At 59.6% G+C, this 57,671-nt stretch carries 51 protein-coding genes and 5 pseudogenes (1 of these 56 running past the window's edge); 36 read left to right on the forward strand and 20 right to left on the reverse strand.

The features are described from left to right. The 5 genes and pseudogenes from NKI29_RS28795 to NKI29_RS28815 all read right to left on the reverse strand — a co-directional run. Window positions 1-322, reverse strand: a 322-nt coding sequence (locus tag NKI29_RS28795; protein ID WP_352798046.1) for a porin, incomplete at its 3' end; no start/stop codon positions are given. A gap of 315 nt (window positions 323-637) precedes the next feature. Beyond that, the gene (locus NKI29_RS28800) at window positions 638-1,294 is read right to left on the reverse strand and encodes an antitoxin Xre/MbcA/ParS-like domain-containing protein (RefSeq protein ID WP_352596149.1); all 657 of its coding nucleotides are present in this window, start codon (window positions 1,292-1,294) and stop codon (window positions 638-640) included. Between the two features lie 1,485 nt (window positions 1,295-2,779). After that, window positions 2,780-3,420 (reverse strand): annotated as a pseudogene (locus tag NKI29_RS28805) (nuclear transport factor 2 family protein). A 222-nt stretch (window positions 3,421-3,642) separates the two neighbouring features. Beyond that, a complete protein-coding gene (locus tag NKI29_RS28810; protein ID WP_352798048.1) occupies window positions 3,643-3,834 on the reverse strand; it encodes a ferredoxin in 192 nt (63 codons plus the stop codon). 40 nt (window positions 3,835-3,874) lie between these two features. Next, complete coding sequence (locus tag NKI29_RS28815; RefSeq protein ID WP_352798050.1) at window positions 3,875-5,092, reverse strand: cytochrome P450; 1,218 nt, start codon at window positions 5,090-5,092, stop codon at window positions 3,875-3,877. Window positions 5,093-5,612: 520 nt separating this feature from the next. On the opposite strand from NKI29_RS28815, the gene NKI29_RS28820 reads away from it, so the two are divergent. Further along, a complete protein-coding gene (locus tag NKI29_RS28820; RefSeq protein WP_352798051.1) occupies window positions 5,613-5,825 on the forward strand; it encodes a hypothetical protein in 213 nt (70 codons plus the stop codon). A gap of 127 nt (window positions 5,826-5,952) precedes the next feature. On the opposite strand, the gene NKI29_RS28825 is transcribed toward NKI29_RS28820, so the two are convergent. Further along, window positions 5,953-7,020 (reverse strand): hemin-degrading factor, encoded by a 1,068-nt coding sequence (locus NKI29_RS28825; protein WP_352798053.1) that lies wholly within the window; start codon window positions 7,018-7,020, stop codon window positions 5,953-5,955. A 722-nt stretch (window positions 7,021-7,742) separates the two neighbouring features. Between NKI29_RS28825 and NKI29_RS28830 the strand changes: the two genes are divergently transcribed. Continuing rightward, on the forward strand, window positions 7,743-8,063 hold the full coding sequence (locus NKI29_RS28830; RefSeq protein WP_023678237.1) for a HesB/IscA family protein: 321 nt from the start codon (window positions 7,743-7,745) through the stop codon (window positions 8,061-8,063). 69 nt (window positions 8,064-8,132) lie between these two features. Here the strand turns inward: NKI29_RS28830 and NKI29_RS28835 are convergent, their stop codons facing one another. After that, a complete protein-coding gene (locus tag NKI29_RS28835; RefSeq protein WP_352798055.1) occupies window positions 8,133-8,381 on the reverse strand; it encodes a hypothetical protein in 249 nt (82 codons plus the stop codon). Between NKI29_RS28835 and NKI29_RS28840 the strand changes: the two genes are divergently transcribed. From NKI29_RS28840 to NKI29_RS28915, 16 genes are all read left to right on the forward strand, one after another. Beyond that, entirely contained in the window at window positions 8,382-8,573 is a 192-nt protein-coding gene (locus NKI29_RS28840; protein ID WP_352798056.1) for a hypothetical protein, read from the forward strand. It abuts the gene before it with no gap. Then, on the forward strand, window positions 8,524-9,741 hold the full coding sequence (nifS, locus tag NKI29_RS28845) for a cysteine desulfurase NifS (RefSeq protein ID WP_352798058.1): 1,218 nt from the start codon (window positions 8,524-8,526) through the stop codon (window positions 9,739-9,741). The genes NKI29_RS28840 and nifS overlap by 50 nt, the downstream gene beginning before the upstream one ends. After that, complete coding sequence (gene nifV, locus NKI29_RS28850) at window positions 9,738-10,946, forward strand: homocitrate synthase (RefSeq protein ID WP_352798060.1); 1,209 nt, start codon at window positions 9,738-9,740, stop codon at window positions 10,944-10,946. The genes nifS and nifV overlap by 4 nt, the downstream gene beginning before the upstream one ends. Continuing rightward, window positions 10,943-11,323, forward strand: coding sequence for a nitrogenase stabilizing/protective protein NifW (nifW, locus tag NKI29_RS28855; protein ID WP_352491471.1), 381 nt, complete (start codon window positions 10,943-10,945; stop codon window positions 11,321-11,323). Before nifV ends, nifW begins: the two co-directional genes overlap by 4 nt. A 188-nt stretch (window positions 11,324-11,511) precedes the next feature. Next, on the forward strand, window positions 11,512-12,363 hold the full coding sequence (locus NKI29_RS28860) for an electron transfer flavoprotein subunit beta/FixA family protein (protein ID WP_352466656.1): 852 nt from the start codon (window positions 11,512-11,514) through the stop codon (window positions 12,361-12,363). Between the two features lie 18 nt (window positions 12,364-12,381). Beyond that, window positions 12,382-13,491: an electron transfer flavoprotein subunit alpha/FixB family protein gene (locus NKI29_RS28865; protein ID WP_352798062.1), complete on the forward strand. Its 1,110-nt coding sequence runs from the start codon at window positions 12,382-12,384 to the stop codon at window positions 13,489-13,491. Between the two features lie 9 nt (window positions 13,492-13,500). Continuing rightward, window positions 13,501-14,808 (forward strand): FAD-binding protein, encoded by a 1,308-nt coding sequence (locus tag NKI29_RS28870; protein ID WP_352798131.1) that lies wholly within the window; start codon window positions 13,501-13,503, stop codon window positions 14,806-14,808. A gap of 11 nt (window positions 14,809-14,819) precedes the next feature. Next, complete coding sequence (locus NKI29_RS28875) at window positions 14,820-15,119, forward strand: ferredoxin family protein (RefSeq protein WP_352480510.1); 300 nt, start codon at window positions 14,820-14,822, stop codon at window positions 15,117-15,119. 204 nt (window positions 15,120-15,323) lie between these two features. Beyond that, complete coding sequence (gene nifA / locus NKI29_RS28880) at window positions 15,324-17,087, forward strand: nif-specific transcriptional activator NifA (RefSeq protein ID WP_352798064.1); 1,764 nt, start codon at window positions 15,324-15,326, stop codon at window positions 17,085-17,087. 236 nt (window positions 17,088-17,323) lie between these two features. Then, a complete protein-coding gene (gene nifB, locus NKI29_RS28885; RefSeq protein WP_352798066.1) occupies window positions 17,324-18,802 on the forward strand; it encodes a nitrogenase cofactor biosynthesis protein NifB in 1,479 nt (492 codons plus the stop codon). A 31-nt stretch (window positions 18,803-18,833) separates the two neighbouring features. Then, window positions 18,834-19,028: a 4Fe-4S dicluster domain-containing protein gene (locus tag NKI29_RS28890; protein ID WP_352457023.1), complete on the forward strand. Its 195-nt coding sequence runs from the start codon at window positions 18,834-18,836 to the stop codon at window positions 19,026-19,028. Between the two features lie 99 nt (window positions 19,029-19,127). Next, window positions 19,128-19,448, forward strand: a complete 321-nt coding sequence (locus NKI29_RS28895) for a nitrogen fixation protein NifZ (RefSeq protein WP_031256099.1) — start codon at window positions 19,128-19,130, stop codon at window positions 19,446-19,448. Further along, window positions 19,445-19,657, forward strand: a complete 213-nt coding sequence (gene nifT / locus NKI29_RS28900; protein WP_352798068.1) for a putative nitrogen fixation protein NifT — start codon at window positions 19,445-19,447, stop codon at window positions 19,655-19,657. Before NKI29_RS28895 ends, nifT begins: the two co-directional genes overlap by 4 nt. A gap of 36 nt (window positions 19,658-19,693) precedes the next feature. Continuing rightward, window positions 19,694-20,599, forward strand: coding sequence for an SIR2 family NAD-dependent protein deacylase (locus tag NKI29_RS28905; RefSeq protein ID WP_352798070.1), 906 nt, complete (start codon window positions 19,694-19,696; stop codon window positions 20,597-20,599). Window positions 20,600-20,672: 73 nt separating this feature from the next. Next, a complete protein-coding gene (locus NKI29_RS28910; protein ID WP_352798073.1) occupies window positions 20,673-22,541 on the forward strand; it encodes an ABC transporter ATP-binding protein in 1,869 nt (622 codons plus the stop codon). Beyond that, window positions 22,541-24,436 carry an ABC transporter ATP-binding protein gene (locus NKI29_RS28915; protein WP_352798076.1) on the forward strand — a complete coding sequence of 632 codons (1,896 nt, stop codon included), beginning with the start codon at window positions 22,541-22,543 and terminating at the stop codon, window positions 24,434-24,436. Before NKI29_RS28910 ends, NKI29_RS28915 begins: the two co-directional genes overlap by 1 nt. Before the next feature lie 607 nt (window positions 24,437-25,043). On the opposite strand, the gene NKI29_RS28920 is transcribed toward NKI29_RS28915, so the two are convergent. The 3 genes from NKI29_RS28920 to nifA (NKI29_RS28930) form a co-directional block, all read right to left on the reverse strand. Beyond that, entirely contained in the window at window positions 25,044-26,084 is a 1,041-nt protein-coding gene (locus NKI29_RS28920) for an LLM class flavin-dependent oxidoreductase (protein WP_352798079.1), read from the reverse strand. Between the two features lie 91 nt (window positions 26,085-26,175). Then, a complete protein-coding gene (gene hisC, locus NKI29_RS28925) occupies window positions 26,176-27,315 on the reverse strand; it encodes a histidinol-phosphate transaminase (protein WP_352798081.1) in 1,140 nt (379 codons plus the stop codon). Between the two features lie 235 nt (window positions 27,316-27,550). Further along, window positions 27,551-29,323, reverse strand: a complete 1,773-nt coding sequence (gene nifA, locus NKI29_RS28930; RefSeq protein ID WP_502896733.1) for a nif-specific transcriptional activator NifA — start codon at window positions 29,321-29,323, stop codon at window positions 27,551-27,553. Window positions 29,324-30,058: 735 nt separating this feature from the next. Here nifA (NKI29_RS28930) and NKI29_RS28935 point away from each other — a divergent pair. The 4 genes and pseudogenes from NKI29_RS28935 to NKI29_RS33560 all read left to right on the forward strand — a co-directional run. Continuing rightward, window positions 30,059-30,268, forward strand: a complete 210-nt coding sequence (locus NKI29_RS28935) for a hypothetical protein (RefSeq protein ID WP_156937379.1) — start codon at window positions 30,059-30,061, stop codon at window positions 30,266-30,268. A 54-nt stretch (window positions 30,269-30,322) separates the two neighbouring features. Continuing rightward, entirely contained in the window at window positions 30,323-31,651 is a 1,329-nt protein-coding gene (locus NKI29_RS28940) for a dicarboxylate/amino acid:cation symporter (RefSeq protein WP_023678259.1), read from the forward strand. Between the two features lie 302 nt (window positions 31,652-31,953). Continuing rightward, window positions 31,954-32,985: a LacI family DNA-binding transcriptional regulator gene (locus tag NKI29_RS28945; RefSeq protein ID WP_023678260.1), complete on the forward strand. Its 1,032-nt coding sequence runs from the start codon at window positions 31,954-31,956 to the stop codon at window positions 32,983-32,985. A gap of 414 nt (window positions 32,986-33,399) precedes the next feature. Further along, window positions 33,400-33,644: pseudogene (locus tag NKI29_RS33560) on the forward strand (IS1634 family transposase); the annotation flags it as partial. Between the two features lie 93 nt (window positions 33,645-33,737). Here the strand turns inward: NKI29_RS33560 and NKI29_RS28950 are convergent. Further along, window positions 33,738-34,760, reverse strand: a complete 1,023-nt coding sequence (locus NKI29_RS28950; protein WP_352623584.1) for a LysR family transcriptional regulator — start codon at window positions 34,758-34,760, stop codon at window positions 33,738-33,740. Window positions 34,761-35,030: 270 nt separating this feature from the next. Here NKI29_RS28950 and NKI29_RS28955 point away from each other — a divergent pair, with 270 nt between their 5' ends. The 9 genes and pseudogenes from NKI29_RS28955 to NKI29_RS28995 all read left to right on the forward strand — a co-directional run. Continuing rightward, window positions 35,031-35,624: a NodA family N-acyltransferase gene (locus NKI29_RS28955; RefSeq protein ID WP_023678262.1), complete on the forward strand. Its 594-nt coding sequence runs from the start codon at window positions 35,031-35,033 to the stop codon at window positions 35,622-35,624. After that, entirely contained in the window at window positions 35,621-36,280 is a 660-nt protein-coding gene (gene nodB, locus NKI29_RS28960; protein WP_352457035.1) for a chitooligosaccharide deacetylase NodB, read from the forward strand. Before NKI29_RS28955 ends, nodB begins: the two co-directional genes overlap by 4 nt. A 14-nt stretch (window positions 36,281-36,294) precedes the next feature. Next, window positions 36,295-37,620, forward strand: a complete 1,326-nt coding sequence (nodC, locus tag NKI29_RS28965) for a chitooligosaccharide synthase NodC (protein WP_352798084.1) — start codon at window positions 36,295-36,297, stop codon at window positions 37,618-37,620. A gap of 79 nt (window positions 37,621-37,699) precedes the next feature. Beyond that, entirely contained in the window at window positions 37,700-38,296 is a 597-nt protein-coding gene (gene nodS, locus NKI29_RS28970; RefSeq protein WP_502896734.1) for a nodulation methyltransferase NodS, read from the forward strand. A 35-nt stretch (window positions 38,297-38,331) separates the two neighbouring features. After that, a pseudogene (locus tag NKI29_RS28975) lies at window positions 38,332-38,577 on the forward strand (carbamoyltransferase N-terminal domain-containing protein); the annotation flags it as partial. 43 nt (window positions 38,578-38,620) lie between these two features. Beyond that, window positions 38,621-39,532: a nodulation factor ABC transporter ATP-binding protein NodI gene (gene nodI / locus NKI29_RS28980; RefSeq protein WP_023719311.1), complete on the forward strand. Its 912-nt coding sequence runs from the start codon at window positions 38,621-38,623 to the stop codon at window positions 39,530-39,532. A 3-nt stretch (window positions 39,533-39,535) separates the two neighbouring features. Further along, window positions 39,536-40,324, forward strand: coding sequence for an ABC transporter permease (locus NKI29_RS28985; protein WP_352450738.1), 789 nt, complete (start codon window positions 39,536-39,538; stop codon window positions 40,322-40,324). A gap of 67 nt (window positions 40,325-40,391) precedes the next feature. Continuing rightward, the gene (locus tag NKI29_RS28990; protein ID WP_352523367.1) at window positions 40,392-41,342 is read left to right on the forward strand and encodes a LysR family transcriptional regulator; all 951 of its coding nucleotides are present in this window, start codon (window positions 40,392-40,394) and stop codon (window positions 41,340-41,342) included. Between the two features lie 31 nt (window positions 41,343-41,373). Beyond that, window positions 41,374-41,640 (forward strand): annotated as a pseudogene (locus NKI29_RS28995) (hypothetical protein); the annotation flags it as partial. Between the two features lie 77 nt (window positions 41,641-41,717). On the opposite strand, the pseudogene NKI29_RS29000 reads toward NKI29_RS28995, so the two are convergent. Continuing rightward, a pseudogene (locus NKI29_RS29000) lies at window positions 41,718-42,098 on the reverse strand (transposase domain-containing protein); the annotation flags it as partial. Between the two features lie 437 nt (window positions 42,099-42,535). On the opposite strand from NKI29_RS29000, the gene NKI29_RS29005 reads away from it, so the two are divergent. The 4 genes from NKI29_RS29005 (at window position 42,536) to NKI29_RS29020 (ending at window position 48,672) form a co-directional block, all read left to right on the forward strand. Then, a complete protein-coding gene (locus NKI29_RS29005; protein ID WP_352798088.1) occupies window positions 42,536-43,327 on the forward strand; it encodes a calcium-binding protein in 792 nt (263 codons plus the stop codon). Window positions 43,328-43,722: 395 nt separating this feature from the next. Continuing rightward, a complete protein-coding gene (locus NKI29_RS29010) occupies window positions 43,723-45,495 on the forward strand; it encodes a type I secretion system permease/ATPase (RefSeq protein WP_352798133.1) in 1,773 nt (590 codons plus the stop codon). Continuing rightward, on the forward strand, window positions 45,473-46,786 hold the full coding sequence (locus NKI29_RS29015) for an HlyD family type I secretion periplasmic adaptor subunit (protein ID WP_023678274.1): 1,314 nt from the start codon (window positions 45,473-45,475) through the stop codon (window positions 46,784-46,786). Before NKI29_RS29010 ends, NKI29_RS29015 begins: the two co-directional genes overlap by 23 nt. 671 nt (window positions 46,787-47,457) lie before the next feature. Next, a complete protein-coding gene (locus tag NKI29_RS29020) occupies window positions 47,458-48,672 on the forward strand; it encodes a tyrosine-type recombinase/integrase (protein WP_352798090.1) in 1,215 nt (404 codons plus the stop codon). Between the two features lie 807 nt (window positions 48,673-49,479). Here the strand turns inward: NKI29_RS29020 and NKI29_RS29025 are convergent. The 8 genes from NKI29_RS29025 to NKI29_RS29060 all read right to left on the reverse strand — a co-directional run bounded on the left by NKI29_RS29025 (window position 49,480) and on the right by NKI29_RS29060 (window position 56,716). Further along, on the reverse strand, window positions 49,480-49,983 hold the full coding sequence (locus NKI29_RS29025) for a hypothetical protein (RefSeq protein WP_352798093.1): 504 nt from the start codon (window positions 49,981-49,983) through the stop codon (window positions 49,480-49,482). Window positions 49,984-50,666: 683 nt separating this feature from the next. Then, the gene (locus tag NKI29_RS29030; protein WP_352798096.1) at window positions 50,667-51,746 is read right to left on the reverse strand and encodes an HPP family protein; all 1,080 of its coding nucleotides are present in this window, start codon (window positions 51,744-51,746) and stop codon (window positions 50,667-50,669) included. Window positions 51,747-52,248: 502 nt separating this feature from the next. After that, on the reverse strand, window positions 52,249-52,521 hold the full coding sequence (locus tag NKI29_RS29035; protein WP_352798098.1) for a DUF982 domain-containing protein: 273 nt from the start codon (window positions 52,519-52,521) through the stop codon (window positions 52,249-52,251). Between the two features lie 138 nt (window positions 52,522-52,659). After that, window positions 52,660-53,214: a 3'-5' exonuclease gene (locus NKI29_RS29040; RefSeq protein ID WP_352798101.1), complete on the reverse strand. Its 555-nt coding sequence runs from the start codon at window positions 53,212-53,214 to the stop codon at window positions 52,660-52,662. Next, entirely contained in the window at window positions 53,211-54,380 is a 1,170-nt protein-coding gene (locus tag NKI29_RS29045) for a hypothetical protein (protein WP_352798103.1), read from the reverse strand. Before NKI29_RS29045 ends, NKI29_RS29040 begins: the two co-directional genes overlap by 4 nt. Then, entirely contained in the window at window positions 54,377-55,201 is an 825-nt protein-coding gene (locus NKI29_RS29050; RefSeq protein ID WP_352798106.1) for an ATP-binding protein, read from the reverse strand. Before NKI29_RS29050 ends, NKI29_RS29045 begins: the two co-directional genes overlap by 4 nt. Before the next feature lie 68 nt (window positions 55,202-55,269). Then, window positions 55,270-55,770, reverse strand: a complete 501-nt coding sequence (locus NKI29_RS29055; RefSeq protein WP_352798109.1) for an HORMA-1 domain-containing protein — start codon at window positions 55,768-55,770, stop codon at window positions 55,270-55,272. A gap of 1 nt (window position 55,771) precedes the next feature. After that, window positions 55,772-56,716, reverse strand: coding sequence for a CBASS oligonucleotide cyclase (locus NKI29_RS29060; RefSeq protein WP_352798111.1), 945 nt, complete (start codon window positions 56,714-56,716; stop codon window positions 55,772-55,774). 206 nt (window positions 56,717-56,922) lie between these two features. Here NKI29_RS29060 and NKI29_RS29065 point away from each other — a divergent pair, with 206 nt between their 5' ends. Then, on the forward strand, window positions 56,923-57,671 hold the 5' portion of the coding sequence (locus NKI29_RS29065; RefSeq protein ID WP_352798113.1) for a helix-turn-helix domain-containing protein. It continues 316 nt past the right edge of the window; only the first 749 of its 1,065 coding nucleotides appear in the window; the start codon lies at window positions 56,923-56,925; the stop codon falls past the right edge of the window.

Below are 57,671 nucleotides of genomic sequence, written 5' to 3' on the forward strand. Positions count from 1 at the left end.
TTTCCTGGCCGGTCCAAGTCCTTAGGTCAAAGCGGGCGTTCTTGCGCCAGGTGCCCTGGTCGCTGCCGTCTTGGACGTCGTGGGTCCGCGCCCCGTCGTAGGATCCAACGTCGCCGACGCCGATGTCGTAGCGGACATAGCCGCCGATGCGCAGGCAGGTCTCGGTGCCGGGGATGTAGAAGTAGCCCGAGCCGTACACGTCGCAGATCTTGACGTATTCAGCCGGTTCCGGCTCGGCGACGGTCACCGCGTCGGCGGCGCGGGCGCCGGAAACTGCGATCAGAGCCGCAGCTGAGCCGAGAAGAAGGCTCTTGATGTTCATAATTGATCTCCATTCAATGATTTGAAAAGGGCGAGGACGTCGATGGACGAACCGCTCCCTGTCCCCACGATCGAAAAAGATGCGCATCGCGATGCATCCTTCCCGGCTCGAACGCTATTCGCTGGGCGAATTAGTGCAAGTTCAAATTCCCTCTGCTATCCATATATAGAAGTATCCGTTGCATTATTGCCACTAAATCTATTGTATTACTTGCACAAATTGAACAACTATACATTTGCACAAATCGCACAATTGGTACATCTGCTTGTGCGCACTTACATAATGCGCGGACAGCCATCGGCATCCGGCCAATTGTCAGATAGATTCAATCAGAGAAACAGCCTGGGCGGCGGATGTAACAACTTCTGTGTTCATACCTTCTCTGAGCAATTCGATAGGGACGCGACCCTTGAGAAGAGGCGAGGGGCTGATCAGCCACAGCCAAGCCAGTCTGGGATCGGAGATCGAGGAAAGGACCTGCCTGATTCCGGGCATAGGCCTGCCGTCGATGAACTGAGCTAGGGGAAATACATGCTTACGGGAGCCTCTCCGAAAGGCAACCACATCATTGTGTTGCTGCCACCAATACAAAGTGGACCGCGGTATTCCAAAACGTCTCTCGAGATGCGTCGACCCCGCAACTGGACCGGCCCATTCTGCAATGCGCGCGCCTTCTCTCGGGCAATCTTTCAGAACCGGATGCCCGAGCGGATGATCGGCTGCCCGTGGTCGCGAAGCGATCTCACCCGCCTGGGCGTTTAGCCGTCGCGCTGCTTCGGCCTCGAGCCTACCAAGAAATTCGGCGGCCACGACGGTCAATTCGTTGGAAGGAGAACCAGAAGGCGCAACAGCAGCCTTGTCACCCTGCTTCGCCTCATCGCATTGGGCAAGAATGCGCTGCACCTCCCTCATGACAAAGCTTGAAAGCTCGGTCTGGCGCTTTTCATCCCCAAGATCACTCGACGCGGACATATCTGGCTTTCCCAATAGCATTCCCTCAGCAAGCCTCCGAAAGAGCGTTGAAGACATGAAGTTGGGGGGACGGCGATGTGTTGCGTTTTCGTATGCGCGCAACCTAGCAGCCGTCTTGCGGCTTCAACTTTTGCCTCTCAATAGAAAAGGGAAGAACATCAATTGACGACCGTCTTGCCCCCACGATCGAAACAGACGCACATCGCAGTGCACGCGGGACGCTATCCGCGATGCTCATTTGTGCAAGTTTAAAGTTTAGCTTGCCAGCTTTATATAATTAGACGTTTCTTTTATGCAACACTTTTCCATTGTTACTTGCACAAATCGAACGTATCGCACATTTCGACGAACTGTACATTCGACAGCGACTTGGATGCTCGAATTTACTGGCGACATACATGCTTCACCGTTGCCGCATCGCATTGGCCAGGTGCACGGCACCTCCTTCATGACAAAGCTTGAAAGCCCGTCCTCGGGACGTTCATTTGCAAGATCACTCGAACCACTCATACGGGCTTCCCGGCAGGCAGAGCAGCTTTTATCCGGTGCCTCAGCGGACTATCTGCAGCCGAAGGACCACGCGCCGCGTCCTCTTCACCACCGACGTGCAGCCCCCCCTGATCACGCCAGTGGTATCGAGATCGAAGGAAGGTGTGGTATTTCGCTCATTGTAGGCACTCGAAGATATCTCCACAGGCCGCATGGGCGTTTGTCCTGCTAGCTGCAAGTATGCGCGACGTGGTGTTCAGTTCGCCAATATAATATTTTGGACGATACCATCGCGTTTGCAGATGGCCTTGTCCAATGGGGAACTGCGGCTGCTTCGACGCTCGCAAGGACGTCCGGAATGAAGCACTCCGCCGCGTCGCGAGTACGACGGACCCGATCGTCTCGCTTTTAAGTGGTGGGACTTGATCTGCTTGATCAGATCTGGTGCGCCTCTTCTGGAACGGCCGCGGCCAGGATATCCTCGGTCCCCGACGACATATGCGCCCGCTTCTGGATAGCGCGTACCCCTTCGCTGAAGTCGCAGAATAGTCTAGCTGCGAGGTACCGAGGATCCAGTTGACCGCTGGAGCAGACCAGGAGACTGATCTTCTTGGAAGGCAAACCGCATCGGCGCCTTTACGCAATTGCTATCCTGGCGGCACTGGGCGACGCCTGCACTCCGGTGAGGTCTGTATAGACGTATCAGCAAAGACGAGCACCTGATGCCCCGAGCCGACCCAGTGCGTTGTTCTAGTAACGGCCAGTTGCAGGCCCATATGGGCGTTCGTGGGTTCCGGCAGCGGTCCAACTCTCGATTTGACAGCCGGAGCTGGTGAGGGATCCCCCGAGGACAGGCGCTTGCCCCGATGAGCGGCTCTGCGGAGGTCCCGCAAATCGTGCACACCAGCGTCGTCGGCGGGCTCGGGGCGACAGAGAAGAACGCTGTCACCGTGACGCCGTCGCGGGGAGAAAAGGGCACTCCTATCGGCCGCATCCTCACCGGGCAGGCTTTCGCCGGGATCGCTGTGGCATTGCAAAATTGTTATACTCTGTTGGCCCCACTGCCGATGCGGCCTCCCACTCGAAACCTCTGAAGGCATCAGGGCGAGAAGGAATGCGACGCTTCTTAAGCGTGTAAACCGGATCGTGCGGATGCGGTGCTCCAATAGGCTGTCGCGGGCCGAACCGTTCTGCTTCAATGACCGCTGGTGGGATCTGCTCCTCGAGCCAATCGTAGACCACTGTCCGTTCGGCAATCCGCCACTCCCCCTCCCTCTTGTGAAACAGATCGCAGTATCGGCCGCAGAGGAGCGCCTGGCGTACTTCTCCGTCGTTGTCCGGTCCGCGTTGCAGCGCGGTGAAATAGCTCTCGACCGCGGCCTCTGCCCGCCGATGAATTCGATCAGGACGTTTGTGATCTTATGGATGTTGCGGGGTCCGCTCTTGAAGACGCCGAGCGCAAACCGGATGAAGCCCTCTGCCGAGCCGCAATTTGCCCGGTGATTGTCATGCGCATCGGGCCAATACGCGCTGCGGAGCGCCGCTTCATCCGCGCGGTCTATTCCGCGGCAGTACCGATAGAGGCAGTCGCGGATCGCCTCGCGGTCGAGTAGTTCGGTAATTTTCGTCTGGTCCATCGGCTCTGTCGCAAATTCTGTGATTGGAAGAGGTGTGTCGCGAACCCCCGCCCTGCCGTTTGCGCCTCATGGGGAACACCTCGGCGCCGGGAATGCCCCCGCGGAGTTGGACGTGGACCGTGCTGGGACAGAGGTCGCGTGCCGTCCTTTCCAGTGCGGCCACATGGTCGACCCCATTCAAGCCCGCCAGACTCTTGGTTGAATGACGTCTGATTCAAAGCGTCAGCGGGTGAGTTCCAGCGCACGTTCAGGACAGGATCGCGCGCCTCGCGATGCACGCAGTTCCTCCCCTTCCGCAACTTCAACGTCACCAGGCAGGATGTAACCCTCGTCATCAAGCTTGAAGATGTCCGGCGCTTGCGCCGCGCATCGCGCGTGACCCTGGCATTTGGCCTTTTGGACGATGATGCGCATGGCGCTGCCTCCATTGTCTGTGCCCCGGCTCGGGGCGGGCCTAGGACCAGTCCAGGATCAAATTTTCGATCCCGAACACATGGCCGCCAGAGGTTATCGGTGCCGTACCCTGCTTGATCCTGAAAGCCGGGATGCGCGCCAGCCACTCCTCCAGGCCAATGACAATCTCCCGCCGGGCAAGGTGTGAGCCAAGGCAACGGTGGGGACCATAGCCAAACGCTGCGTGGCGGTTGTCCTCCCGCTCCAAATCGATCGTGTTGGGGCATTCGAATTCCGCCGGGTCACGATTGGCAATCATCGTGGCGCAGGAAACATAGTCCCCCTTCCGGATCGGCGCGCCTTCGAAGTCGATATCTTTCGTAGCCACGCGGATCAACTGAATGGGCGGATAGGCCCGCAGCAATTCTTCGGTTGCGAGCGGGATGCGGTCCGGTTCGCTCCGCAGCAATTGCTGATCTTTGAGGTTGCGCGCGAGGTACGCCAAGTCAAAGCCTATAGCTGCTGCGACCGTGTCGAGCCCAGCGACGAAGACAAGCACGCCGATGCCGCGGACTTGGGTGTCCGTCAGCCGGCGGCCCTCGACCTGTGCCTGCACGATAAAGGTCATGAAATCGTCAACCGCCTCCTGGCGGCGCATGGCTGCAAGTTCGTCGATGAATGCCACGATCGCCCGGGCAGCCACAGGTCGTTCCTTATCGTCGCCGTGGAGCAGATCTTTCCCCCAGCCGACGAATGTATCGAGTCGGTCATCGGGCAACCCCAGAAAGCGAAGAAAGGTGCTCACCGCGAAAGGAAAGGCAAAATCCTTCATCGCGTCGCAGCTTGTGCCCGATGCGACAATTCTATCGATCAGCATGATCGCTTGCTCGCGGACAGCCGGCTCCAACACCCTCACCCGCTTTGGCGAAAGCAGCGGACTGAGCAGTGAGCGAAAGACGCCATGGGCCGGTGGATCGAGCTCAAGGGGGATCGTCGGCCAGTTTTCACCCAGTATGGAGGAGAAGATGCTGCGATGGCTGGAAAAAGTCTCTGCGTCCTGCAGCACCTTCCGCTGGTCCGCGGCACGGGTGATGACCCAGGTACCCCGGCCATCTTGCGTGTTGTAGCGGGAGTAAAAGATCGGAGGCCCGTCATGTACGCAAGCGACAGCTGCGTGTGGATCCCCGTTGGGTGTTGGTGGCATCCCTGGCGATGTAAACAGGCTGAAGTCCCTCACCATTTCGGGCGGGACATGATCTGGAACGGGGTTGGTCGCCATTTTGTTTTCTCTACATTGGCGTTCATGGCTCGATTGAGATTGCACCGCTGTTCATAAAGTCGATTTCCAGCATCGGCACGTCTCTTGTCGGGCGCCTTCTAGATTCTGTCGCCTGATACAGCCCACCTGCACCAGCGCGGATGAGATCGGTTGCGAAGTCGATCAGAAGGGGCATCTCCGCCGCGCTGCGGTCATGAAGCAAAGCCGCCGCTTATCCCCGTTAGGGTTGAGAGGCTGGTTAATCACCTCTGAGCACCGTGACGCACTGCTGATGCCCTGCTGATCAAATTGTCGAAGCAAGTCGCGTGCCGGATAGGCGTACCCATGGCGCTGCACCAATCAATGCCAGCCTGCACTGGGCCCGCCGCTGATGATCACCTGTCCATAATTCTTAGGACAACGTCCGACAACCGACATCCGTGGTCGGTTTTGTCGTGTCCGCGACATCGGGCTGTTCGGCTTGGCTGCTGCTGCACAGCCTTCCGGTCGACGAGCGAGGAGATCGCTCGCACGGCCCGGATTGAGCAACGACGCGATCCAGCGCAAGGATCGGGTGCGGTCCGACAAGACCCGTCGGCGCTTGCGCGCGATGATCGGAAATATCAACAAGGTCGAGCCGCGCTTCGGTTCGGCCCTGATGGCGTATGCGTTTTATCGCTCGCAGGCGCTGCAAGGATTTTCGGTCAGACGGCGATGCACTCGTGCGCAGCAGTCCGGCCGGCGACGAGCTTGACTGTATCGATGCGGTCAATTCCGGCGTGCACACCTAACCGTCCGTATGCGCTACGACTCGCAGCCGCTGTCGCAACGTGGTGCCGAGTCCTATGGCGGCCGGTTCAATCCGAGGGCCTGTCGGCACTCTACACCTCCCTGTAGGTCGGACCGGGAACACGTGGCAGACTCTCGGCCAGAAACCGCCAGTCGCTGCGCTCGCGTTCTCCTTCCTTGCGCGCGCCGAAGAACTGGATGATCATCTTGCCGTCGGCGCCATAGGCTTCAATGGACGTGACGTGACCGTCCCTCGTCGGCTTGCGCACGGCCCAGACCTCGCGGATGTGATGGGTCCTAAGATGCAGATGGAAGGTCTCGTCGAGCACATTGATCCGCGGCCCTATCTGCTTGACCGACTTGATCGGGCCGGAATGGATCTGGATGCAACCACGATTGCCGACAAAGCACATGATCGGCATCTCGTCTTCGGCCGCCTGTTGGAACAGGGCGCCAACGGCATCATTGTCGAGCTGCCAGGCGTAATCCTCGCCGGCCATACGCATCGCCTGGCAGCGGCTGAGCTTCAGTGTCTTCAACATATCGTAGAACTGATGCACGTCGCTCAGGCGGCTCCAGTGCTCGCGTAGGTCGTCGACCGTGGCGGCTTGGTCCGGACTCACTGCGTTATCGCCCGCCCCGCTCGCCTTGAACGATATGATCGGCTGCTGGTCGGAGGATGCGAGCTTTGCCGCCAGATTCTGATAGGCGTGCAGGTTCGAGGCGGGCCTGAGATGTACTTTGTGCATCGCCTCGCCGGTGGCATCAAAGAATTGCAGGCTGCGGCGGATCTCGGCTCCCTCGCGCTTCTCGACGGCGAAGCCATACGCCCACGCTTTCGGGAAGATGCGCAGGTCGATCTCGTCGCCGAGCACCATGGCATGCGGGTTGCCGGTGACCACTTTGTCGTAGACGCCGATCTTTTGGTGCACGGCACTTTGGTTGCGGGTGACCGCCATCACCTCGCCGACCGCTTCGAGGCCGGTCAGCAGATCATCGACGCGCGGCTCGATGCGCACCGCGCCGTGACCACAATGCGCCGCGACCAATTCGGCTTCCGAAATGCCCAATCGAGCGGCGAGATCATGCTCCCGGATTTTCGGATTGTCTTCGCACGCCCGCCGGATTTCGTCCGGCGACGGTTTCTCGCGCTGGTCCATGTCTTACCCCTGCTTCCACCTACGTGTGAGGATCAGCTGCCCTGCCGGTGAATCTTCAGCCGATCGGGCGCGCCGTAATGCTCGACCCTGATCTGCTGCTGGCCCGTGAACAAAGTGTCGCTGGACAGCGTGCGCACGTCGTCGCACCCGCGCGAAAACCGGGGGTGCTATCGGAGCGGCGAGACCCGAGTGACACGAGCAGGCACATGCCGATGGAATCTCATCGAGCCGGTCGGTGGCCACCGGGCGGTGGTGAGCGATTGTGGGTGTTGTCGCAATCGGCCAATCGGTCATTCGGATGCCACGGGCGGCGCTGCTTCGCCAAACAAAGCGTGTCTGACTCAGTCCTGACATGTTGCTCCCTTGCTTCGCCCCATCGATCGCGAGGGCACCCACGACACGATTGTGGATCGGCAGTCTCTTGCCGCCTCGCCAGAGCTTCAAAAACCGTGCCAATTGCGCCGAAGCAAGCTCAGAAGAAGTCTTCTGTAATGGTCATTGGTTTAATGTGAGTTCAGCCAACAACTCAGGCCCAACATCCCGCGTGGCGGACCCGACAAACCCGACAGTACGTGTCGGTTGGCCGACACCTTCGCAGCAATGGACTCACAAGAACCACCTGAGTGTCAGAGATCCCGCGCTGTGTTGAAACATTTTTTCGCTTTGGCACGGTGCATGCAACGTGATGCGCAAGCAGGTCCCGGACTGAGGAGAATGGAGCCATGATTACGCTCACCGACAACGCTGTTGCCGCCATCAAGACTGCTCTTTCCCGCGCCAGCGAGCCGGCGGAAGGCTTTCGCATCATGGTCCAGGCCGGCGGCTGCGCCGGCTTCAAATACTTAATGGGCCTGGAGAGCGTGTCGCGCGAGGGCGACGCGATCACCGAGACAGATGGGATCAAGCTGTTCGTGGACGCGGGCTCCCAACCGCATGTCGCCGGCATGACCGTCGACTTCCTCACCGGGCTCGAATCTTCCGGCTTTGTCTTCGATAACCCCAACGCGCGCGAGAAGTGCGGCTGCGGCAAGTCCTTCAGTTGATCGCCCGAAGCGCCTGTGCGGGTCCATGAAGCGATTGCCGCCGACGGACTCATTTGCGGCAGAGGAGGCTTATATGGCCGGCACAACAGATGTCCCTGTCCTCAAGAACAAGGCAAGGTCGAAGCCGATCTTGGGACCGGCAATCGCTTCAGGTAGGATGCAAAGAACGTCGCCTCCCGAAACAGTTCGGTTCCTGGTGGCACCCAAGCTGCTGGCGGCCAAATCGCGCCGCTGCGCCAAATTCGGCTTATCGATAACGTTGTCGTGTTCGGGCGTCCTTACCTGCGGGCTGACGGCGGCGACTGCGGACTTGTCCATGTGGACGCCGATCCGGTCTACGTCAAACTCTCGGGCGTCTGCGCCGGCTGCCAGTTCGGGCCCATCATCATCAACGGCATACGCCAGAGGCTCAATGAGGCGGTCGCGCGCTCGCGTCATTCCGGTCAACTGAGGATCGCACATGAAACCTGTCTACCTCGACAACAACGCAACCACACGGGTCGATCCTGAGGTCGTGCAAGCGATGTTGCCGTTCTTTAGGGATCAATTCGGCAACCCTTCGTCGGCGCACGCTCTTGGCGCCTCAGTCAGTGCGGCGGTGAGAAAGGCGCGGAGGCAGTTGCAAGCTCTGATCGGCGCGGAGTTCGACGATGAGATCACCTTCACCTCGGGTGGGACAGAAAGCGACAATGCAGCGCTTCTTTCGGCGCTCGAGGCGACGCCCAACCGAACCGAGATCGTGACGTCCGCGGTCGAGCATCCCGCCGTGCTGACGCTCTGCGCGCATCTTGAGAAGACCCGCCGCGTCAAGGTGCACAGGATCCCGGTGGATTGCCGTGGCCGGCTCGACCTCGACGCCTATATGGCCGCCCTCACCCCACAGGTGGCAATCGTCTCGATAATGTGGGCGAACAATGAGACTGGTGTGATCTTCCCCGTGGCCAGGCTTGCCGAGTTGGCCAAGGAAGTGGGCGCCCTTTTCCATACCGATGCTGTGCAGGCGGTCGGCAAGCTTCCGATGGACCTGAAGTCGACCGCAATCGACATGCTGTCGCTCTCCGGCCACAAGCTGCACGGGCCGAAAGGGATCGGCGCGCTTTTCGTAAAACGTGGCGTCAATTTCCACTCGCTGATCAAGGGGGGCCACCAAGAACACAACCGGCGTGCTGGCACCGAGAATACGCCCGGCATAGTCGGGCTCGGCATGGCTGCCGAACTCGCCTTGAAATTCATGGACGACGAGACCACACGGGTAAAGTCGCTCCGCGACCGTTTAGAGGACGGGATTCTCCAGCGCATCCCAAGCACCTGTGTCACTGGTGATCCCCTGGAACGGTTGCCCAACACCGCAAACATCTCCTTCGAACATGTCGAAAGTGATGGAATTCCACTTCTCCTCAGCCGCGTGGGCATCGCGTGTTCCTCCGGCTCCGCCTGCACCTCCGGCTCGCTGGAACCGAGCCATGTCCTGAGCGCGATGAAAACGCCACACGCGGCAGTCCGCTTCTCCTTGGCGCGGGACAACGGCGAAGCGGACGTCGACCGGGTGCTCGAGGTCATGCCGGCAATCGTGGAGAAGCTGCGTGGCTTTCCCAGTCCTGGGCCCGGTAGGCGAGGCGCCGAAGACGTTCAATCCGGTCTATGCCTGAGCGGCAGCAGAACAGGCTGCCGTTCATGACCCGTCATGTCTTTCTCAACGATACGACCTTGCGCGATGGCGAGCAGGCACCCGGCGTCGCCTTTACGACGACGGAAAAGCTGGAGATCGCCGAGTCTCTTGCGGCGGCCGGCGTCACAGAGATCGAGATCGGCGCGCCGGTCATGGGCGCCGACGAGATCGAAACAATTCGCGCCGTGGTCGCGCGGCGTCTCCCGGTTCGGCTCATGGCCTGGTGCCGGATGACGTCGCTGGATCTCGATGCAGCGATCGAGAGCGGCGTCCACGCCGTGAATCTATCGCTGCCTGCGTCGGACATCCAACTTGCCGCCAAGCTCGGCCTCGATAAGGCGGGAGCGCTCCAGGTCATCGAGCATATGGTGAGGCGCGCAGCCGCCGCCGGCTTCTTCGTCGCGGTGGGCTGCGAGGATGCCTCGCGGGCCAATCGAGATCATCTCGCCCGCGTCATCGAGACGGCTGCACGCGCCGGCGCAAGCCGCGTCAGGCTAGCCGACACAGTCGGCGTTCTCGACCCGTTTTCGACCTTCGAACTTGTCGCCCAGCTCGTGGCGCAGTCTCCAATCGACCTTGAATTTCATGCGCACAACGATCTCGGACTTGCTGCCGCCAACACGCTGGCCGCGATCCGCGCAGGCGCGCGCCATGCCTCCGTCACCGTCCTGGGGCTCGGCGAGCGTGCGGGCAATGCCGCGCTGGAAGAGGTGGCCGCCGCGATGGCGGTCTTCGACGGCGCGGATACCGGCATCGAGCTGACCGCATTGCCCGACCTCGCCGCCCAGGTGGCTTGGGCCGCCCGCCGGCAGACCGCGGCCATTAAGCCGGTCGTCGGCGCCGATGTTTTCACCCACGAATCCGGCATTCACGTGGCAGGGCTGCTGAAGGACTCGCGTACTTATCAGGGGCTCGATCCGGCTCTCGTGGGCCGCTGCCGGCGTATCGTCATCGGCAAGCATTCCGGCGCCACTGCGATTGCCCATGTGCTGAGCGAAAGCGGCCGCGATCTCGACCCGGATCTGGCAGCCGCGATGGTGGCCCGCGTCCGGCGCGAGGCGGCCGAGACCAAATCGACCGTCACTGCAACTCAACTGGTCGAGCTCTACGATGGAATGTGCAGCGAGGCATCCCTCGCGGAGCTGTGCGGGTCCAGGTCAGCCGTGCGCGAGCGCACCGACACCACAGTTTTCCGACCAGGGAGAATGCAATGAATTGTTCCGCTGACAGCCGCCCCATCGATGTCACCGACATCCTCGCACGACTGAAGCGCCTGTCGGCTGCGGAGGAGTTCTTCGCAGTCCTTGGCGTCTCCTATGATCCGAAGGTGCTGAATGTCTCGCGGCTCCATATCATGAAGCGCGTGGGCCAATACCTTGCCGAAGAAGATTTCTCCGGTCTGCCCGACCAGGTGATTGCCGCGCGGGTGCGCGCGACGCTCGAACGCGCTTACGAAGACTTCGCGATTTCCTCGCCGCTCACGCATCGGGTCTTCAAGGTGCTCAAAGACCACGATCCGAACAAACCTGCCACGCCGGGCCGCACCTTTGTCCCGTTCGACTCCGTACTGAAGCGGTTCGGACAGGAATGACCGCGACACGGGTTGCGACGCGACAATGTCGAGAAGCCGACAAATCCGGTCATCACCACGGCGCCCTCAGAAGCAACCAAGCGAAGTTCTAGCAATAGGGGGCAGCGCAAAACAGTTGGCACGAATGATGCGCACCAAAGAGATAACCGCCAAGCCCGCATCCGGACAGGAGCCTAGAGAAACCGCCAATGCACATCGTAATCTGCATCAAGCAGGTGCCGGACTCGGCACAGATAAGGGTCCATCCGGTGACGAACACGATCATGCGCCAGGGTGTTCCGACTATCATCAACCCTTACGACCTGTTCGCCCTCGAAGAAGCCCTCAGACTGCGCGACGCCTATGGTGGCGAAGTCACCGTGCTCACTATGGGTCCGCCCATGGCAGAGGACGCGCTGCGCAAGGCGCTCGGTTACGGCGCCGACCGAGCGGTGCTCTTGACCGACCGCTATTTTGCCGGCTCCGACACGCTGGCTACCTCGTTCGCCCTTTCCCAGGCAATCGCGAAGGTTGGCGAGACGTTCGGCACGCCAGACCTCGTCTTCACCGGCAAGCAGACGATCGATGGCGACACCGCCCAGGTCGGGCCCGGCATCGCCAAGCGCCTCGGACTCCTGCAACTGACCTATGTCGCGAAGATCGCCTCTATTGACCTTGCTGCACGCGAGATCAAGGTCGAGCGCCGCTCCGAAGGCGGCACACAGATGCTGAAGAGCAGGCTCCCTTGCCTGATCACCATGCTGGAAGGCACAAACGAGATCCGCCGGGGCTCGATCCAGGACGCCCTGTGCGCCGCGCGCAGCCAGGTCTTGAAATGGAGTGCGGCCGATGCCGGCATTGAGGATCTCACCAAATGCGGCCTGCGCGGTTCACCGACGGTGGTCAAGCGCGTTTTCGCGCCTCCTGCGCGGGCCGAAAAGGCGGCAAAAATCGACACCGCCGAGATGGCCTTGCGCGATGTCGCTGACGAACTCATCACGGCAATTTTCACCCGCCAGCCGGCATTGGAACATGAGCTCGCCTTCAACGGCGGCGCGTGAGAGGGCAAGGAGCAGACGATGTCGACCGCGAACCGAGAAACCCCTCGCCCTGCCGCCGGCCGTGCCGGCATAAAGAAGGAGCTGCCCGCGCATTTCAAGGACTACCGGCACGTTTGGGTTTTCATCGAGCTCGAACGCGGCCAGGTCCATCCCGTATCATTCGAACTGCTCGGCGAAGGCCGCAAGTTAGCAGACAAGCTTCAGGTCCAGCTTGCGGGCGTCGCGCTTGGAGCGCCGGGAGAGGCCATCGGGAACGCCGTTGCCGAAGCGTTCGCTTATGGCGCCGACCTTGTCTACATCGTCGAGGAGCCGCTGCTCGCCGACTATAGGAACGAGCCTTTCACCAAGGCGATGACGGATCTGGTCGATACCCACAAACCCGAGATCCTTCTTCTCGGTGCCACCACACTCGGCAGGGATCTTGCCGGCTCCGTGGCGACGACCTTGCAGACAGGGCTCACGGCCGACTGCACCGAACTTGATGTGGATACCGACGGTTCGCTCGCCGCCACCCGTCCGACTTTCGGCGGTTCCTTGTTGTGCACGATCTATACGCTCAATTTCCGGCCGCAGATGGCGACAGTGCGACCGAGGGTCATGCCCATGCCGCAGCGGGCGGATAATCCGGTCGGGCGTGTCATCCGGCACAAGCTGTCGGTAGCCGAGGACGAGATCGTTACCAAAGTGCTGGGCTTCCTGCCGGATAGTCAGTCGGCAAAGGCAAATCTTGCCTATGCCGACGTCGTGGTTGCGGGAGGCCTCGGTCTAGGCGCGGCGGAGAACCTGCAGCTTGTGAAGAATCTCGCGCGAGCAATCGGCGCCGAGCACGGCTGTTCGCGCCCGTTGGTCCAGAAGAGCTGGATGCCAGCTGATCGGCAGATCGGCCAAACTGGCAAGACCATCCGGCCGAAGCTTTACATAGCGGCCGGGATTTCCGGCGCCATCCAGCACCGGGTTGGCGTCGAGGGGGCGGATCTCATCGTGGCCATCAACACCGACCCGAACGCGCCGATTTTCGATTTCGCTCACCTCGGGATCGTCACCGACGCGATCCGCTTCCTGCCCGCACTGACGGAAGCCTTCACCCGGCGGCTGTCGCCCCACAGTCGCGATAAGCTTGCGAGCTAAGGGATGGACATGATTGAGGAACAATTCGACGCCATTGTTATTGGGGCTGGCATGTCCGGAAACGCAGCTGCTTACACCATGGCCAGCCACGGCCTGAGGGTGCTGCAGTTGGAGCGGGGTGAATATCCGGGCTCCAAGAATGTCCAGGGTGCCATCATGTACGCGAACATGCTGGAGAAGATCATCCCGGATTTCCGGGACGATGCGCCTCTCGAGCGGCATTTGGTTGAACAGCGGCTTTGGGTGATGGACGACACATCCCATACCGGGATTCACTATCGGTCGGACGACTTCAATGAGGCGAAGCCCAACCGCTACACGATCATTCGTGCCCAGTTCGATAAATGGTTTTCGCGTAAGGTGCGCGAGGCCGGCGCGACGGTTCTGTGCGAGACGACCGTGACGGAACTCATCCGTGACGCCAAGGACAGGGTGATCGGCGTCCGCACAGACCGGGCCGGCGGAGCCATCTACGCGGACGTGGTCGTCCTCGCAGAAGGTGTTTCCGGGCTGCTTGGCACGCGGGCCGGCCTGCGCGAGATGCCGAAGCCGCAAACCGTGGCGCTCGCGGTCAAGGAAATGCATTTCCTGCCCGAAGAGGTCATTGAGGAGCGGTTCGGCCTCAAGGGCGATGAAGGCTGCGTGATCGAGGCGGTGGGCACGACCTCCCGCAGCATGGCCGGGCTCGGCTTCCTCTACACCAACAAGGAGTCGATCTCACTGGGCATTGGCTGCCTCGTCTCCGATTTCGCCGCGATGGTCGAGAGCCCTTACGTCCTCCTCGACGCCTTAAAAAAACATCCTTCGATCCGGCCGCTGATCGCCGGCTCGGAAGTGAAAGAATATTCCGCGCATCTCATTCCCGAAGGCGGCTACAAGGCTATTCCGCAGCTCTTTGGCGACGGTTGGGTCGTGGTCGGCGATGCCGCGCAATTGAACAACGCCATTCACCGCGAGGGTTCGAACCTCGCCATGACCTCTGGCCGCATCGCGGCTGAGGCAATCGTCGAGGTCAAGAGCCGCAACGGTCCTATGACCAAACGGAATCTCGCCCTTTACAAAGCCATGCTGGACAAGTCCTTCGTGGTCAAGGACCTAAGGAAATACAAAGACATGCCGGCCTTGCTCCACACCAATTCCTGCAATTACTTCACGACTTATCCGCGGTTGATGTCGCAAGCCGCGCAGAACTTCATGCGTGTCGACGGCACGCCCAAGATCGAGAAGGAAAAGGCGACCACGGCGGCCTTCATCAAGGCGCGCTCGCGCTGGGGGCTGGTCAGCGACGCGGTCCGCCTTGCATTGGCGTGGCGCTGAGGGGAGACGAAATGACGATCGCAGTGACGAAGTCACGTGTCGAGGACAAGCTTTACCAGAACCGCTACTTGGTGGATTCCGGCCGTCCGCATATCAAAGTGCTACCGCACGAGAGGCCAAGCGCGAACTTGCTTGCGCTGACCCACGTCTGCCCGGCGAAATGTTATGAGTTGAACGACAAAGGTCAAGTGGAGATCACCGCCGACGGCTGCATGGAGTGCGGCACCTGCCGGATTTTGTGCGAGACCAGTGGCGAGATCGAGTGGAACTATCCACGCGGCGGCTTCGGAGTGCTCTTCAAATTCGGATGACCGACGCACGCACCGTATCAACAGGGTCAATCTTGGTACACCTGAGGAACAGGGTCAATCTTGGTACACCTGAGGTCGGGACCAAGGCCAAGTCTATCTTTGCTAGAATGGCCTCGCAACGAAGAGAAGCTCGTGAATACTGTGCTTTCAGAATTGAGATACAAAAGGAGGAGCACTCTGGACGACAACCCCTGAGGTGTTTCCATGGCTCACGTACCGCAAGATCGGGTCGACGAGGTAGCACCTCGGGATACCCGCCCTGAACCGCCCATCAAAAGCATGCCCCAAGCAGATATCGCGCTCAGGGGACTCTACGAGATATCGAAGGTGCTGACCGCCCCCAGCGAGCTGGAGATTACGCTCGCCAATGTCGTGAACATCCTGCCTTCGTTTCTGCAGATGCGTCACGGAGCAATCGTCGTCCTGGACGCTGAAGGAGAGCCGGAGATTGCCGCAACTGCCGGCAATACCCACGCACCTCAATCAGGCACTCGCCGCGTCATACCACAGGCCGTAACAGATCAAATCGTCGCTACGGGGACGCCGCTCTTCATCCCGGACGTCCGCAAGTCCCAACTATTTCAGGCTGACCTTCAAACGTCTTCGAGCAGCGGCACCATCCCAATTGCCTTTATCGGTATCCCGCTAAAGGCTGATCATAAGATCCTTGGGACATTGTCGATCGACCGCGCCGGAGACGGCGCCACCGACTTTCGCGACGACGAGGACACATACTTCCTGACGATGGTCGCCAACCTTGTCGGCCGGACCATCCGTCTCCATCGCATCCTGAGTACAGATCGTCAGCGGTCTGTCCATGAGCAATGGAGACCGGAGAAATCGCCCAACGAGGGTAGGACCTACGACCCTGCCCGGCATGCGGATGTCAAAATCGACGGGATCATCGGGGAAAGCCCCGCACTCAAGCAGGTGCTCGAAACCGTCTCGGTCGTAGCAGGGACCAATTCCACCGTGCTACTGCGGGGTGAAAGCGGCACCGGCAAGGAATTCTTTGCGCAAGCCATCCATAAGCTCTCACGTCGGAGGAAGAAGTCTTTCGTCAAATTGAACTGCGCCGCACTGTCTGAAAGCGTTCTGGAGTCAGAACTGTTTGGGCATGAAAAGGGCGCTTTCACGGGTGCTATCTCCCAGCGCGCCGGTCGTTTTGAATTGGCAAATGAGGGAACGCTGCTACTTGATGAAATCGGCGAGATTTCGCCGGCCTTTCAAGCCAAGCTGTTGCGTGTCTTGCAGGAAGGCGAGTTGGAGCGAGTCGGCGGCACCAAAACGCTACAGGTCGACGTGCGCCTCATATGCGCCACCAACAAGGACCTCGAGACGGCCGTCATAAAAGGGGAGTTCAGGGCCGACCTTTATTACCGCATCAATGTGGGGCCAATTATCCTGCCTCCGCTCAGAGAGCGACCCGGCGATATTCCACGCCTTGCGAACGCGTTCCTCAACCGATTCAACAAGGAGAACGATCGCGCACTTGCCTTCGCGCCGTCGGCGCTTGACCTGATCTCGCAATGCTACTTCCCTGGTAACGTCCGCGAGCTGGAGAACTGCGTCCAAAGGACGGCCACACTTGCGCGTTCAAGGACGATCACGCCATCCGATTTCGCCTGTAAGAAGAGCCAGTGCCTTTCCTGGCTCCTCTGGAAGCGAGCCGACCGCTCGAATGGCGGCAATGCCATCGACGATCTCGCACGGTTCAACGAAGTGCCGGTCGGATTGCGGCTGCCGGCCAGTCGCATCGGTGCCTCCGCAGGCAAGGTATCTCCCCTTGCGGCGGGCGATCCGAACGATCCCGCTTGTCCCCCGCGTCTGACGGAACGCGACCGGCTGATCGACGCGATGGACAAGGCCGGTTGGGTTCAGGCCAGGGCGGCTCGTATCCTCGGCCTCACGCCGCGGCAAATCGGCTACGCGCTGCGCCGGCATGGTATCGAGGTGAAGAAATTCTAGACGTTGTGATGACGTCAAACGTAAGCCCGGAGTAGTCTCCCTCACACTCTGCGCGCCCAAGGCTGGTAGCCTTCGCGACCCGATTTGCTTGTCCACTGTCGGAAGCCCGACAAAGGTGTGTCGGAGCAATCCACGGAATCCGACACGAAAGCCAATTCGTGAACCAAAACCGCTCTTTGAGCTGGCATAGCTCTTGCGGTTTGAACTGCGACTTCACCCAGCAACGGAGCCGTTCGATGTCCGCACCGGCAATTTCGCTTGAGAGCCTCAGCACGACATTCGATGACCAGTTGCTTGCCACCGTGAAAGCCGGTGGCTGCGCGACTTCGTCCTGCGGCTCGTCGATAAAGCCGGACGACACGGATCCGGCTGTCTGGGACAAGATCAAGGATCACCCCTGCTTTTCAGAAGAGGCGCATCACTATTTCGCGCGCATGCACGTCGCGGTCGCGCCCGGCTGCAATATCCAGTGCAACTACTGCAATCGCAAATATGACTGCGCCAACGAAAGCCGGCCTGGGGTGGTCTCCGAAAAGCTGACGCCCGACCAGGCGCTACGCAAGGTGGTCGCGGTCGCCAACGAGGTGCCGCAGCTTTCCGTGCTCGGCATCGCCGGACCGGGCGATGCCTGTTACGACTGGAAGAAGACGAAGGCAACGTTCGAACGAGTCGCCAGGGAAATCCCAGACATCAAGTTTTGCATCTCCACGAATGGGCTCGCGCTGCCGGACCATGTCGAGGAGCTTGCCGACATGAATGTCGATCACGTGACGATCACCATCAACATGGTCGACCCTGAGGTCGGTGCAAAGATCTATCCTTGGATCTTTTACGACCATCGCCGCTACGTCGGCATCGAAGCCGCCCGGATCCTGCACGAGCGGCAGATGTTGGGCCTGGAGATGCTGACCGCGCGCGGCATCCTCACCAAAATCAATTCGGTGATGATCCCCGGCGTGAACGATGAGCATCTGATCGAGGTGAATAGATGGGTCAAGGAGCGAGGCGCGTTCCTGCACAACCTCATGCCGCTGATTTCGGACCCGGCGCACGGCACGCACTACGGACTGAGCGGGCAACGCGGCCCAAACGCAATGGAGATGAAGGCTCTTCAGGATCGTGTCGAAGGCGGCGCCCAGTTGATGCGCCACTGCCGGCAGTGCCGGGCAGATGCCGTCGGCCTGCTCGGTGAGGATCGTGGCCAGGAATTCACACTCGACCGGATTCCCGGCGAGGTCACCTACGATGCCAGCAATCGCAAGGCCTATCGGGAGCTGGTCGCGGAGGAGCGCCGTGATCACGTGGCGGCTAGGAGAGAAGCGATCGGATTGGTCAAGGCAGCGAGCCCCGGCAAGTCCCTTCTCTTCGCGGTGGCGACCAAGGGCGGCGGCCGCGTCAATGAACATTTCGGCCATGCGAAGGAATTCCAGGTTTATCAAGCCTCGCCGAGAGGGATCAGTTTTGTCGGGCATCGGAAGGTGGAGCAGTATTGCCTCGGCGGCTGGGGCGGAGAAGCCGCCCTCGATGGCGTCATCGCAGCGCTTGAAGGCATAGATATCGTGCTGTGTGCCAAGATCGGAAATTGCCCGCAGGATCAGCTTGCGGACGCTGGAATCCGAGCCACCGACGCTTATGCCCATGACTATATCGAGACCGCAATCAGCTCGATTTACGCCGCCACGTGTGGGACCCCCGCACTCGCGGCGACGGCCTGAGTTGTCTCATCCATTCGGACCAGGAGTTAAAATGGCTTTCAAGATCATCGCATCCCAATGCACCCAATGCGGCGCCTGCGAATTCGAATGTCCCTCCGGCGCGATCAAGTTCAAAGGCGAGAGCTACGTGATCGAGCCGCACAAGTGCACCGAGTGCGAGGGGGTCTTCGATGCGCAGCAATGTGCCTCGGTATGCCCGGTGCCGAAGACCTGCGTTCCTGCGTGACGGACATTGGGCTGCCGACATGGTCGGGGATGCCTTCGCAGGACGCCTGGAACGCCTTTGTTCACGATCTGCAGCCTCAAGAGAAATCAGGGAACGGACATGTCGCTCGGACGCGAAGAGGAGGTCGAAATCCGCAGGCCTCCACGATTCATGCCGGGAGAGCGGGTACGTGCCACTCGCCACATAAAAAATGACGGCACCTATCCTGGCAGGGAGATCGGCGAAAATCTCGTGCGGAAGGGCGACGAGGGATATGTGCGCGACATTGGCACCTTTCTCCAGCAGTTCTTCATCTATGCGGTCGAATGGATCGACCGTGGCACCGTCGTCGGCATGCGAGCGCGTGAACTGATGAGCCTCGACAAAGCCGAGGCGCCCTGCAGTGCTGAAAGCAATACCAATGAAGGGACGGCCAGATGAAAGTCATGATCCGCAGGACCGATGCTGGCTTGTCGGCGTATGTCCCGAAGAAGGACCTCGAAGAGCCGATCATCAAGCTCGAGAAGGAAGAGTTGTGGGGCGGAACTGTGACGCTCAGGAACGGGTGGCGGCTCCTCCTACCCGATCTTCCACGGGATACGCGTCTGCCGATCACCGTCGAGGCAAAGAAGGTTTCCGAACAGGACTGATGCTGCCCCTTGATAGGTGCGTCGCGAGGAACGAGCATGAACACGATCCTGACATCGGGCCACCTCGTCATCGTACGGGACAGTTTTGCCGAAAAGCTGCTTGACCTGGCGAAGGAAGCGCTCGCCGCCGATCAGGTGATCCCCTATCTCGGTCCGGGTCTTCTTGGGTTCAACTGTGCGGAACCGCCTGTGCCGCATACGCCGGAGGTCGTTGCCGCGGCACTCAATGCACGGGCGCCAGCCCCTTCCAGGATCCGCACCAATATGTGGTCGGTTGCGCAGTTCATCGAACAGCGCCGGCATCGCCGGACGCTTCAAGCTTGGATGACCGACATATTCGCAGCGCCGGTGGCGCCCACCCTCCTCCACGCCTGGCTCGCAAGGCTGCCGCTCTCCCTCATCGTCGACAGCTGGTACGACGGCGCGATGCGCACGGCTCTCGTAGAGACCGGCCGAACGGACGTCGTTGAGATACAAGGCGTCACGCGGGCGAACGAAATCGGTAACATTTGGACGAAAACCTACGATTTGTCCGGGAGGGAACTCGACCCCCGATCGGGGGCAAAGACGGTTCTCTATACACCTCACGGGAGTATTAGGCCGGCGCAAAACTTTCTCGTCGCAGATTCCGACTATGTCGAAGTCCTGACCGAAATCGATATCCAGACACCGATCCCAGACGTGGTGAAGGAACGGCGCATCACCCGTGGATTTTTCTTCGTTGGCTGCCGCTTCAACGATCAGATGCTGCGCACCTACGCCAGGCAGATGATGAAGCGCTCCCGAGGTCCACATTCCGCGGTAATGGACGCGGAAACGCTGACCAGAAACGAAGCGCGTTTCCTTGCGGCAAGCGGAATCACGGTGATCGACATGCCAGTAAGTGAAGCCGCGGCTCGGCTTATAGGAACGCGCCCTGCTGCAGGTGGTGGACAGGATTAACAATGGCGGGCCCCTTTGATGATTGGTCCTTCGGCTTGCCTCGAAGGCGCAAAATGCAGTCGGGAATACACCCGTGAGCAGTGATGCTATCGGCAGCGCAACGAATGCTCTGAATTCGTTGACCCATGTGGAAGCGGCGCGCTGGGGCCGGGATTTGAGTACGCTGTTGCGCATCACGCGTATGAATTTGCGGCATCCCTGGCAGGTCGCCTTCGCTATGGGCTCGACGATCATGGCGGCAATCCTCCAGTTGCTCATTCCCCAGCTGCTCGGCCGGGCTGTCGACCAGACCCAGACAGCCATCGGGGGCGGTGTCGCGGGGACCGCGGCAGGACAAGCGCTCTGGATCCCGGCTCTCCTGCTGCTCGCCGTCAGCGCGCTACGCGGCCTTTTCACGATGGCGCAGAACTATTTTGCCGAGGCCGTCGGGCATCATGTCGCGTACGAACTGCGGCTCGCCTACTACGACAAAATCCAGCGTCTCAGCTTTTCCTTTCACGACCGGGTCCATTCAGGCGATCTGATCACCATCGGAATGCTCGATCTCCAAGGCGTGCGGATGTATTTTTCCACCGCGCTCGTTCGCGTGGTCCTGCTCACCATGCTGATCGGGATCGGCGCCTACATGATGATCTCGACCGATCCCATGCTCGGCCTGGTCGCGCTGAGCTTCGTGCCTTTTGTCGCCTGGCGCTCATCGGCCACACAGCTTAGGCTGCGCGCCACCTGGCTCGACCTGCATGAGCGGCTTTCGGTACTAAGCCGCGTGATGGAGGAAAATCTCGCAGGCATCCGCGTGGTCCGCGCTTTTGCGGCTCAAGCCTACGAGATGCTGAAGTTCGACGGCGCTTCCAAGAACGCGCTCGACCTCGCCAACGACCGCGTTGACATCTACGTGCCCAGCACGTCGGCGATGACCTTGTCCTTCTTTTTCGCAATGGGATTGGTGCTCTGGATCGGTGGCAGCAAGCTCGTCGCTGGCGAGATCAGCGTCGGAACGGTGGCGACCTTCCTGACCTTCATGACAATCCTGCAAATGCCAGTCCGCCAGATCGGCCTCATGGTCAATGCTTTTGCCCGCGCTTCTAGCTGCGGTTCGCGGCTTTTCGGTCTCCTCGACCAGGAGATCACAATCAGGGATGCTCTCGAGGCCAGACCGCTCGAGATAAGCGACGGCACTCTGCGCTTCCACAATGTCTCGTTTGCGTACCCCAGCGCCGAAAACCGCGCCATTTTGAAGAACCTCAGCTTTGAGGCCCGTAGAGGCGAGACGATCGCGATCGTCGGTCCGCCGGGTTCGGGCAAATCGACGATGGCTCATCTGGTCCCCCGCTTTTACGACGTGACCGGTGGCGCCATCACGCTGGACGGCCAGGACATACGCAATGTCACCCTTGCGACGCTTCGCAAGGCGGTCGCCGTCGTACAGCAGGATGCATTCCTATTCACCACTACGATCGAGAACAACATCGCTTATGGCGATCCCTGGGCGAAGAGACAGCGAATCGAACGCGCTGGCGAATTCGCCCAGCTCCACAACTACATCCTCGGGCTCCCAGCAGGCTACGAGACGGTCGTGGGCGAACGCGGCGTCTCTCTCTCTGGCGGCCAGCGCCAGCGTCTCACGATTGCTCGCACCATGATGCTGCGCCCCTCCGTCGTCGTTTTCGACGACTCAACGGCCGCGATCGATGCCGGCACCGAGCAGCGCATCCGCGCGGCGATGCGGCGCTTCGCCAAGGATCGGGTGACGATCATCATCGCGCACCGGCTGAGTGCGCTTGTGCATGCCGATCAGATCCTTTTTGTCGATAACGGCGAAATCGTAGAACGCGGCACGCATCAAGAGCTTTTGGCGAAGCGGGGACGCTACAGGGCCCTTTACGATCTCCAGACGCGCCCGGGTGATGACAATATGACCCAGTATGGGGGCGCCCGCTGATGGCGCAGGGCCGCGCCGGCGAAGTCGAAGCCGAACGTGGCGACGGCAGACGCCCTCCGCGCGCGGTTGTCGGCTCGCACCGCATCGAGGAGGAGATGTTCGGCCGGGCTTTCGACAAGAGCATCCTCCGGCGCATCTGGGCTTTCGTCCGTCCCTATCGGGCCAGGGTAGTCATCACGATTGCAGCAATGCTGATCTTCACCGGGACGCAGCTTCTCATCCCGTTGATCATCCGCTACGCGCTCGACCAGGGCATGAACCCGGCAAGGACCGATCGCTCAGCCCAGCTCGCGGCCGTCGGCGCGTTCGTTTTGGCGATTTTGGTCAATTTCGCTGCCGGCTACATGCAGGAAACCGTGGTTGGGAAAGTGGCCGAAACTGTCCTGTTCGACATCCGCCGCGCCATGTTTGGCCATCTGCAGAAGGTTTCGCTCTCCTTCATGGACAAGACCGAGGTCGGACGCCTCATGTCGCGCCTGCAAGGCGACGTCAACTCCATACAGGAATTCCTCGAAACCTCGGTATATTCCGTAGGCGATGTTGCGCTTCTCTTCGGCATCGTTTTCGTAATGCTGTGGCTCGACTTCCGCCTCGGCCTCCTGACGCTCTCGGTTCTGCCGGTCCTGGTGATCGTCCGCATTGTCTGGCTGCCGCGTGCCCGCGCCGCCTTCATGGCTGCACACGAGACTAATTCCGTCGTCAACGGCGCGCTGGCCGAAGCCATTCACGGCGTGCGCACCGTCCAGTCCATGGACCGCCAGCAGGTGAATTTCATTCTTTTTGACGACAAGGCCCATGCCAACCTCAGGACCCACCTGATCGCTGCCAAATATGCACTGGTCATGGTGCCTATCGTCGATGCCCTCACCGGCCTCGCCATGGCCGCCGTTATTGTGGTCGGCGGCTCGATGGTCATGAATGGCCGCATAGATGTGGGCGTATTGGTTGCCTACCTATTCTACATCCAGCGCTTCTTTGACCCGATCCGCTCACTCACCCTGCAATATTCGATCATGCAGCGCGCCATGGCCTCAGGCAAGCGCCTGACCGATGTGCTCGACGTCAAGATCGATGTTCAGGACAAACCCAATGCCGAGGTGCTTTCGCCCGAAATGGACGGCTCGGTCGAGTTCAGGGACGTCACCTTCGGCTACAATCCGAACCGTTCGGTGCTGAAAAATGTCTCCTTCCGGGTCAATCCCGGCGAGACGGTCGCACTGGTCGGGCCGAGCGGTTCTGGCAAATCGAGCGCGATGGCCCTGGTCCACCGCTTCTATGATGTTCAGCAGGGCCAAGTGCTGGTCGGCGGACATGATGTGCGCGATCTCACCCAGGAATCGCTCGGCCGCGAGGTCGCCATGGTGCTGCAGGAGCCGTTCCTGTTCACCGGGACGGTCTTCGAGAACATTCGATACCACAAGACGGAAGCCACGCGCGACAAGGTGATCGAGGCCGCCAAGGCGGTCGGCGCCCACGACTTCATAATGAGCCTCGCCGACGGGTATGAGACCCAACTTGGCGAACGCGGCGACAACTTATCTCTCGGCCAGCGCCAGCTTATCAGTTTCGCCCGCGCCCTCGTCGCCGACGCCAAGATCCTCGTGCTCGACGAAGCTACCGCCAACATCGACAGCTACACGGAAATGCAGATTCAGAAGGCTCTGATAAAGCTGCTTGAAGGCCGCACTGGCCTCGTCATCGCCCACCGTCTTGCCACGATCCGGGGTGCCGACCGCATCATCGTGCTTCAGAATGGCCAAGTTGTTGCGACTGGCAACCACGATCAGCTAATAGCCATGGGGGGCCTGTATTCCAAACTCTACAATCTCAACTACGCCTCCTTCGACGATATTCCCGAACACGATACGACCGTACAAGCCGGCTACCAGACCTGACGTCTTGGCGGCCTTGTGGTACTGGCATTGACTTCGGGCGTGCCGGCGGACACTCAGGCCGCCGCAGTCGAGGAAGCAGGTAGCATTCATGAAAAGCACTCGCGCAGATCGTGAAGACCGGCTGCGAACGATTTCCTCCAGCGTCGTTATCCGACCGCGGTGCACGCCGCGACATCGGGCGAACTCGCTCCAGGTGGTGTCGCTCGGCGTAGCAAAGCCGCTCGCGAGCGCGCCCTCAACAGCGCCGTAGCGAGTGACGGCTTTGCTACCGCCGAGCCGCTGATGAAGCTGGATCTGAGCGCCGCACCGGCGCCGCCCCGGGCGAGAAGAACCTCTGCGGCGGGCTATGGGCAACGAGTAGCGCGAGCGCGACGAGCAGACGCGTGCCGGCATCGTGACGCGCTCGGCCATCATCTCCTTAGGATCGCGCAGGTTCACACGATGGCCCAGACGCCAGCCAACGCACAAACCTGGTAATCTGTGCCGCCGGCTCGTCGTCAGTTTGGCCTCCCTCCCGATTGCCCGTCCCCACCACGTGCACGCTCGAGCAATGTGAGGGAGCGCTGTTACAACGATTTACCTTCGGATCAGACCGCGAATTTCATGGTTAGCCAAGTCGAGCCATGATTTCGGATTGAATGGTCGTCGCAGTGTACAGGGAAGCATCTAGCGGCAGATTTCCAAATGCCAGTTGACAAAGCAGGTAGTTGGCACCTGCCTCTTCCAACTGACCGAACAGAGCTTTTCGCACAGATTCTGCTGATCCTACCACGCACAATTCACGCTCTACTGCCTCATTGAAGGTCAGCGGCAGGTTTGGTGGAGTCGGGATGGCATTAAGGTCGTAAAGGAATTGGAAGCTCTTGAGCCATCGTTCGTAAGCAGGTGCCGCGATCGAATACGCGTCTGTTTCAGAACGCCCAATCACCACCATTCGGAGCAATCCAATAAATAGCGCTCGATCGCCCGTGTCAGTGTTGTCCTCTCGATAGGCGCGGAAGGCATCTGTAGTTTTGCGAACAGAAGAGGAAGGCCCTACACACGCGATGTTTGCTCCATTCGCAGCGGCCCAGGCTGCGGACTCGGGTCGATTGGCGGCGACCCATGTCGGCGGATGTGGACGCTGATGAGGTCTTAGCGTCAAAGGAACGTCATTGAGCTCAAAATGGCGGCCTTGATAGCACAGCGTGCCAACCTTCATGGCATTAACAAGTATTTCAACAAGAATTTCGCTGGCTTCCGCATAGCGGCCCGGCACCGCGTCCGCACCAATCCCGAAGTAACCCAATTCGATCGGGAGAGCACCGCGCCCTATGCCCAGTTCGAGCCTGCCACCGCTCAACTGGTCCAGCATACAGATCTCTTCGAACGCACGCAGCGGATGATAAAGCGCAAGCAGCATCACCAAGGGTCCGAGACGCAGGCGCCGGGTGCGCTGGGCGACGCTCGATAAGAACAGATTCGGCGATGGACCTCTCCCATGGGGGGTACAGTGGTGCTCTGCGAGATGATAGGCATAGAACCCTAGCTGATCGCACGCCTCTGCTAATATCAGGCGATCTTCGTACTGCCGGGCGATATCGCGGCCGTCCTCGTCCAGATGATCGAAGATGCCGAAGGCTAGGTTTGAAGGAAAGACGTTTGTCACTCGATATTGTCCCCGATTTTAAAGCAGGCTGTTCTCTTGCTGGGATGACCAAGCAAGCCGAAAGATAGCAGTGTGTGATCTCGGATTAGCGTCAGCGTACCGAACAAGCAGAGCCTGACGCTCCCCTGCCCGTGGTGCTTGGTATGTTTAAGCTTCCAACTATATCGCGAGCGGCAGCAAGAAATGCATCCAATTGCTCCTTTGTGCCGATGCTGACGCGGATGCAATGTTCCAAACCATTATCCGGAAAGTAGGCAACGAGTATCTTTTGCCTTTCCAAGGCTGCTTGCCACCATGAGCCGTCCTGTCCCGCTGGCACACGGGCTAGCAAGAAATTTGCGTGGGAGGGCGTTACGGAAAATCCAAGTTGCGACAGTGCGGCTGTCACTCGCTGTCGTTCATGTCTGATGTGCTTGTGGTTCTCTGCGTAGGCGCCGCGATGCGCAAGCACGCTGATACCAACCGCATGCCCGATCACGTTCATGTTGAAGACGTTCTGGATGTTGCGCAGCCTGCCAATAATCTCAGGGTGACCGAAACCGAAACCGACGCGAATGCCGGCGGCGGCATAGCTCTTCGAAAATGTTCTCAAGATCAGAAGGTTCGAATAACGGTTGATGAGGCGCAGCCCGTGATCGGGTGCAAAGTCGACGTAGGCCTCATCAAGGACGACCAGGCGATCCGATTGTGCCACGAGGCGTTCGATATTGCTTATCGAGAGGAATGTTCCGGTCGGATTGTTTGGATTGGCCACCAGAATGAACTTGGCGTCTTTTGCCGGACCGGAAAGCAATTGCTCCATTGGCAGCGAATGAGTTTGACATCCGATCTCGAGAAACTCAGCACCATGCAACATGGCAAGTTTGCGGTTGAACGAAAACCCTGGCGATATCATCGCCACCTTGTCGCCAGGGGCGAGGAAAGCTCTGTAGATGAGTCCGAGCAGTTCAGACGACCCGTTGCCTGCGATGACCTGATCCGTGGATACCCCATAGGTATTGGACGCTGCTTCCCTCAAGCTGATGTTATCGTCGTCCGGATACAGATACTGGCGATTGAGGGCCGCCACTGCACTTTGCATTATGATTGGCGGCAACGGAAACGGGTTCTCATTCGTATTCAGCTTGACAAAACTTTTGTCCGGCGCTGGTCCGTTGGACGGCAGAGCATCTAACTGTCGCGTCCCTTGCGGAAGAGACGAAAGCACAGCTTGCAGTTTTGCATCGGACATATTTTATCTCCGTTTCAGTCGCACAGGGGCATCCGTATGAGCTCGCAACGAGAGCAACATGGCGGACGGATTGACGATGGCAGCGTCGCCTTTCACAAGATGGTCGCAACGCCGGCTGCCACGGGAATTCGGCCAGGCTGTCCTCGGTCGGATCGACTTGACGCGGACGCGGATCTGCATCCCTGCGCGGGCCAAGCCGCTAAGCGGTCTTAGCTAATCCGCCTGAGTCATGCTTTCACAGACGCTTGACCTCGATGCCGTATTTCCTCAGCACGTAGCCAATCTGGCGCGGGGTCAGTCCAAGCAGGCGCGCCGCCTTTGCCTGCACCCAGCCACATCTTTCCATGGCAGCAATGACGCGCTCGGCGTCGGTGGTCCTCGCGCCCAATGAGTGGGTTGCTCCGGCAGGCGGGACTGTGGTGGCGGCCGAACGAGCGGCCGCATCCGGCGGCGTGGCCGAATTCACTGCCTCTGGCACGATTGGCGCTGGTTGCAGCGCGGCCTTGCCCGATCTGCTCTTCCGCAGCGCCTCGGCAAAGCATTGGTCGTGGGAGCACGCAAAGTCGTTTCTCCCGATTGATAGTCCCTCCGCCAGGATCGCTGTCCGGTGCACGCAATTTTCAAGCTCGCGAATGTTGCCGGGAAATTCACATTTCATCAGTACTTCAATCGCACGCGGATCGAAGGTCAGCGTACGGCCGTTCTCATCGTTGAAATTCTTGAGAAACTCAGCTGCCAGGAGCGGAATATCGCTGCGCCTTTGGCGTAATGCCGGCACCAGCAAGGGAACCACGTTGATGCGATAATATAGGTCGGCGCGGAACTCATTCCTTGCAACCGCCTCTTCAAGGTTCCTGTTCGTGGCGGCAATCACGCGAACGTCGACCTTGATGGTCTGGTTGCTGCCGACGCGCTCAAACTCCTGCTCCTGCAGCACGCGCAGTAGCTTTGCCTGGAAGGAGGCCGAGATCTCGCCGATCTCATCCAGAAACAACGTCCCCTTGTCGGCGAGCTCAAAGCGACCCTTGCGGGAATTGAACGCGCTTGTGAAGGCACCCTTCTCATGACCGAACAATTCGGATTCCAGGACTGTCTCTGGCAGCGCTGCACAATTGAGTTTGATGAAGGGCCGCTTGGCGCGCGGCGACAACTCGTGAATTGCCTTGGCGACCAGCTCCTTCCCGGTACCGGATTCGCCTCGCAACAGAACCGTGGTCTTTGCCTTAGCTACCACTGCGATCTTCTCGAGCAGCGCGCTTAGCGCCGGACTATCGCCAATCATTCCCTTGACGTGAACCTTCTTGCGCTGCGGTGCAGGGTGCTTGACATCAGAGAATTGCGTTTGCAGCCGATCTTCCACCTCCGTCGGTCGTTCGCGGTCGCCCGCGGAGAAGCGGTGCAACTTGACTGTCTGTCCCACCATGTTGGCTATCATGGTGAGCAGCCGGACATCATAATCGAGCCGATACGTTGACCTGCTGTCCAAGGCGCGGTCGATAGTCAGCGTGCCTACGGCGTTCCCATCAACACGAATGGGAACGCCGATGAAGGACACGGTGTCGGAGGCCCCAAGCACCTCTATGTCAGCGGCAGTGAAGGCCGAATGCACCGCTATGTTCTCGGCGACGAGCGGCGTGTCCGTCGTCACAATCAGATCGATTGCCTTGCGCGGCAGGCGCATGCGGGAGCGCTCATCGCTGTTCTCGTCGCAGCCGGTGACTACGGTGATGTCCAGTACGCCCTCAGCGTCGAAGAGAGCGATGATGCCGTGCCGCATCTGCACAAACGAGGGCAGGAGATCGACGACCTTGGCCAACGTGACTTCGAGCCGGGCGGGGTCGGTGAGTACTTTCGATATTTCGAAGATGCCGGTAAGCGCGTGCTCGTGCGATGGCACAAAAGGGACCGCGGTGTTCATCTCGGACTTTGGGTAAGCCCTTTTCGCATCCGGAAGCGAAATGCGGCACTCGCTGGCATTTTGTTCTGATTTGGGAATGTTGTGGTGCATATGATCCTCGATCTCGCGCCATGAAATGCATGCCGGCGGCATGTGCGCCCGCGACGTCGCGGGCAAGCGCGAAAATGCTCTGACGTGAACTCGTGCCACCGCCGTGTGGTCGAGTGCAAAGCGGGTCGACCCCTGACGCATCGCTTGGCTCTCCCTCCACGAAGCTTGGCCACGTTCTCGGCTTGCACGGGGGCAACCACACGTTGATTTTCAAAAGACTGGAGCGAGGCGGGATAGTCAATCGAGCTTTCTTTCATTCGTGAAAGGAAACCTCGCGGCCTATGATAGAATTCATCAGTTCTAATTTTTGTCGGCGATGTTGAACGACAGAAATACGGCGCCGGCGATGCGGTGCCCGAGCGGCTGACCGCGCCGAGTTGCCGGGCCGTGCCAGTCACCAGCGCCTGCGAACCAGGGGCGGGAGCGATAATCACTGCCGACGACACTGGTCGGTCGCGGCAACCGCCATTTCCTCGATATTGATGACGCAGATAAGGCGGCGGCGTCGCGTGTGAAGGCGCGAAGGTGGCGGTCGAGCGCGGCTTTCTCGGCGGTGCTCGGAACTTCTGAACCGCATCGTCGCGGTCAGCACCAGCGGCGTCAATCCCTACGTCTCGACGTCGCTTTCAAGCTGTCGCTGCAGCGGGAGCGCGGCAAAGAACACGGCAATTCTGCGCCCTGGTGCCAGCGATGCGGCCCTTCCCAAAGTCGGCAAACCGAGGAGCCCGCCACGATGTGCAGCAAAACCGCAAGCCAGAGAGATCGACCGGCAATCTGCCGGAGAACATCAAGCGCGTGCTGGACGGCGGCCTTGTCATTCCCGTCTTGTGCCACCGCATTCATCCCATCATTGGCGAGCCCAACGTCAGTTCAGGTCATGCGGATCCATTTGGCATGGGTATTGCGGCGGCGTTGGTGCAGCGTTCGACCGGAGCGCCGCGATAGGGAGAAGCCCGGGAGAAGTCACGCCACCTCGATCCGGTCAGGGAGAGAGAAACAGTGTCAGCTGCACAAGTCCGCGGCGCGAGTCCCGCGCCCCGCAAACCCTTCTATGCCAAGCTTTACGCGCAGGTGCTTGCCGCCATCGCCCTCGGCGTCGCAATTGGCTATTTCTATCCAGGGACCGGCGAGAGCCTGAAGCCGCTGGGCGATGCCTTCATCAAGCTGGTCAAGATGATCATCGCGCCTGTCATCTTCCTGACAATTGCGACCGGCATTGCCGGCATGAACGATCTTCACAAGGTCGGCCGGGTCGCCGGCAAGGCAATGGTCTATTTCCTCACCTTCTCGACGCTGGCGCTGATCGTCGGCCTCATCGTCGCCAATGTCGTCCAGCCTGGCGCCGGCCTCAACATCGATCCGGCCTCGCTCGATGTCCAGGCCGTGAATACCTATGCCGCAAAGGCCCACGAGCAGTCGGTCACCGGCTTCCTGATGAACATCATCCCGCCAACGATTGTCGGTGCCTTCGCGGAAGGCGACATCCTGCAGGTGCTGTTCTTCTCGGTTCTGTTCGGCATGGCGCTCGCGATGGCCGGAGAGACGGGCAAGCCTGTCGTTTCCTTCCTTCAGGCGCTCATCGCGCCTGTCTTCAAGCTCGTCGGCATTCTGATGAAAGCCGCGCCGATCGGCGCTTTCGGCGCAATGGCCTTCACCATCGGTAGATATGGCATCGGTTCGGTCGTCAACCTCGCGATGCTGGTCGCGACGTTTTATTTCACCGCCTTCCTCTTCGTGTTCGGGGTTCTCGGCGCGGTCTGCCGCTACAACGGCTTTTCGATCTGTTCTCTCATTCGCTACATCAAGGAAGAGCTGCTGCTTGTCCTCGCAACGTCCTCCTCGGAGGCCGCGCTTCCCTCGCTCATGCAGAAGATGGAGAAGGCGGGCGCCAGGCGTTCGGTTGTGGGTCTCGTCATCCCGGCCGGATATTCGTTCAATCTGGACGGCACGAATATCTACATGACCCTGGCGGCCCTCTTCATCGCGCAGGCGACGAACACGGATCTGTCAATCGGCGATCAGGTGCTGCTGCTGCTCGTTGCGATGCTTTCCTCCAAGGGCGCTGCAGGTGTGACAGGTGCGGGCTTCATCACCCTGGCTGCTACGCTCGCCGTAGTTCCGAGTGTTCCCGTTGCTGGGATGGCACTGATACTCGGCATCGACCGCTTCATGTCCGAATGCCGGGCGCTGACGAATTGCGTCGGCAACGCAGTGGCATCCCTCGTCGTTGCCCGCTGGGAAGGAGAATTGGACCGAGCGCAGATGAAAGCCGCCTTCTGCGGTCATCAGCTTGCCGAGGCATCAAACCGGCTATCCTCCGCCGAGTAAGGTCGACGCACCGCGACCGGTTTCGCCAAGCTGGTCACATGACCTGAACGATCGACTCGCAGGCTCTAAACGGCGCCTCACGGACCATGTATCAGAAGCGCAATATGTGTGAGTGCAAATCATCGCCGCCCTAAGCGAATGAACCTTCCGTTATACCCGGCCGGTCTACATCTGGAGTAGTCCAATACGCTGTCGATCATTCAGTATGCGGGCGTCTCCACTTTGCCCACCCGAAACCATTGTCGAATCGCGCTAGGTGACAGAGAGCCAGCCTGCGTCAAAAACCAATCAGAATAGGATCCATGACCAAGCGCCCCACAATTGCCGATCTCGCCCGCGAAGCCCGAGTCAGCGTAGCAACGGTCGATCGGGTTCTGAACGCCCGCCATCCGGTGCGCGAGGAGACCGCGCGGCGGGTCCACGACGCCGCCCACGCGATCGGCTATCATGCTGCCGGGCTCATCAAGCAGCGCTTGCGGCGAGACCTACCGTGCTACCGTCTGGGCTTCATCTTGAGAAAACCGGCCCAGCATTTCTACCAAGACTTTGCGCGCGAGGTCGAAGCGTCGGTCAATTTGGCCCAGTCCTTCCACGGCATTCCGCTCATCCAATTCGCCCCGTCACATATGCCGAGCGACCTAATCGCACCGCTCAAGGATTTGGGTGCACGCTGCCATGCGATCGCGATGGTGGCACCGGACCACCCGAAAATTACAGCAGCGGTTGAGGACCTCAAGGCCAAAGGCATTCCGGTTTTCTCGCTGCTTTCCGACTTCGCCGCCGGCGTGCGACAGGGCTATATCGGCCTCAACAACCGCAAGGTGGGGCGCACGGCCGCTTGGATGGTGTCCAAGGTCGCAAAACGGCCCGGCAAGGTGGCGGTGTTTGTCGGCAGCCATCGTTTCCAGGGGCACGAGCTCCGTGACGTCGGCTTTCGCTCCTATTGCCGTGAGAACGCGCCGACGTTCGAGGTGCTCGATCCGCTTGTGAACCTGGAGAAACGGCAGGTCACCTACGAGGCAACGCTTGATCTCATGCAGCGGGAACCCGAGCTCGTCGGCTTCTATGTCGCCGGCGGCGGCATGGAGGGCGCCATCTCCGCGGTCCGGGAAGAGGGTAAAAGTCGCGATCTCGTCGCGATCGTGAATGAAATCACGCCGGAATCTCGGGCGGCACTCGCAGATAACATCATCACGATGGCGGTCGCCACGCCAATGCGCCGGCTTTCCCAGGAGCTGATAACGCTGATGACGCGGGCTATCGAGACCGGCACTGCTGAAACACCAGGACAGACATTTCTGCCGTTCGACATCCATCTGCCGGAAAATATATGAAGCTGATGGATTCTATCGTAAGCGGGGAGTTTCCTTTCATAAATGAGAGAAAGTTGATTGATGATCCGATCCACGCGGGGTAGCCGCACCCCACAGGCCTCAGCCGCGGCCCAGGATGAAAGCGCCGATTGAGTGAACGGATCGGCCGCGCGTTCAGGCGGAAGCGCGAGGTAAATTCCCTACATCCGCAGCGTCGACCTCGACCGGCTTCATTGCCAACATCTCGACTTTGTCGGTGCAGGGCGGTGTCGTCAAGGATGCCTCACGCCAGTAGCCGAGCGAGGCCGGCACAGTCCATTGGGATCGACCTCGTCGACCGCCATCTCCTCGCCTGGCCGCGCGTGAAAAGCCGCGGCAAGGCCGGCAAAGTTGGCATTTGAGTGGGGCTAAACATCTTCTGGGACTTCGCACGCGAAATCGGAGGCGGCAGTCAACTCAGCACCAACCGGGCATGTGTTCTGCTCGTTCCTGGCCCTCGTACTCAGCAAGGAACTGCGCCGCTCTGCCCCGAATGGCAACCGCTCCTCCGCGACCGCCTCCAGGAGCCACCATCGAAAAGGATGGTCGCGTCGTCACCACCACGTCACGGCAAAAGTGGGCAACGTCTTGAAGGCAGCTGGCATCGCTCTGCGACACACCTCGACAAACAACTCGCCTGAGATCACCCTCAAAAAGGTAGTGGTAACACGCGCCGGCGCGCGCCTAACATGCTGATTAATGACATTATTCTTACAGCCGGTGTTTAAGTGGGGCTAAATCTCTTCTGGGACTTCGCACGCGAAATCGGAGGCGGCAGTCAATTCGGTACCAACAACGGCAAGGTCGGATCCGGCGTGCCCGAGACACTCAATAATTTCAAGCAAAGGCGCCAGGCGAGATGCCTCCTGCAACATCATTTCCCGCATCCACAGGCTTGCCGGATCAGTATTGTGAAGCGCAGGCCATTGGACGGCCTCCGTGAATGCGGGATGAGGAAGTGGCGGCGGAAGTCCGACAATCCGCAGGGGTGTTGTTTTTGCGAAATGCTGCGCCAGCCGTAAGGGCATGGTCCCGATGCGGTTGGTGCCTGATACAACGGGCGGGATCATGCTAAAGCCCTGTACGACGACCTCGATACGTCTCTCGAAACCGTGCTCGAGCAAATACCATTCCTCCATGGTGGGCTGCCGGGTGTGCCTGAATCTGAGCACAACATGCCCCATGGACAAGTATCGCTCGAATGTAAGTGGCTCTGACAGCTGCTTGTTCGTGCCGCAGCCTACGCATACGAGCATATCTTCGAACAGGGCTGCGCGAGGATGTTTCGACATGAACACTTCCGGCATAATCAGAAAATGAACGTCGCCGCGCCGGAGAAGCTCCTCGGGGTCGTCGGAAATAGGCAGACATTCGAAGCGGACGGCGGGAGCTTCCCGCGCAGCACGCTCTACGATCTTCTTAAAAAATACGAGCGTGAGGTAATCGGAAAGCATGATTCGGAAGAGACGATCCGATTGGGCTGGGTTAAAGGCGTCCCAGGAAATAATCGATAGCTGGATGTGCAGCAATGCGTCCCGGACTGCTGGGGCGAGCCCCTCCGCGCGCGGTGTCAAAATGAGCTCGCGGCCGTTCATCGCAAATAGCTCATCGCTGAAATAGGCGCGTAACCGAGCGACGGCGGCGCTCATGGCCGGCTGGCTCAGGTTAATACTCCGGGCCGCCGCGGTGACTTTACGTTCCCTGATCAGAGCGTCCAGCACAACGAGGAGATTTAGATCCAGCCCCTTAAAACGCATGTCCTGATCTATCCAGCGTGTGGATGGGTATCATCTAAACAATCAATTTTACGAATTTACGAACCATGCATTAGAGGAACGTAAATGACCGACGTCAAGCTCAAATCGACGGCGCCGCAACACGGGCGGGAACATCGAGAGAGCTCATTTGCGAGCCCGACCGGCTGGCTCACCTTCGCTAACGACAACGGTTGAGTGCAGTCAAACAACGCCGCCGCTTTGGTCGGGTAATGCGGCCCGCAAGAAACTAATAAGAAAGAGAGATCCTGAATGCGCTCGCAGGTGCAGTGGAAGTTGTGCTGGGAAAATGAGTTGCAGCTCTCCGACCATGTCGAGCTCGCCAAGTTCTTTCGAAATACCTATGGGCCGACTGGGGCGTGCAACGCAGAACCGTTCGAAGGTAGTCGAAGCTGGGCCGGAGCCAGGCCTGAACTCCGCGTAATCGCCTATGATTCGAGCGGTGTAGCGGCCCACATGGGCATACTGCGCCGTTTCGTCAAGGTTGACGCGGTCGATCTATTGGTGGCTGAGCTGGGCCTGTACGGGGTACGTCCGGATCTTGAGGGCCTCGGAATCGCCCATTCAATCCATGTCATGCTTCCAACACTGCAGGAGCTTGGCGTTCCATTCGCTTTCGGAACCGTCCGGGACGCGCTGCGGAATCATGTTGAGAGGTTCGGGCGGCGATACAGCCCTTTGGCTGTTTTGTCGGGAATTCGCGTGCGCTCCACCCGACCAGAGGCGCGCCTCGACCTGCCGCCCACACGCATCGATGACGCACTCGTCATTGTTCTGCCAGTTGGACGACCGATCAGCGAATGGCCCACCGGCGCGATGATCGATCGGAACGGACCAGAGCTATGAGCCGTCCCGATTGCTTATACGAAGTGCGCCGTGAGTGCTCTGACGGCACCGGCCGTCGCAGCGTTTATCTGACGTTCGACGACGGTCCCAATCCACTTTTCACACCGGAGATTCTGGATGTGTTGGCAGAGCAGCGGGTGCCGGCGACTTTCTTCGTCATCGGCGCCTACGCCTTAGAGCACCCGGATCTAATCCAACGAATGTTTGCAGAAGGGCACGAGCTAGGCAACCACACGATGACTCATCCGGATCTGTACAAATGCGGCTTCGGCGAAGTGCAACGTGAGATCTTTGAAGCGAACGGCGCCATCATGAGGGCGTGCCCTCAGGCCTCGGTGCGCTATATTCGCGCGCCCTACGGCGCCTGGAGCGAAGAAGTCTTCACAGCGTCACAGATCGCCGGGCTGACGGCCCTCCATTGGTCCGTCGACCCTCGAGATTGGTCTCGCCCTGGGGTCGACGCGATTATCGATACCGTGCTCGCCTCTGTCCGGCCGGGCGCAATCGTACTCTTGCACGACGGATGCCCTCCCGGCGAGTTGAGCCAGGGCGCTCACGCCGGTCTGCGCGACCAGACGGTCACGGCGCTGTCCCGTCTGATTCCAGCACTTCATGAGCGCGGATTTGTAATCCGCTCACTTCCTCAACATCACTGAACAAACGAGATCCCATGACTCTTCTTGGTACAACCAGCACTGTGGCCATTTCGCTTTATGCACTGCTCTCGACTGCTTATAAGAGCATGCAGGGGATTTATGCTCTGCCGACAAACGACTCATCGGCGTTGGAGGATCTCGTCGGCTCCGATCAACTGCCCAGCGTGGATGTCATCGTCCCCTGCTTCAACGAGGATCCGCGCACGCTTTCAGAGTGCCTGGCTTCCATTGCAGACCAAGAATACGCCGGAAGACTTCGGGTCTATGTGGTTGATGACGGTTCTGGAAATCGCGAAGCCGTAGGAACTGTCCACGAAACCTACGCGCGCGACCCTAGGTTCGACATCATTTTGCTTCCCGAGAATGTTGGAAAGCGCAAGGCGCAGATCGCCGCGATACGCCGCTCATCCGGGGATTTGGTGCTTAACGTTGATTCAGACACGATACTCGCGTCCGACGTCATCACCAAGCTTGTACCGAAGATGCGAGATCCAGCGGTCGGCGCAGTCATGGGTCAGTTGATTGCCAGTAACCGGAGCGAGAGCTGGCTGACAAGGCTGATAGACATGGAGTACTGGCTGGCTTGCAACGAGGAGCGCGCGGCACAGGCTCGCTTCGGTGCCGTTATGTGCTGTTGCGGCCCATGTGCCATGTACCGCCGGTCAGCGCTCCTTTTGTTACTGGACCAGTACGAGTCGCAATTTTTTCGGGGCAAGCCAAGCGACTTCGGGGAGGATCGCCATCTCACTATCCTCATGCTGAAAGCAGGCTTTCGAACCGAGTACGTTCCGGGCGCCATCGCGGCCACAGTCGTTCCGAACAGACTCGGACCGTATCTGCGCCAACAACTCCGTTGGGCACGAAGCACATTCCGGGACACGCTGCTTGGGCTGCGCTTGCTGCCCGGCCTCAATAGCTATCTCACGTTGGACGTGGTCGGACAGAATCTCGGGCCGCTACTCCTCGCCCTATCGGTACTAACGGGCCTCGCACATTTCGCACTGACAGGCACTGTGCCTTGGTGGACAGGACTGATGATTGTGTCCATGACCATGCTCCGATGCAGCGTGGTAGCATTTCGTGCTCGACAGTTTCGATTTCTGGGCTTTTCCCTGCACACGTTCATCAACATCTTTCTCTTACTTCCCTTGAAGGCCTACGCGCTGTGTACATTGAGCAATAGCGATTGGCTGTCGCGAAGCTCTGCTGTCGCTACATCGAACACTGGGGGAAAACAGGCCCCCACCCAAACTCCGATCACTGGATCAAGCAGGGCAGAATTCTCACCGCATGCGGCTCCGCTTCGCAGGCTCGATCTTGCGCGGATTCTTCGGGATTAGCGCTGTCGAGCAACATCTGCGGCGACGAGTGATCGCTAATTACCTAGGTGACGAGAGGTGGACGAGTTTGACCCAGAACATGAATCATCAGTTGCTCGATCGGGAATTGGCCGCAGACGATCCGTGGCGCCTCGACGGCAATCCGTTCGAGCGGGAGCGCCACACGCAAATGCTCCAGCTGGCGCTTGCCCAAGGCTCCATTACAAATGCCCTCGAAGTCGGGTGCGCTGCCGGCGCATTCACGGAAAAACTAGCCCCCTACTGCCAAGGGCTCACCGTCATCGATGTCGTGGCGCAAGCGATTGCTCGAGCACGTCAACGGATAAAGGAGCCGTCGCGCATCAACTGGATAGTCTCCGATGTTCAACAGTTTTCGACCGACGAGTTGTTTGACCTGATCGTTGTGGCGGAGGTCCTATACTACCTCGAAGACATAGCCGAGATGCGCGCGGCCGTCAAAAACCTGGTGCGGGTGCTTGCGCCAGGCGGGCATCTGATCTTCGGATCGGCAAGGGATGCTAATTGCCGTCGCTGGGGTCACGCCGCTGGTGCTGAGCCGGTCATCGCCATGCTGAACCAAACGTTGATCGAGGTAGAGCGTCTTGAGTGTCGGGGCGAGTCGGTCAACGAAGACTGCTTGCTCGTCCGTTTCCGGAACCCGCTTTCCGCTTCCTGATGAATCGAATCTATCGCCGTTAACGTGGAGACACTATGCGCATCTGTGGTACCAAGCTGACCCATGATGGGGCGATCGCCCTTGTCGAGGATGGACGGCTCGTCTTCTGCGTTGAGCAGGAAAAGCGGCACAACAATCCGCGTTATCAAACCATCGATAATCTCGACGCAATTGTCGCCGCTTTGGCGGAACAGGGGCTAAATCCTTGTGATGTCGATCAGTTCGTTATCGACGGCTGGGATGGCGAAGACGAGTCACAGTTTCAGGTCCGGCAGGCAACCAAGCAACCGCCAGTCTTGGCGTCCCTCTCGGTAAAATGAACCCATGTCCATGGTAGCGATCGATCTTACTGACGTAAGCAAAACTTATGACAAGCTCGTTGTCGACAGACTGTCGTTCCGCGTTGCGGCGGGGGAATGCTTCGGGCTCTTGGGACCGAACGGTGCGGGCAAAAGCACGATTGCGCGTATGGTCCTCGGCATGACATCGCCTGATGCGGGGAAGATTACTGTGCTCGGCGCTCCAGTGCCGGCGCGCGCGCGTTTGGCACGTATGCGCATCGGCGTGGTCCCGCAGTTCGACAATCTTGATACCGCGTTCACTGTACGCGAGAACCTGTTGGTGTTCGGGCGCTACTTCCGGATGAGCAGACGCCAGATCGAAGCGGTCATACCATCGCTGCTTGAGTTCGCCCGCCTCGAGAACAAAGCGGATGCGCGCGTCGCCGAACTGTCCGGCGGCATGAAGCGGCGCCTGACGCTCGCGCGTGCGCTGATCAATGACCCGCACTTGCTGGTGATGGACGAGCCGACCACCGGCCTCGATCCGCAGGCCCGCCACCTGATCTGGGAACGGCTGCGATCGCTGCTGGCGCGGGGCAAGACTATTCTTTTGACTACCCATTTCATGGAAGAGGCCGAGCGGCTGTGCGATCGGCTGTGCGTTATGGAGGAGGGGCGCAAGATCGCCGAAGGCCGCCCGTCCGCACTCATTGACGAGCAGATCGGCTGTGACGTGGTCGAGGTCTACGGCGGCAATCCGCATGAACTGGGTGCGCTGATCCGGCCGTACGCACAGCGCATCGAGGTGAGCGGTGAGACGCTTTTTTGCTATGCACCCGATCCGGAGCAGGTGCTGGTGCAGCTACGCGGGCGCGCGGGTCTGCGCCTTCTGCAGCGTCCCCCCAATCTCGAGGATGTGTTCTTGCGGCTAACCGGGCGCGAGATGGAGGACTGAACAATGGGCGAACGTTATGCGGCGGCCATGCCCGCCAATGCGTGGAATTGGGTCGCGGTTTGGCGCCGCAACTATCTTGGATGGAAGAAAATCGGGCTTGCATCTGTTCTCGGCAACCTCGCCGATCCGATGATCTATCTGTTCGGTCTCGGCTTTGGCATCGGAACAATGATAGGTCCTGTTGAGGGCACTTCGTACATTGCGTTTCTCGCGGCTGGCATGGTTGCCACAAGCGCGATGGCATCGGCGACTGCTGAAACGGTTTACGGGAGTTTCGGCCGCATGGACAACCAGCGCACCTGGGAAGGAATGTTATGCACTCAGCTGACGCTCGGCGATATCTTACTCGGCGAATTGGCGTGGGCAGCCACCAAGGCCCTGATGGCGGGCACAGCAATCACTATTGTTGCCACCACGCTCGGCTACACATCGTGGCCATCCATCCTCTGCTTGCTGCCAGTCATCGCTCTCAGTGGCCTCGCCTTCGCGAGTCTAGCGATGGTCGTCACGGCGCTTGCGCCCAGTTATGAATATTTTATATTTTATAATACGCTTGTTATAACACCCATGCTGTTCCTTTGCGGCGCGATGTTTCCGGTCAACCAATTGCCCGGCGCTTTTCAGGACGTCGCCTCCTTGTTGCCGCTCGCACATGCGATTGACCTCATTCGTCCGGCGATGCTTGGCCGTCCGGCCGGCAGCATGGGCCTGCATATCGGCGCGCTTTGCATATACACGGTTTTGCCGTTCTTCCTATCGGTTGCTCTATTTCGTCGTCGGCTGATGCGTTGACGCTACTCACCATTCGTAAAATTGATTCTTTGCGCGATACCCATCCACGCGTCGGATAGGTCAATACATGCGTTTTAAGGGACTCGATCTAAATCTCCTGGTTGTGCTGGACGCTTTGATCAGGGAGCGTAAAGTCACCGCCGCGGCCCGCAGTATTAACCTGAGTCAGCCGGCCATGAGCGCCGCCGTCGGTCGGTTACGCGCCTATTTCAGCGATGAGCTATTTACGATGAACGGCCGCGAACTCATTTTGACACCGCGCGCGGAGGGGCTCGCCACAGCAGTCCGGGAGGCATTGCTGCACATCCAGCTGTCGATTATTTCCTGGGACGCCTTTAACCCGGCCCGATCGGATCGTCGCTTCCGCATCATCCTTTCCGATTACCTCACGCTCGTATTTTTTAAGAAGATCGTAAAGCGTGCTGCGCGGGAAGCTCCCGCCGTCCGCTTCGAATGTCTGCTTATTTCCGACGACCCCGAGGAGCTTCTCCGGCGCGGCGACGTTGATTTTCTGATTATGCCGGAAGTGTTCATGTCGAAACATCCTCGCGCAGCCCTGTTCGAAGATATACTCGTATGCGTAGGCTGCGGCACGAACAAGCAGCTGTCAGAGCCACTTACATTCGACCGATACTTGTCGATGGGGCAGGTTGTGCTTAAATTCGGGGACACCCGGCAGCCCTCCATCGAGGAATGGTATTTGCTCGAGAACGGTTTCGAGAGACGTATCGAGGTCGTCGTACAGGGCTTTAGCATGATCCCGCCCCTTCTATCAGGCACCAACCGCATCGGGACAATGCCCTTACGGCTGGCGCAGCATTTCGCAAAATTAACACCCCTGCGGATTGTCGAACTTCCGCCGCCACTTCCTGCCGCATTCACGGAGGCCGTCCAATGGCCTGCGCTTCACAATAATGATCCGGCAAGCCTATGGATGCGGGAAATGATGTTGCAGGAGGCATCTCGTATGATTACCCCGCCTAAGAGCACCGGACGTCTCAGTTGTCGGCCGAATTGAGAAACTGACCCCCTCGGTTATGAGAGGAGGCATGGATGGCGATTGGGATTGGGCGATTCCTGCATTGTCGAGAACGATGCAGGGAGAGCAGATCCTTCAGCCTGAAGAGGTGGCAGCGATGCTGCGGCTGCATGAGCTTGGCTGGGGAATGAACCGACGGGCGAAAGAATTCGGGTGCGCGCGCAACACGGTGCCTCGGTATCTAAGCGAGGGCGGGACTGTTCCGTTTCGCAAGCCTGTGCGGCCGACCGCGTTTGACGGACTGGACGATTGGCTGCGGGAGCGCTTCTTCCCCCATGGCTCGGGCTGGATGACGATCTCGACCCGCTCCAGATGCGCCGGGAACGCCTTGCGCGGTCGCGCAGCACGTCGCGGCTCGCCTGTCGGTCTTGCGGCCTCGAGCTCGGACTCAATCGCGCCGAGCCCGGTCTGGATTTCGTCGAAGGCGAAGGCCTGCTGGTCACGTTCGAGCTTCTCGGAGCTGCGACCGAAGCGGCGCGCTCCAGCTGCTTGACGATCCCATGAAGGTCGGCGATCCGCTCCTGGGCAGGCTCGTTGAGTGTCGCCATCCGGACGATCTCGGCCTTGAGTGTTTCGCTCCGGAGTTGTTGCAGTTCGGCCTTCTCCGCCGCCATGGCGACGAACATCGCCTTGAGCGTATCGATTTCGTGGGGACGGGCCGAAGCGCTTCTCGTCATGACGCCGACAGAAGCTTATTGTGCACGGCCTGAAGCCCGCCTTTTGCGCCTGAGTCACTTCGCCACCGCCTTCCGGCCGGACGCCGTCGCCGTTCGGCTCGAACGCGTGTCCAGTCCATGCCTTCGACGAGCGCCATCAGTTTCGGCGCGGCAAGCCGATCACGCCGTTCTCCGCCAGCGGAACTTGTCCTCGTCCAGCGCTCACGGTTCGGGTATGCCGGCGTCGAGCAAACAGAGAGAAGTTTGGGGCCCAACCAGGACGGCCCCGTTACGAAGTTCGTCCTAGTCCCGGTTTGAGTGTCGAATCTTCATCGATTGCATCGGCGACCAGCGTCTCCGCCGCCTGCGAGCCCGCAACTGCTCAGCAGAAGGGCGAAGTGAACGTGAATGCATCCATTTCGTAAATGTGTGTCTATCCAAGCAATCGATTTCTCTAATTATCCGATGAGCAATATGAACGCGTCAGGCAGGGTGCATCATTAGGAGTATTTTTCGATGGCAAACATTATCGAGGGTGGCCCGGGTGCCGAAACACTCATCGGCACCGAGCGTGAAGATTGGATGGAGGGTTTCCAGGGCGGTGACTGGATTGACGGTCGTGGCGGCAACGACGAGATCTCGGGTGGCCCGGGCAGTGACCGAGCCATCGGCGGCGAGGGTAACGACCGCATCTTCGGCGGAGATGGCTGGGACGATCTCTCCGGCGACAACGGCCGCTTCAACGCGCGCATCTCCGGTGAGGACAATGACAGGCTCAGCGGCGGTCCCGGCCAGGATGTCCTCTACGTGGGTGACGGCCAGGACACGTTGACCGGGGGCACCGACAATGACACGTTCGTGTTCCAGTTCCACAATCCGGTGCCTGGGGTTGTCGGGTCGAAGTCGGACATTACCACTATCACCGATTTCAACCCGGCGGAGGACAAGTTCGCCTTCGATGCGGTGGGCCTCTACAACGACGGTTTTGGCGCGAACTTCGTCAACAACGCCAGCATACAGTCCGGCTACCCGGTGAGCAGCTTCTACAGTGGTGCGGCCTCGGGTGCGAACGGCGAACACGTCGTGGTAATCACTGGCGAATCTTTCAACTCTGCTTCTGAAGCCGCGAGTGCGATCTCCGGCGAGCACGCCGGCGACATCATTGTCTACCAAAGCAGCTACACCGACAGACTCGCAACTCTGGCCTATGTCACCGCCGACAACAGCGCGCATGAGTTCGCCCACCTGGGCGGTGTGGTCACCGTGGCCGACCTAGGCCTGACCGCGTCGGACTTCACCTTTGTTTGATCCAGAAAACCCATACGGAACAGCGCCCCGCCCCCCTGGGCGGGCGCTTTCCGTTTCCGCTACTTGCGATGGGCCGGGGCGCCCGGGAGCAGTCGCAGCGTGTACAGCTTGACGAAGCCCTGCACGTCGCGCTGGTCGTACACCGAAATCTCCCTGAAGGCGTGGAGGCGGAAGCCTGTTCGGGCCCTTGCGGCCGGCCACGATGACGTTGCCCTTCCAAACCTTCAGCCGGACGGTGTTGTTGTTGACCCGCTCCATTAGATGCCAAACCAAACACATTCGGCGGGAGCACTGATCCTGAATCAGCGAGCGGATGCAGTCGGTTGCCGCTCGGGGAGCAATATAGGGAGCTGGGTCGCCAGATCCTCACGGAGACCTACGTGAGTAACCATTCCTTGAAGGATTCAGCTTTGAGACCTTTCCCTCTGAGTTCCGCTATTTGGGGAATTCTGTTGATCAGCGGCGTGGTCAACGTGCTTGCGCTGATCTCGCCGCTGTTCATGCTTCAGGTCTACGACCGCGTTCTGGCAAGTGGCAGCGTATCGACGCTAGTGGGGCTCGTCGTGCTTGCTGCAGGGCTTTATGCGTTCCAATGCCTGCTCGACGTTTTGCGCGCCCGCGTGCTGCTGCGGATTGGCGAGCGTTTCGATGAACAGTTTTCCGGACGCGTTCACGATGCGATCGTTCGCCTTCCGCTTTTAACGCGCATGCCGGGCGACGGCTTGCAGCCGCTTCGCGATCTCGACAATATTCGCGGATTCTTAGGTGGAAACGGTCCGACAGCGTTCTTCGATCTGCCATGGATGCTGCTTTATCTTGCCATTTGCTTCCTCTTTCATTTCTGGATCGGCATGACGGCCCTTATCGGGGCGATCGGTCTCACATCTCTGACACTTCTTGCCAACACTCTCTCGCAACAACCGATACGCGATACCATTGGCCACAACATGGCACGCAATGGTCTACTGCAAGCAGCGCGTTGCAATGCCGAGGTCGTGCAAGCTCTCGGTCTCGGAAAGCGGATCGCTGCCCGATGGCACAAGGCCAATGCCAAGTATCTGGCCGCCAGCCGGAAAGCCGGGGACGTGGCAGGTGGGCTGGGTGCCATTTCAAAGTCGCTGCGCGTGCTGCTGCAATCGGCCATTCTTGCCGTCGGCGCGTACCTTGTGATCAGGCAGGAGGCTACGGCCGGGGTCATGATTGCAAGTTCGATCATGATGGGGCGTGCGCTGGCTCCGGTCGATCTGGCCATTTCAAGCTGGAAACCCTTCCTCATGGCGCGCCAGGGTTGGGCGCGGCTGGAGGACCTCCTGGGAAAGGTTCCTGAAACCGCTCCTGTTATGCCAATGCCTGCACCTGAACGCGAACTCCGCCTCGAAGGCGTGACAATCGTTCCGCCCGGCGAAAGGAAGCCGACCGTGACCGGCCTTGCGTTTGCCGTTCAGGCGGGAAGCGCACTCGGGATCATCGGTGCATCGGGTTCGGGCAAGTCGACACTCTCGCGCGCCATCGTCGGCGCATGGACGCCGGTCGCCGGAAAGGTTCGCATCGACAGCGCAAGCCTCGATCAATGGGACCGGGAAGCGCTAGGCCGTCATATCGGCTATTTGCCGCAAGGTGTTGAACTGTTCGACGGCACCATTGCCGAAAACATCGCTCGTTTTGAAGATAATCCTGACCCTGAGGCTATTGTCACCGCGGCGAAAGCAGCGGGCACGCACGAACTGATCCTCCGATTTGAGCACGGCTACGAAACTCCGATTGGTGAGGCCGGATCGGCACTTTCCGCCGGGCAGCGCCAGCGTATCGGTCTTGCCCGTGCTCTTTATCGAGACCCTTTCCTTGTTGTGCTGGATGAACCCAATGCCAATCTCGATGCGGAAGGCGAGGCTGCGGTCGTCAAGGCGATCGCCTCCGTGCGCGGGCGCAAGGGCATTGCGGTTGTCGTCGCCCATCGGCCGAGCGCCATCCGCGCCGTGGATTTTGTGTTGGTCATGGAAGGTGGACGGCAGCGAGCATTCGGTGCGCGTGATGAAGCGCTTTCCAAAGTCTTGAAGAGGGCAGCGATGGCACCAGGCGCTGGCGTCAAGGCCATCGAGTCTACGCAGGATAACGTGGGAGAGCGCGCTGACATGGAGGGTCCCGGTGGCCGGCATTCATCAGAATAATGACGTTTCCAGCTCCATTCGCCGGCACCTGGTGGCGGGCCTTCTGGCGAGCGTGATCTTTGTTGGAGGAGCCGGAGCCTGGGCGGCCTTCACGAATCTCTCCGGTGCGGTTGTCGCGTCCGGACACTTTGTCGTCGATTCCTATGTGAAGAAGGTGCAGCACCCGACCGGCGGGGTGGTGGGAGAAATCCTGGTGAGCGAAGGTGATAAAGTAAAAGCCGGCGACATCCTCATGCGGCTCGACGCCACCCAGACGCGCGCCACTCTCGCTGTAGTCACCAAGCGGCTCGATGAGCTGGCCGCCAACCTGGCACGACTCGAAGCTGAGCGTGACGATCTGGCGGAGATCGCCTTCCCGGACTGGCTGCTCGCCCGCAGAGATGTTCCGGACGTAGCTTCGGCAGTACATGGCGAGACGCGGCTGTTCGAATTCCGCAGACAATCCCGCGACGGAAGGCAGGCGCAGCTAGCGGAACGCATCACTCAATATGAGCACGAGATCGAGGGGCTCAAGGCGCAGGAAATCGCTTGTGAGAAAAGCACCGAGATTCTCCAAAAGGAAATTGCTGCCCTGAGTGGGCTGCGCGACCAAGGCATTGTCTCGGACCAACGCTTGAACAGCCTGAAGACGCAGGTTGCCACTTTCGGCGGCGAACGCGGTGAGAAGATTGCACATCAGGCACAGACGGCAGCCCGCATAGCCGAAACGCGCCTGCAGATCCTACAGATCGATCCGGATTTCAAGACGGAAGTCGGCCAGGAGCTCAGAGAGGTTCAGGCGCAGGTTGGGGAGTATGTTGAGCGCAAGGTGGCGGCTGAACAGGAACTGCGACGGATCGATATTGTCGCGCCGCAGTCAGGCGCCATTCAACAACTCGCAGTTCATACGGTCGGAGGAGTGATCACGCCCGCCGATCCGATTATGCTAATCGTGCCGGAAGGCGACGATCTTGCGCTTGAAGCACGAATCACCCCGAAGGACATCGACCAAATCCAGCTTGGTCACAAGGCCGTGCTGCGGATGTCAGCCTTCAATCTGAGGACCACGCCGGTATTGAACGGATATGTCAGCCGGATCGCAGCCGATCTGGCGACGGACGAAAAAAACGGCGTTTCGTATTACCTGGTGCGTCTGTCGGTTCCGCATGCGGAACTGACGAAGCTCAAGGACCTGACGCTCGTGCCCGGCATGCCGGCCGAAGCGATGATCCAGACGGGCGAGCGTACGGCGCTTTCTTATTTTGTGAAGCCGCTGTCGGACCAAATCAGTCGCGCATTCCATGAGGAATGAAAGTAATCCACACAAATATTTTGTTTGTATTCTTGTTGGTTGTTACGCATGCATGAGAGTCATAACCGTCTGAAAACACAGCCATACTTTCCTCAGTTGGATTCCGCCTCTGACTCAGATTCGTGGTTCCGCGGTCATTTTGCCCTTCCAAGTCGCCGACCATTCAGTTCTTGGCCTCGAGCGCATTAAGATACCCATCATCGTACACAAAGGCTGGAAAAGAGTCCGGTGTCTTGAGCGATCCTGAGGTCTGGAGACCTAGGGTGAGCCTGCAAGCACAGGGCTAGGACATGATTGAGCGTCTGCAATATTCGGACAGGTACATAGGAAGACAGGCAGGCGTCAAAAACGCGCTTTCAACGCGCTAAACCGATGCTACGCACCCCGAGCGTCTTGCCGCCCTCGCTCCCGCCGGTAGGAATCAATCGCGAGCAGGCTGCGACGTTCATCGGCGTAAGCTCAACGACCTTTGATGAAATGGTCCAGGACGGCCGGATGCCGCAGCCACGAATGCCGAGCAAGGGGCGCATTGTTTGGGACGTCGAGGAACTTGTATTGGCCTTTCGAAAGCTCCCTCACCGCCAAATCGGAGGAGCACCAAAGCTTGACGAAGATTCGCCGCCACTAGACAATCCTTGGGATCGAAAACCACGAACATGACGGATGAGCGCGTGAAAATCGATCTTAAGGGCGTAGTGAAGGACACTGATCGCCACGGCAATGATCGGTACTATTTTCGCGCACCGGGTCGGAAGAAGGTCCGGCTCCGTGAACCGACCGGCAGCGACGAGTTCCTCGAGGAACTGCGCTGCGCACGCGCCGAGGTCTCTTATGTTCGGCCCGGCACTCTTCCCGAGATTTGCCGGCGCCTCCCCAAGCCGTCCGAGCCAGCGAAGAAAGGCACCTTACTGTGGCTTTGCCAGGAGTATTACCGTCGGGGCGGCACGGAAATCACCCAAGACACTATGGCGCGCCGACGAGCAATTCTGGAGCGCGTATGCGAATTACCTCATCCCCTCGAAGGTGAGCCGGATCCTCAGTATCCCACCAAGGGATCTCTGCCATTCGCCGGTATGAAACGGTCTCATGTTAAGGAGATCAGGGACACCAGGCTCGACGCCCTTGGCGCCGCAAACAATATCGTAAAAGCCATCAGCGCGATGTTTGAGTGGGCAAAGGACACAGAGATTCCGGGCGTCGACTCCAATCCCGCCCGCGGCATCAAACGGCTAAAGAGCGGCGACGGCTGGCACCCATGGGACGTGTCGGAGATGGTTCAATATGAGAAGCGGCATCCGCTGGGTACCGCAGCCAGACGTGCGCTCTCGATCTTCATGTTTACTGGCCTGCGGTTGTCCGACGTCGCGATCTTCGGTCGACAGCACATCACGCTCGTCTACAACGAGGAGACCGAGCAGTGGGAGAAGTGGATCAGAATCAAGCCTGGGAAGACCAGTCGTAACAAGGATGCGGTGCTGGTGGAGCTCCCGCTTCTGTCCGAACTAGAGGCGGAACTTGAGCACACGCCCTCCGACCAGATGACCTTCCTGGTCAATGAATATGGTCGCCCGTTCTCGGAGAACGGTCTGGGCAACAAGATGCGCCAGTGGTGTGACCAAGCTGAGCTGCCGCACTGCAGTGCTCATGGAATTCGCAAGGCCGGCGCGACGATCGCCGCTGAGAACGGCGCGACGCACGAGCAACTGAAGGCGATATACGGGTGGACTACGTACCAGCAGCCCGACCACTACATCAAGAAAGCGCGTCGCCGGAAGGTAGCGAGAGCGGCGAAATACCTGCTGCTTATCGATCGAAAAGAGAACAAAATTGTCCCATTTTCCGCCGGGGTGGAATCGGGTGGGACAATTACGGCGAAAAAATCGTGATTTAACAATAGCTGTCCGGGGGACTGGTGGGCCGGAGGAATGTTGGGAAGCCAAATCAAGCAGTTAGGGACCAGCGGGACAGCAAAGCATTCAAATCTGTTCCAATGTTTTTCGATGTTCTTGTCCCAGCTACAACGCTGCATTTCGCCCGATGAACGCCCCTCTCGCCTTATCGCGCAAGATGGATCGTGACGGTGTTTCAGTCTCTCCTTGGAAAGTCGCGGTAGTACCATTAAGAGCAAGGAGCGTCTCGATTGTGGCCGGGAGCGGACGGTCCGATAGCAGCACGTGAGAAAGAGGCGGCAGTTGTTGGCGCGCCTTCCCGGCAATAGGGAAGCCGCTAAGCTTAGATTTGAATCCCTTCGGACAGCGTCAGCACGTCAGACTCCTCTGTTAAGTCGATACGCGCAGGGCTGATAGCTTCCGCGAGGATCCCGCTCATCGAGATCGCAGTCGCGCGCGCCCATTCCACTGTCCTGAAATCAAGAGTCCCCGAATGCTCGGATGTATCTTCACTGTCAGGTCGAGCGGTATGCCATCAACTGAATTCCGGCTTTGCTCCATCCGGTCCTGACGAAGCTTACATATTCCGCCAGCCTGAGGTGATCACCAGGAACATCGCGATGGCGTAAAGCAGAAGTCCCAGCACGTCGTTCGCCACGCGTCGAGCCTGCCCCAAAGTCGGCCATACGGCATGTCCGGTCTGAAGCTCCCGACTGGCCACGCCAACCTCGGTCGAACTATTCGTTTCCTGCGATCAGTCCCACAACTCGCGCGCCCGTCCACTGCGGAACGCTTCACTCCACATCAAGTCGCCCAATATGGTCCAAACCTCACTTCCGTATCACCCGGCAGCACCAGAAGTGGGTATTCCAGAGGTCGCTGCTCAGTACCCGTGATCCGGCGCCACTGCACGGTTTCGTCGAACGCCCAGGACTCGTCGGGCGGGCTTTCCGGCATGAGGTAGTGGCAGTAAACGTAACGAAGGTTCTTCGCCTTCGCGTCAAAGCGGGCGGTGCTCTCGAGGATCCTATCGTACCTGCGCCGCTCGACCTCACCGGATTCCAACGCTTCGAGGCCTATATGAACAACGGAATCCGTCTCCTGCGGCAGCTGTTCGTGCGCTTCGGCAAGCTTCTTAAAGACGTCGCGAGCCTTGCCGTTGACCGCTTTTTCGGAACTGGATTGCCATCGGAGCATGATCGCCTGGTCACAGCCCGCAGCATATCTCGGTGACATTCCGAGCTTGAAGAGAGCGCTCTGGATGTAGTTTCCGTAGCGCCGATAGCTTCCGGTTAGAAGCTGCTGCATGCGGGTTCCTGAGGACAGGACCTCGTCGCCCGCAGTCGCCACCCTGATTGAGACCGTCCCGCAGCTGTCGGAAGCGTTTGTCTACCAACTGATCGTCGATGGTGAAGCGATCAAGAATGACCGCGAAAAACTGACAGTCAGATCGATACAGGAGCGCGTTCGCCTCCACACCCAACGGTGTCAGGACTGGGAGTAACTAAACGGCTTGGTTTAATCTGTGGCGAGGACTGACATGGCGACGGGCATTAGACGAGGCACCCGGCCCGAGGCAGGCGATCAAGCCAGAACGAAGGCTCTCCCGACCGCCCAAATCGCAAGGCCAGCGCAATATCGTCTGCCGCGCGCGACCTGTTCCTGGAGCATGGTTTCGAGATATGGGCGTCGGCCGCGCGGAACACGACGAGTACCATCGCCGGTCGACACGTCCCGGCAGACTGGTTAGTAGGGGCGACGTGGCAGTGCAGAGCGCCGTGCTTCCTGCGCCCGGCTGAGGCGTCGCTTCCAAAGCGTTTGGCACAGGCCCGGCACCAGCCTCCGGCCCGATCCCGGTGTACGAGCCCCATTTCGCCAGCGACGGCCGCGCAAACCGCGACGACTTGGCCGGCTTCTCATCGCGACTCCGAACAGACAGTGGATGTGTCTGTCTGAAAAATGGCATCCCGATTGAGAATGCGGAATGCCTTTTATGCCGCTGATACCCCTGCGCCTGCGGTCTGCACGCGCGCTGCCGCCGCCAGCAGGTCGGTCTGGGTGATCAGGCCAAGGATGTTTCGCTCGGTATCGACAATGACTACGGCATGGCTGCGGCCGTCGGTGAGCACAGGAAGCAGGCGCATCGCTGGCGTGTTGGGAGAGGCGGTGGCAGTCTTCGAAATAACGCATTTCACCGTATCGGCCCCCTTGGTCAGTTCGCGCAGGCCCACGGCGCCGACCAGCCGACCGTGCGGATCGACCACTGGCAAGGTGCGGATGTTGTGGTCGAGAAGCTGCTTTCGCGCCACGTCGATGGGTGCGTTTTCCGGGACCGAGATCACGTCGCGGGACATGATGTCCCGGCAAAGCAGCGTGCGGTGCGAGCGCACCATCGCCTGCAGCTCGACCTGGCGCAGCAGCCTTTCGAGGTCGTCGCGGCCGATGTCGAACGTTTCGTCCAAAGCGGCGAGTGCCGCATCGACATCCTCGGGCCGGAAGCCGACGCGCTTCGTGGGCGGCGGATCGGCGGTGCTGTGGCTGTTGGCCGCGGCTGCATGGACATGCGGATAGTTGCGCCGTGACAGGCGGTGGAAGACCAAGCCCAGCGCCACCAAAATTGTCGAGTTCAGCGCCACCGGCACCAACGGGAACAGAAAGCCGAAGCTGAGCACGGCCGGTCCGCCAAGCACGGCCGTCAGTGCCGCGGCACCGCCCGGCGGATGCAGGCTACGCGAGAATGACATGGCAGCGATCGCCAGCGCCACAGCGAGGCCCGACGCGATCACCGGATCGTGCACGAAAAGCGCGACCGTCACGCCGACCAGTGCAGAGATCGAATTGCCGCCAATAATAGACCAGGGCTGCGCGAGCGGGCTCGACGGCACGGCAAAGAGCAGCACGGCGGAGGCGCCCATCGGCGCCACCAGCAGCGCCACATGTGGCCCGCCGCCCATGGCGAGCCCGCTGATCACGCCGGTCAGCGCAATGCCGATCGTGGCGCCGATGCAGGCGAGCAGCCGCTCGCGCAGGGTCGCGCCGGCGAGGATTGGGACGAAGAGGCGAAACCCCATGCTAAGCCCTGGAACGAGTGGAAGTCTGCGCTGTCCGCAATGCCGCCGAAGCCACGGATTTGAAAGTCAAACAAATCCGAATGTTCGCGGCCAGGGAGAATATTATTGCGTGCAGCGACTGGGCGGTCCGCCCCCCGCGGCTGTTCTTTTCAAGTCGCGTCACAGCCTTGGCGCGGAGATACTTCTACTGGAATGGGTAGGGGCGACGTGCCATGGCGGGACGTTCTCGGTTACTGCAATCGTTCTTGCGAAAGAATTCGCGTGAGCATTGGTTCGATGCGCAGAAATTCGACGATATGCGCTGACGAAGATTCTGAAGATCAGCATTGGCGTGAACTCATCAAAGGGATTTCGTCCCAGCACAGCTGTTCGGTCAAGGGCCTGGCGTCTTGCGTTCAGTTGTCTGGCGGCCGCCCCGCGGCGATGACCTTCTTGATGCGATATGCCACGTAAGTTGCAAGGCATACCCCAAGCATCAAAGCCTATGACGTGCTAACAGCATTTAATCGCCGCGCAGTATCTTTGCTTCGGGCACGGCTGCCACGAAAGCTCTTCGAGCAGCTGGTGGATGTGCCTTACCCCGCAACACCTCCAGACAGGCGTCCATTGCAAGCTTCCGTTTCTCGGTCTGAACATGAAGATCACGCAGCAGGATAGCGGCCGCCTCGTTGACATCGAACACGATACGCTCTGAGCTGTGGCGGCCAACCCGAATAACGACCGGCCTCTCAAATCTCCTCAAGCCGGTCATCTCTCCGCCCCCCAAGGCGATCATACGTCAATAGGCCCAGTTCGTCTCCTTTGCCGAGCCGAGCGAGCTCTCTGCCACCTTGATGGCGCGTCGATCGGCAACCTGCTGCGGCAGCGCGGGGCGCCTGTTGGCGGCCGCTAGCTTTACGCCGACATCTCGCTGTCATCTCGTCTTGATGAGCTTGGACCAAATCAGCCGGAAGATTTCGGCCTGATATAAAGCGTCGCTGAGAGCATCGTGCGTGCCAGTCAACGCGGGTTTCATCCTTTCAGCGATCTTGCTTGAACGCGTATCGGCCCATGAGCAGCCTGTTGCCCCCATGTAAAGCGCTTTGACGTCTAGCGCAGTGAATCCGAACGGATTGCCGGCTTCAAACCGGTGGAAATAGTAATTCACGAACGACCAGTCGAACGGAGCATTGAATCCCACGAAGACCGGCGTGCCATTCCGACCTGCAATGCCAGAGAGCCACTTTGCAAAAGCACCCATGGCTTCCGTTGGCGCAAGCCCTGTTCGCCCTAGTTCGTCGAGAGAAAAACCGCTCACCTCCAGGGCCTTGGGATCGAAATTTCCGTTGATCGGCTTCAGCTCGCACGCGAAAGTCTGTTCAGGCTCGAAGATCGAGCAGGCCCCAATCGATAACAAGCTGAACTCGCCGGGAATTGGGCCTGCCGTCTCGACGTCAACCGAAACGAAAACTTCGCGCTTGCCGCTCATGAGATCAGTGGCTCCGCCGGAACGAGGGAGGGTCGGTTGCGGATCGCCTGCCAGTGCTCCCGGAACGCCCGCCGCCTGTCTTCCGCCGCGCCGGTCGTCTTCCAGTGGAGACCCGAAAACGTCGTGATATCAAAAGGCAGGCTTGCCCCTTCGCGCACCATCACCATGGTCGGCAGGCCGCGCCCCAGGGCATAGCCTAGCTCAAGGAAGCAATTCGGACGAGCGCCGGTAATATCTGCCAGAACGACGCTACTGCGATGGAGCTTGGCAAATATCTCCTGGTCGATCCTCGAATACTCATACGCCTGACGGCCATCGATCACGACCAACCGGTATCCCAACTCATCCTCGACCACAGGCTGAACAACCATATCGAAAAAGGTCTGGACGTCAGCATAGTCAGGCAGGTCCGGGTTCAGGAGGCGGACGGCAAAAGCCCTCGGCCTCTCGAGCGATTCCAACAGCTCGACCAACACCGAGACGCGATCCGCAATCGACTGCCGCTGCGGGAAGCGGATCCTGTTGATCCAATCATGGGAATCCCCGTCCTGTTCAATCTGAAACAGGCGCCGACTCTGGTGGCTGCTCAACCCGAAGCTATAGAGGCGCCGCGCGCCTGTGGTCTCCGGGCAAAGCGCCAGATTGAGCGGTATGACCGGTTTCCCCGCATCGTGGTACAAGTTGGCGAGGTAGAGCACGCCTTCTGCGCCGCCCAGGGCGACGAGGACGTCGCCGAAGCGGGCCTGTGCCTCCATGCGTTTGCTCGCCATATTCCAGTGCGCGGCATTCTCGATCTTCACCAGAGGTGAAGCGCGCAGTTCGTCCCACAGTTCAACATTGGCAACAGGGATTTGATCCTCGGTCTTGTGGTGCTGCACGGCAACGGCGAGCGGTCCCGGAACGCCGGACGGACGCAGCGTCCAATTGTCCTTGATCGCTTTCCAGATCAGCCAATCGAAGCAGATCGGCAGGCTGTCAACGTTGCGAATTGGTTCGGCATCCACTGGCACGACGAAATTTGCACCGCGTTTGACAAGTTCCCTCACCAAGCACGTGACGAGCTCCCTTGCAGCATTGACGTCGTGCGTCGGAGCGATCGCCCCGTCGTCGATGACGCTGCCGCTGATATGAATTCGGCGGCCGTACAAAGGAGAGCGCGCCATCATTTGTCCTCCATCACGGGCGACGCATGAAGCATCGCCGCCACCGACCTCAGGTGTTCGAAGCGCAGCGGCTCCTGCGGGTAGGCGTTGGCCAGGGCCGCGGGGTAGAGACGCGTGCGGATGTCCGAATACGTCCAGGACGGATGGCTTCCACGGGTCCCCGTCGCGGCTACCAGTTCAGAGATTTGCGCGGCAGGCAGGCCCAGCCCTCCCAGGTCCATTTGAAAGAGTTGGCGGCGCTCTTCCTCGGACGGACGCTTGAACTCCTCGATGATGGCGGCCCGCCGGCGCAGCGCAGCGTCGAGAACCGACAACCGGTTTGTGCAGAGAATCACGACGACACGTCCGCCATACTGGCGCAGATCGTCGACACCTTGGATCAATGTGTTCACTGCCACCTTGTCCTCGTGGTGGCTGTGGTCCTGCGAGCGGGAAGCGCCGAGGCTGTCCCCCTCGTCGATGATGAGGATAGCCCGGCGGCTCTTGCCGGCGGACTGGATCACCTTGCGAAATGCCTCGGCGATAAGTGTCCCCATCTCGCCCACCATGCCGCTGCCGCGAACTCGGTTCGAGAGCTTGAAAAGGATCGAATCCTCGCTCTTCGCCTCAGCCGCCAGCTTGTTGGCGATGCACTCAGCCATCGCCGTCTTGCCGGTCCCGACATCGCCATGGAAGATGACTAGCGGATACTGCTCGGCGACGAGATCGCATATGGCAAGCTTGCCGCCGTGGTGCTTGCGGTTCCATTCAGCCAGCCCGCCCACATTGAGCAGCAGGCGAAGCTGATCATGGACACGGGCATAGCGTGTGTCGAAGCCCAGCAAGATTTTCTCCCGCTTGGCTAGCGCCTCGCTGGGGAGTGGTGTTTCGTTATCGAAGATGCTTGGCTGACTCACGCTGCCCAATCCTTTCTCTGCATTCCGTACGCATTGCTGGCATAGTTACGGCCGCCTGAAGACGTAAGGCTGGTATGGCTGGTGTCGTCGTAGGATGTGACCCAGCCGATCTTCAGCTTGCCCTTCATGGCCTCGCGCGCCGCGCTCGTGTACGCCTCGGTATAACCTAGGATCAGCCGCAGATGCGCCCCGGCCACCTTCGGCCAAAGCACACCGCCCGGCCGGCTCGTCGTCAGAGACCCGGCATCCGTATGGACGTCGAACCGAACGGCTTTCTGCTCAACGCCGTAGCTGAGCAACGTCACATCAACCCAGGCGAGGTAGCCGGCCTTGGCCAGCACCTCGACGTCATGGGCATAGTCGGCAGCCTTGGCCGCCGTCCAAGCGCCGGTGCTATCACCGATCATGATCAGATCCGCCTTTACGCGGCGCACGACATTTTCGATGTCGACGACCGTGTAGGTGGCGCTGGCAGTGGCAGTCATGGTCTGGCTCATCTCAGTCCTCCGTCTTGAAGCGAGAACCGAAGATCTCTTTCCAGACCTCATTGTCGTTTTCAGCGGATGCGAAATTGGCAGCTTCCCAAGAGGCTTCCGCGGCTGCGACGATCTCCTTGCGCTCGGCTTCCGAAATCCGGCTGGTCACATTGTTGAGGCTATAGACCGGGTCGAGGATGATCACGGGATCGGAGAAGTTCCCGAACGGGGCGGTATTCTCGGGGAAGCTGATCTGCTCCTTGATACCCGACTGGGCGAGGTAGAGAAGGAAATTACGGAAGCGCTGCTCGATGGTGGCGGAATTGCCCTGGGTCGCCAGCACATGGGCCATGATCAGCTCGATCGCGAAAGACTTGAGCGGCTTGATCTCGGCATGGTTTCGCCACTTCTTCGCCAGGCGCACCAGTGTCCGGAAATCGCTATCGGTGTTCTTCCGATCCCGCACGAACTTGATCTGGCAAGGCGCGCAGGTCTGGACCTTTGATCCGTCATGGATGTCGAACTGCCACCCATAGCCGGGCCGGTTCTCGTCCTCGATCACCGGCACGATGTCGACGCTCAGACCGGAACCGACGAAGGTCACGGTCGCGGCCTTGCGCTGGATCTCGAAATCCTCGACCGACTTGTTGGGGTAAATCTTGACCAGCAGGTCGTAGATCGTGTTGCTCAGAGTATCGAGCGTCTCTTTGCTCGCATCGCGGCCTGAGATGTAGAACACCACGTCGACGTCGACCGGATCGACGCTGGTCTTCCGCAGGATTGTGTATTTTGCGAAGGACCCTGCTTTCACGACCTTGGTGATCTTGATCTCGGTCTTGTCGCGGACGCTCTTGCACAACTCAGCGATCAGGCGATCGACCTGTTCGTGATATTCCTTCCGCTTGTCCGCGGGCAGGCGTAGGACATTGTTGTCGTAGTAGCGCAGTTCCGTATTGCTTAACGCCATTGCGTTTCCTTTCCGGTTGGGCGCCAATCCGTTGACCGCCGACAGGCGACCATTGTCTCGCGGCGCGCCGCCCCGGTTTACAAACTGGCCTTCAGCAACAGCGCTCATCCCAGTTAGGAACCCGTTTACCTCTTTTCAAGGGATTTTGGTTTACAAAATTGCGCTTATATCGTAGTTTTGGAAACTGGAATCGCAAGGAGGCCACCATGATCGGAAGCAAACTCAAGGTTGCGCGATCGGCGTCGGGGCTGTCGCTACGCGCGCTCGCCGATGCCATGGACGGCATTGTCTCGGCCCAAGCCATTGGGAAGTACGAGAGAAACGAAGACATGCCGAGCTCGCGCGTGCTTATCGCGCTCGCAAAAGTGCTCGACGTTTCGGAGGAGTATCTCCTCAGCGATGACGAGATCGCCCTGGAAGGGGTGGACTTCAGGAAGAAGGTCGGAACGTCCTCCCGGGAAGAGGCCGTTCTCGAGGCACGCGCCATCCACATGCTGGAGCGTTATCTCGCCGTCGAGGATCTTCTCCAGATGCGAAGCGTCGAATGGGAGCAGCCACGAAGCGCTCCGCATCCCGTTGCGGACATCCGGGACGCCGAGGACGCGGCGCGCTCGGTGCGCGATGACTGGGGGCTCGGCAATGACCCTATCCCGCACCTCGCCGAATTGCTCGAGGAGCGTGGCATCAAGGTCCTGACGCTCGATCTCGATGATGTCGACGGGCTTGCCGCCAAAGTCCGGCGCAAAGATCGAGCGGCCGCGCGCGTGATCGTTATCAAGCGCAGCACGTGGTCGGAGCGCAAGCGCTTCAACCTCGCCCACGAACTCGGCCACATGGTCCTCGCGGCCAGCGAAGACGTGGATGAGGAAAAGGCAGCACATCGCTTCGCTGGCGCCTTTTTGATGCCGGCCGACGTACTGCGCACCGAGGTCGGCGTCCATCGGTCTACGATCAG

Source organism: Mesorhizobium sp. M0678 (assembly GCF_040320505.1).
GTDB lineage: Bacteria > Pseudomonadota > Alphaproteobacteria > Rhizobiales > Rhizobiaceae > Mesorhizobium.

Excerpts from the sequence above, each read along its gene's own strand:
- NKI29_RS28800 (WP_352596149.1), bottom strand. The coding sequence starts at position 1,294 with ATGTCCGCGTCGAGTGATCTTGGGGATGAAAAGCGCCAGACCGAGCTT.
- NKI29_RS28915 (WP_352798076.1), top strand. The coding sequence starts at position 22,541 with ATGGCGCAGGGCCGCGCCGGCGAAGTCGAAGCCGAACGTGGCGACGGC.
- NKI29_RS28830 (WP_023678237.1), top strand. The coding sequence starts at position 7,743 with ATGATTACGCTCACCGACAACGCTGTTGCCGCCATCAAGACTGCTCTT.
- NKI29_RS28810 (WP_352798048.1), bottom strand. The coding sequence starts at position 3,834 with ATGCGCATCATCGTCCAAAAGGCCAAATGCCAGGGTCACGCGCGATGC.
- NKI29_RS28865 (WP_352798062.1), top strand. The coding sequence starts at position 12,382 with ATGTCGACCGCGAACCGAGAAACCCCTCGCCCTGCCGCCGGCCGTGCC.
- NKI29_RS29045 (WP_352798103.1), bottom strand. The coding sequence starts at position 54,380 with ATGATGGCGCGCTCTCCTTTGTACGGCCGCCGAATTCATATCAGCGGC.
- NKI29_RS28895 (WP_031256099.1), top strand. The coding sequence starts at position 19,128 with ATGTCGCTCGGACGCGAAGAGGAGGTCGAAATCCGCAGGCCTCCACGA.
- NKI29_RS29040 (WP_352798101.1), bottom strand. The coding sequence starts at position 53,214 with ATGAGCGGCAAGCGCGAAGTTTTCGTTTCGGTTGACGTCGAGACGGCA.
- nifA (WP_352798064.1), top strand. The coding sequence starts at position 15,324 with ATGGCTCACGTACCGCAAGATCGGGTCGACGAGGTAGCACCTCGGGAT.
- nifV (WP_352798060.1), top strand. The coding sequence starts at position 9,738 with ATGACCCGTCATGTCTTTCTCAACGATACGACCTTGCGCGATGGCGAG.
- nifS (WP_352798058.1), top strand. The coding sequence starts at position 8,524 with ATGAAACCTGTCTACCTCGACAACAACGCAACCACACGGGTCGATCCT.
- NKI29_RS29030 (WP_352798096.1), bottom strand. The coding sequence starts at position 51,746 with ATGGGGTTTCGCCTCTTCGTCCCAATCCTCGCCGGCGCGACCCTGCGC.
- NKI29_RS28950 (WP_352623584.1), bottom strand. The coding sequence starts at position 34,760 with ATGCGTTTTAAGGGGCTGGATCTAAATCTCCTCGTTGTGCTGGACGCT.
- NKI29_RS28945 (WP_023678260.1), top strand. The coding sequence starts at position 31,954 with ATGACCAAGCGCCCCACAATTGCCGATCTCGCCCGCGAAGCCCGAGTC.
- NKI29_RS28905 (WP_352798070.1), top strand. The coding sequence starts at position 19,694 with ATGAACACGATCCTGACATCGGGCCACCTCGTCATCGTACGGGACAGT.
- NKI29_RS28955 (WP_023678262.1), top strand. The coding sequence starts at position 35,031 with ATGCGCTCGCAGGTGCAGTGGAAGTTGTGCTGGGAAAATGAGTTGCAG.
- nodB (WP_352457035.1), top strand. The coding sequence starts at position 35,621 with ATGAGCCGTCCCGATTGCTTATACGAAGTGCGCCGTGAGTGCTCTGAC.
- NKI29_RS29055 (WP_352798109.1), bottom strand. The coding sequence starts at position 55,770 with ATGAGCCAGACCATGACTGCCACTGCCAGCGCCACCTACACGGTCGTC.
- NKI29_RS28890 (WP_352457023.1), top strand. The coding sequence starts at position 18,834 with ATGGCTTTCAAGATCATCGCATCCCAATGCACCCAATGCGGCGCCTGC.
- NKI29_RS28875 (WP_352480510.1), top strand. The coding sequence starts at position 14,820 with ATGACGATCGCAGTGACGAAGTCACGTGTCGAGGACAAGCTTTACCAG.
- NKI29_RS28985 (WP_352450738.1), top strand. The coding sequence starts at position 39,536 with ATGGGCGAACGTTATGCGGCGGCCATGCCCGCCAATGCGTGGAATTGG.
- NKI29_RS29025 (WP_352798093.1), bottom strand. The coding sequence starts at position 49,983 with ATGCAGCAGCTTCTAACCGGAAGCTATCGGCGCTACGGAAACTACATC.
- nodI (WP_023719311.1), top strand. The coding sequence starts at position 38,621 with ATGTCCATGGTAGCGATCGATCTTACTGACGTAAGCAAAACTTATGAC.
- nodC (WP_352798084.1), top strand. The coding sequence starts at position 36,295 with ATGACTCTTCTTGGTACAACCAGCACTGTGGCCATTTCGCTTTATGCA.
- NKI29_RS29005 (WP_352798088.1), top strand. The coding sequence starts at position 42,536 with ATGGCAAACATTATCGAGGGTGGCCCGGGTGCCGAAACACTCATCGGC.
- NKI29_RS28815 (WP_352798050.1), bottom strand. The coding sequence starts at position 5,092 with ATGGCGACCAACCCCGTTCCAGATCATGTCCCGCCCGAAATGGTGAGG.
- nifW (WP_352491471.1), top strand. The coding sequence starts at position 10,943 with ATGAATTGTTCCGCTGACAGCCGCCCCATCGATGTCACCGACATCCTC.
- NKI29_RS29060 (WP_352798111.1), bottom strand. The coding sequence starts at position 56,716 with ATGGCGTTAAGCAATACGGAACTGCGCTACTACGACAACAATGTCCTA.
- nifT (WP_352798068.1), top strand. The coding sequence starts at position 19,445 with ATGAAAGTCATGATCCGCAGGACCGATGCTGGCTTGTCGGCGTATGTC.
- NKI29_RS28825 (WP_352798053.1), bottom strand. The coding sequence starts at position 7,020 with ATGGACCAGCGCGAGAAACCGTCGCCGGACGAAATCCGGCGGGCGTGC.
- NKI29_RS29035 (WP_352798098.1), bottom strand. The coding sequence starts at position 52,521 with ATGATCGCCTTGGGGGGCGGAGAGATGACCGGCTTGAGGAGATTTGAG.
- hisC (WP_352798081.1), bottom strand. The coding sequence starts at position 27,315 with ATGTCCGATGCAAAACTGCAAGCTGTGCTTTCGTCTCTTCCGCAAGGG.
- nodS (WP_502896734.1), top strand. The coding sequence starts at position 37,700 with ATGAATCATCAGTTGCTCGATCGGGAATTGGCCGCAGACGATCCGTGG.
- NKI29_RS28860 (WP_352466656.1), top strand. The coding sequence starts at position 11,512 with ATGCACATCGTAATCTGCATCAAGCAGGTGCCGGACTCGGCACAGATA.
- NKI29_RS28835 (WP_352798055.1), bottom strand. The coding sequence starts at position 8,381 with ATGGACAAGTCCGCAGTCGCCGCCGTCAGCCCGCAGGTAAGGACGCCC.
- nifA (WP_502896733.1), bottom strand. The coding sequence starts at position 29,323 with ATGCACCACAACATTCCCAAATCAGAACAAAATGCCAGCGAGTGCCGC.
- NKI29_RS28990 (WP_352523367.1), top strand. The coding sequence starts at position 40,392 with ATGCGTTTTAAGGGACTCGATCTAAATCTCCTGGTTGTGCTGGACGCT.
- NKI29_RS28870 (WP_352798131.1), top strand. The coding sequence starts at position 13,501 with ATGATTGAGGAACAATTCGACGCCATTGTTATTGGGGCTGGCATGTCC.
- nifB (WP_352798066.1), top strand. The coding sequence starts at position 17,324 with ATGTCCGCACCGGCAATTTCGCTTGAGAGCCTCAGCACGACATTCGAT.